We start from the raw sequence: 57671 nt of genomic DNA, 5'->3' as shown, positions 1-57671 counted from the left end.
GTTTAAGGTTAATTAATTAGCCATTCACGTAATTTTCTTTTATCCACTTTGCCGACAGGGGTCATCGGCAATGCTTCAATAAACTTGATAAAGTCAGGGAGTTTGTACTTAGCAATCCCCTGTTGATTTAAAAAATACCTGATATCTACCGCTCGCAATGGCATTGTTGTCACCAAATAGGCATAACTTTTTTCACCTAATAGGTCATTGTCAATACTGACAAGCGCAGCTTGCGTAATGGAATCATGTAGAAGCAGTAGATTTTCAATTTCTTCTGAAGCAATTTTTTCACCGCCTCGATTTATCTGATCTTTGACCCGCCCATGTACCGTCAGATAACCTTCTGCGCTGATAGAAACTAAATCCCCCGAATTGTAAAAACCATCATCATCAAAGGCTTCTTTATTATATTGCTGGCTATTAAAGTACCCACGAATAGTATAAGGGCCGCGGGTCATTAAACGACCAATCTCGCCACAAGTCAGTTTTTCACCTTGCTCATTTGCCACCCACAACTCATCATCAGGGCAAATAGGATAACCTTGAGTTTGCGTGATTTTTTCCTGTGTATCGTCAAGGCGAGTGCAGCAAACCAACCCTTCCGCCATGCCAAAAACTTGCTGTAACTGGCAATTCATTTCACTAGTAATGCGTTTAGCCAGTAAAGAGGACAACCTAGCGCCCCCCACTTGCAATAATCTCAAAGAAAACAATTGCTGATGACAATTGCGCTCGTTCAGCACTTGTAGCCAAAGGTTTACGATAGAAGGCACTAATGCAGTAACGTTAATTTTGTGTTTTTCAATAAGCTTAAAACAATGATCTGGACTTGGATTATTGGCTAATACAACACACCCGCCAGCCATAAAAACACCTAAAGCCCCCGGTGAGCTCAGGCAATAATTATGTGCAGAAGGTAATACACATAAGTAGCGTGTATCCTGATTGAGCTGGCAAATTTCTTGGCAACAACGAACGCTGTATAAATAATCGTTATGCGTTCTGGGGATCAGTTTAGGCGTTCCGGTGCTACCCCCCGATAGTTGAAAGAAAGCCACTTCATCGGCTGGTGTTGGAACTTTAATAACCTGATAACGTGTTTGTATTATCGCGTCATGCAAACTGTCGGGATCCGCATCGTGATTCAGTAATACTAAGCGCACCGACGTATAGTTAGCACAAAAAGTATTTAAAAAATGGTCATTAACAAATAATGAATGCCGCCTATCGGCGATGAACAGGGTTGGTTCTATTTGTTGTGCATAGGCATTAAGCTCACTACTTTGGTGACTGAATAATGCATTCACAGGCACGACCCCAATCCGTAATAACGCAAAAAATACAATGTAAAACTCAGCGACATTACCTAGCTGAATAAGTGCCGTTTCTCCACATTTAGCACCTCGATGCTGTAGGTAAGCGGCTAAATTATCAATAGATTGATTAAATTGACGGTAGCTAAAGCGGCGTTCCCCATCAATAATTGCTATTGACTCACTATTCGCAAAACTTGTCACAATATTTGTTAAAGGTAAATCTTGCCAGTAGCCTTTCAGGCGATAGTGAGCCGCAAGTTGTTCTGGCCAACGAGTATAGGTAATACACATGATCACCTCCTTAATTCAAACCTAAAACATTCAGCATCGTTGAAAGTTTTGCTCCCGTTTCTTGCCATTCAGATAATGGCGATGAATCAGGTACGATACCCGCGCCTGCAAATAAGCTAATGTGATTTTGATTCATTCGCGCACAACGAATAGCCACCACCCACTCACCATTACCATGATGGTCACACCACCCAACAATGCCCCCAAATAACTGGCGATTAAATGGCTCTATGTGTGAAATGAACTGTTTAGCCAACTGATGTGGAAAACCATTCAAAGCGGGGGTTGGATGTAATAAGCAAGCCAATGAAAGTGCGTTTTCTTGTGTGTAAGCAACCCCTTCAATATCGGTTGCGAGATGCCATAATGTAGAAGTGCTAACAAGCTTAGGTTGTTCTGCAAAAAGCAATTGATGGCTACGAGGACAGAGCAACGCTTTCATTGCCTGTGTCACTAATTGGTGCTCATAATGATCTTTTATCGACGCATACAAACCTAAGCTTATTTCACGGTCATATTGTTCATCACGGCTTCGAGGTGCTGAGCCTGCAAGTGGCTGTGAAAAAAAACGATTACCTTGCTTACGAAGCAATAACTCGGGGCTAGCACCGAGTAATTGACTACCATCAAACAATGGGACATGGAAATTGTAGCTCGTTGGATTTTGTAACATTAACCGTTGTAAAAGATGGTGATTATCCAAGGGAGCAGTAACAATAATCTCCAGCAAACGAGCGAGCACAACTTTATCTAGCTGAGTTGTTTGCATGGTACTAATTGCTTGTTTAACCATTGAGATAAACTGTCGCTGGCTAGGATATTCGCGACATCGGCTAACTTGAATATTTGGTTTTGAAACGAGTGGTTGTGATAATGGCCCAATTATCTTTTTTGTGCTTTCAGGTATAAATAATGTTGATGGTTCATCGGTATTAAAAGGAATAGCGCCAACGATGATAGGCTCAGTGATCCCCGCCATTTTTGCGGCATCAAAAGCCGTCATGATATCTTTTTGAAAAGAACTGGATAAATTCGCACCATGTTTAGCTGGCGTTGTCAGTTGACAAAAGCACCCTGTTGTTGAAAAGCTTTGATAAGGCGAAGTAAATACAAAACTATTTGGTGATAATGTTTCTAGTGTATCGATGCCATATTCGGTTAATGTTTCTTCCATGTTGTTCCCTCTAAGCCATCAAATATATGAATGATTATTAGTATATTTAGCAGATACGTCACAACAACCGAACCTCTTTAATAGGTAGGAACCCCCCACGAATCAGCCTACTATGCCACTTTAACCCCTAATTTTTTTTATGATGAAACTGTCTCAGTTCGCTGAGTATACCAACAAGTACCAAACCCACAGCGGTCAGCACCCAACCACCTAAACTTGCTGCAGCCATCGTCGTTGTCATTACACCGATGCCACCTAATAATGCAGCGCCAATTGCATCCCCTATCACATGTTGTGCTGTCCATAAGCTATTAACTCTTCCCAGCATGGCTTCCGGCGTTTCAGTTTGAATTAATGTATATTGAAGTAACGCACTGACTGTGCTTAACCAACCAAATACCACTAAACAAACTACAGCCCCAATCCACATTGACATAACACCAATCAACGAGATTGCAAAACAAGATGCCACGGTTAATAACAGCATGACTTTTCCAGGTTTCGCAGCCATTGCTAAGTTGCCGCTTGTCAATACCGCAAAGACTGAGCCAAAAGGAATAGCAGCATATAGCATACCAAGCTGAAAACCTGACACATTCCAACTTATCGCGAGAGATGGAAATAGCACTCTCACTGAGGCAGCCATGGTTAATACTCCACCAAGTAGTGTAACTCCACCAATCAATGGGCTATGTAATAAAAAATGGACCCCCATTAACAATGATTTTATTGGGTGCTCATGCTGTTGTATTGATACAGGAAGCAATGGCAGCCTTAGTAAGGTTAACGTTGTAATCAATGTCCCTATCGCTGCCAGTAAAAAGTTCCATTCAACGCCTTGTTTTGCTAGCAGTAGGCCAGCAATCATTGGGGAGATCACGGCGCCAATACGCACTGTTAGCATCATAATTGCATTCGCTTGCATTAAATTTTCACGCCCCACCAGCAACGGAGTGGCTGTCAATAATGCGGTCACGCCTAATGAAGCAAAAAAACCATCCCACATGCCTAAAAAATAGATGATAAGTAATGATGGTTCAGCTAATAATGCGTTTCCCCACAAACCAAGAAAGCCAATGCCACAAGCCCCTCGAGCAATTAAAATTAATCTTTTGCGCTCGTAGCGATCAGCGAGAACGCCACCTAACATTAAACCTATAAACATTAGACTCCCTGTCAACATCACAGACAAACCAACTTGCCATGTTGAATGGGTTATCATTTCAATTTGCACAGGCATCGCGATGCCCAATAGCCCAAGCGATAAAATTGAAATAAAGCGAGCAATAAAAACAGCTCTAAAGGCAGGGTGTGTTGTCAATAAACGCAAACTCAGCAACTTTGATTTTCGCCCCATACTTCTTTTACTTTCATCTTTGGTTAAATCAGTGTCGCGCATGCTAACACAGTAAAATTCATGGGATAACGATAATTATTATCTCTATTTTGATGAAAAATATTATGTAAAATGATGATTTTCATTTGCTTATTCAGCGAAATCATGTTGTGAGTACAAAAAGCATAATATTAACTAATACACTGATATAAAAAGTTTTTGGGTTATTTAACCGGTGAATACACAACTGATTGATGGAAAAGAAAATGCAAGGCAGCCCCATTAAATTAATGCAGCCGCCATATATACTCAAAATAATTCGAGTTGCAGGTAAGCGACAAGTGAAGATAAACGGAGAGCATAAATAAACACTATACTCTAGATAATTCGAGGTGCAGTTAGGCGACAAGTGAATGAGTCGCTAGGAGCCTACATAAGTAGGTGACTAGTGCGAATGAACGTAGTCAACAACGCTGCAACTTGAAGTATGACGAGTATATAACTCCGCGGACGTAGCGTAGCCACTTATACCTCACCGAAAAGCCCTGCAACTTGCAGCGTGACGAACTACCCTAATATTTGCCGTAATACAGGGCCTATTGTGGTAAATGATTTTGGAGAAAGAATATCAACATGAGCACAATCTTGAGGATAAAGCTCTAATTGCTTCACCCATGGTGCCCATGCTTTTTTAGGTGTTAATCCTTCTGGTACTGTTTTTTGAGCAACAAATAATGTTACTTTGCCATCATAAGGCAATGTATGAGCTGTCGTGAGTAACCTTACCGCATCTGTATAATTCTGCTCAATGGTTTGAAAGAGGCTGTTTGTGCCAGTACTCGACTGTGCTGACATAAATGCAACCCGTTCTTGAGCGATTTTAGCTAAAACATCAGGGTTTATTTCTCGCAATGCTTTATTGTGCCAGTTAAGCACTTCCGGCGGCCAAGTATCCAAAAGACCTAAAAATGACACCTCTTTACCTAGCTTGCGTAAACGAGCTGCAACCCCTTGCGCTAGAGTTCCCCCTAGAGAATACCCCAACAAATAATAAGGGCCTTGTGGCTGTTGGGCTAATAATGTTTTGAGGTGTTGATCACATGCATCATCAATCGTTTCGGCCATCATTGCGCCCATCGGACGTGGTGATTGTATGCCTGTAACACTCCAGCGATCACTAAGATGTCGAGCCAATACACTGAATTGCCAAGCAAAACCTGACGCTGGATGAAAACAAAACAGTGTGGGTCCGTCTCGTTCACGTAATGGTAAAATAGTTTCCATGCCCCATTGTTCAGAGAAATTTAGCTCCTGTTTTAGTTCTAAACGTGCAGCCAGTTTCCCCACTGTTGGTGACACCATTATTTGACCTGGGGTTATTTGCAGACCTAACTGCTGGCTTAGTTGCACAGCCAAACGTATTGCAAGCAGAGAGTGTCCGCCTAAAGCAAAAAAATCTGCGTCAATGCTTTCAATGTTACAGCCTAATAGTTGCTGATAAGCCCCCGCAATAATGAGTTCTTTCTTTGTCAACGGTTTACGGCCTGTTTTAGGTGAAAACAATTCAGGAAGAGGTAATCGTTTACGATCTAACTTACCATTATTACTAAGCGGTAAAGTATCCAGTTGCACGATCACGGATGGCACCATATAGGGTGATAAAGAGTCCCCTAGCTGATCGCGTAAACTAACCGTATCAAGTCGTTGGCCTGATACAGAGGTTACATAGCCAACTAACTGCCTTATATCCCCTTTTATTTGTGCGGTTTTATCTAATATACATGCATGAACCACTGCTTGGGCTATATCAGGTAATTGCTGCATAGCTCGCTCGACTTCACCAAGTTCTACCCGCTGCCCTCTTATTTTTAATTGAGAATCGATTCGGCCAACGTATTCCACTGCCCCCGAGCTTAACCAGCGAGCAATATCACCGGTTCGATACATTCGTTGACCCTCATTAAACGGATTAGTGATAAATTGGCTAGCAGTGAGATCGGGACGTTTAAGATAGCCTTGTGCAAGTTGTACCCCTGTTAGATATAACTCACCCGCAACACATACTGGTACTGCTCTCTGCTGGCTATCGAGTATATGCATACCTGAATTCCATATTGGATAGCCAATCGGTACAGTATTTCCTTCAACAGCCGCTAACTCCTTTCCATAAGCTTTGTAATAGCTAATATCAATAGCCGCTTCTGTTGGGCCATAAAGATTGTATAACGGCACATGAGTTAATCTTTCCCATTCACGACATAACTCGGTAGGCAACGCTTCCCCACTACAAAATATATATTTAAGCGCTGAGCTGTATGGTTGTGTTGCATAGGCTTCAACAAAGGCAGCAAACATTGAAGGGACAAAATGAGCAGTTGTTACTGCATGCTGATGAAAACATGCCATTATTGCACGCGGATCAAGATGGGCTTGAGGCTCTAACATCACCAATTTCGCTCCCGCAATAAACGGCCACCAAAACTCCCAAACTGAAACATCAAAACTACAGGGTGTTTTTTGCACTACAACATCTGTTGATGCCAATGGACAAAACCCTTGCATCCATAACAGACGATTTACAATGGCTTTTTGTCCAATCATCACACCTTTTGGCTGCCCAGTAGAACCTGACGTATACATAATATAAGCGGTATGTTCAGGTTGGAGGCAAGGATCATTCCACTGTTGGCTATACGGCAATAGCGCGTTGTAGCATAGAATTTTGGAATAGGAAAAACGAGGCAAATATTTGTCCAATGTTATCAAGAGTATTGGCTGAGCATCCTTCAATATTCTATCCAAGCGTTGATCAGGAGAGTCGATATCTAACGGCAACCAAGCAGCGCCCACTTCAGCAATAGCATGAATAGAGAGTGTTAAAAATATTGACCGAGGCAATGCAATTGCCACACTATCGCCTAATTTAACCCCTAATGATTTTAGCTGTGTGGCTAATGTGACCACTTGTTCTCTCATCTCACGATAAGTCAGCGAATATTGCTGATCGACTAATGCAATTGCTTCTGGCGTTTTAGAAGCCTGAGTCGCAACAAGGCAGCTCAGTGTAGTGATAGGTAGCTCTTTCTGTGTATGGTTAATCAATGAGCGCTGATGCCGTTCTTTCTCAAGCAGCACATCAATATCGCCACATTTCAGTGCTGGGTTATGGATAAATTGCTTCATCATCAATGTGATACGCGATAAATGATCTTCAAGTTCCTGAAGTTCAAAACATTGATCGTTAGCCAATAGTTCAATTTTAATTTGACCTATTTCATCGACTAATAGCATCAATTCCAGCTCATCAATCGGGCCAGAAGCAAGTACATGTGTTTTGGTCGTGAGATTTGGCATCGTCAATGGCAATTCAAACAATTTTACATTCAATACAGGACCATATATCAACTCATTGCGTACCGTGCCACACCTGTCACGAAAACTATAATCAAAATTATAACGTTGATGACGACGTATCACTTTTAATTGCTGCTTCAGCCGTTTAGCAAGTTCAGGCAGCGTTTCAGCCTCATCAATTTGAATCGCAATCGGCAACATGTTCACCACGGGTCCTGTTGCCGTCAGTGCTGCTGATCCCATGCGTCGCATAAGCATTAACTCTGCCGCATAATCCATACGACCACATATTTTGCCTAGCCATAAAACAACCAGTGCAAGCGCCAAATCTACTGATTGATTAATTTCCCCATCACCAAATAGTTGAACATCAATAACATGTTGCAAACGTATAATGTTACTGGTTTCATTTAACCTTAATAGCGGTGTTGAGGACAGTGAGGCGGGGAGCGGTAGTTTTTGATAATAATCTTTCCAAAATTTTTGATCTTGATGAAAATATTCACTATTTTGATATTTTAAATATTCATCAACCACTGCCTGAAATGGCGTAAATGGCGATACTGGTATCGGTTGTTTTTTCTGCAAGGCGCTATAAATTGCTGCGATTTGTTGAGTAATTGCTGAAAAACTGAAACCATCGACTTGGATATGATGATAGCGTTGATACCAATACCAACGGTGCTTATCTAACTGCAATATTTTTTGCATTACCAACAGGTTACCACTGTTGATGTGTAAATCTTGCTGGAGATCGGCCTTCATTATGGCTAAGGCAGACTCATGAGGTTCTTCAAACTGACTTAAGTCAATATATTCAGGAGGATCAAATCGCTGAGTTTCATCAAACCACTGTACAACTTCGCCATCCTGTTCTAGAAAACGCATACGCAATGTATCGGCCTGCATCATACCGGCAATAATAGCTTGCTTTAATTGTGCAACATCGAGCTCACCCGTTAGCTCGACATAGTGCGCAACGCTCCAAGCGCTATGTTCTTGATATAAACAATCAGCAACCCAAATACCCGGCTGAGCAGCAACGAGAGGTAATTTATTGAACATTATGCCCTTAGCCTCTCTATACCCAGAAGAGATATAATATTATTCGCTAACCATGATTGTGCATTACATAAGGCATCAAATGCTCCGCTAAGAACATTGGATGGATTCTGAGTTACCATATCAAGCCTTTATCGTCACTAGTTCGGCTTCTATCATAATGGTGTAATCGAGCTTTATGGTTTTTCAAAAAAGGTTAGGCTGATGCTAAAAAAAGGAATAACAATAAATAATCGAGTGACTTATTGTTACCTTTGATAATTCATTTTAAAGGTGCAGCATGAGTATGGATACATATTATTTAACTCGTCACTTTGGCAAGCAAACATTGCACTTGTTGCATTTTGATCCCACCACCTTTACTTGTGATGACCTACTTTACCTATCGCTTCACCACAAACTTCAGAGCGCCGTAACCAAAAGAAAAACTGAGCACTTGGCTGGATGTATTGCAACCTTCCATGCCATTAAGTCATTAACGGGTCATGACCAAGTGTTCGGTTTACACGGTGAACCTTTGTGGCCAAAAGGGATTAGAGGCAGAGAGTATCGGTATCGATATAGAAAAGTAAGCAAATACAATATGATGACTATGCTGCCTATACGGCAGTGAACTAGTATCGTGCTTTTTGATTAACTCAATAGCTTTTCTAAGCTGCCTATACGGCAGTGAACAAATACAATATATTCGTGCGCATAGAGATTTATTTCTAAGCTGCCTATACGGCAGTGAACAGTGATCTGTATTTAAGATCTTGCCCTTCCTTTTTCTAAGCTGCCTATACGGCAGTGAACCTGCTTACCTCGGTAGTGATCTAGGGCTTTTTTTTCTAAGCTGCCTATACGGCAGTGAACAGTTTTGAAAATGCCTTTGAGATTGGATTTGTTTTCTAAGCTGCCTATACGGCAGTGAACAAATAACTTAGGCATGGGTAGCGTTCCATTGTTTTCTAAGCTGCCTATACGGCAGTGAACTTTTCATACCATTGACCAATCAATAACAGCATTTTCTAAGCTGCCTATACGGCAGTGAACGGCAATGCGGAGGTGATATTACCAATATTGGTTTTCTAAGCTGCCTATACGGCAGTGAACATAGGCCCAACTTTATGGGGCTTACCGATTGTTTTCTAAGCTGCCTATACGGCAGTGAACTATAGCCTATCATAGAAAACACTTAAGATAACAATAAACTAGCGCTAAATTGTTAAAAATACCTTGTTTTACAGGCTGCAATCTAACCTATTGTTTTAGTTTGTAATTTTTGACACGAAAAAATAGAAGGTCAAATAAAAGGTATTTTAAGAAAGGTAACAAGTCGAAATAAATATTACAACAATCAATATCCGCTGCTGTTGAACCAATAAAGAAAAAATAAATTATTCCTAAATAATTATGCCAACACCCATATCAAACGATGAGTGCTGGCAAGTCAATTAACGACCACCAAACAGTGACATGCTATTTAAATCTTTAAAAATATCCTGCGACGCTTGGAACATCGCCATTTCTTTGTAATAGTCGGATGTGGTACCAGTCCAGTTGGTTTCCAACAAGTCACTGACACGTTTGGCATTTTGAATACTGCGTGAATCTGCAAGGAAATCTAATTTATCAATTTCTTGTAATTGCAAACCTTGCTTAGACTCAATATTCGAGATCTGGTCTAACGCAGATTTAACCGCAGTATTTGCCTTACCTAAATCCTCTTGTGCTGCTTCTAGTTCAGCTTCTGTTGCTGTATTTTGTGGCACCTTTAATGCAGCGATACCTTTGTTGATTGCCTTAAATACCTCAACCTGATTATTGCTATCCGTTGCAAATACCTGAGCACCGGTAAAATAAGTGGTCATTTCACGGTCGCTAGACACATTTTGCGTGATCGCCTTATCGCCACCGTTGTAAATTACCTCACCACTTGTTGCATCTATCTCAAAAGGTGGCTTATCCGATTTAAAACCAGCAAAAATATAACGGCCATTGCCATCAGTGGTATTACCTAATGCAACCAACTGGTCTTTTAAACCTGAAAGTTGATCAGCCAGCGATTGTCTATCACTATCGCTTAAAGTACCTTGGTTTGATGCCTGAATGATGGTGGTATCCATTTGTGTCGTGACATCCGTCATTTGCGTCAGAACACTCATCTGCAACAACATACCCGTTTTAGCAAAACCGCGACTTGTCACATATTGCTGATTACGATTTTCTGATTGATTAATTCGTACCGCTTGTGAAGAAGCCTGCGGATCATCAGAAGGCTTGCTCACTCGTTGACCTGACGCTAATTGGCTACCCGCATTCATCCAACGTGACTGAGCATTATTCATATCTTGCAGGCGCTGATGGTAAATCATATTTGTACTTAAACGCATAACAGGATCCTTTTTAATTACTGAAACTTAAAATGCTCTCATCAGGGCATTGAACAGGTCATCAACGGTTTTTAATACTTGTGCATTGGCATTGAAGAATTGTTGGATTTTCTGCATTTGAATGCTTTCCTCATTCATATTGACGCCTGAAATTGCCTGCTCTTGGGCGTAAAAGCTTTCCGTCATTTTATTTTGTGTCTCAGAATCAATTTGCGCCTGCTTGGTTTGGCTACCCACTTCATTCACAATCGATGCGTAATAATCAGAGAAAGTCGAATTACCGCCAACCAATTTTTGGTCTTGTAATTTCACTAATTCTTTAATGTTTTCATTATCCCCAGGACCATTACCTTTAGCGCCAGCTGCCGCAAAATTTGCCGCATCGCTGATTAGGGTTTGCATGCCATTGATCACGCCATCAACGGGTTTTACTAGAAATGAATCACCTGCTTGTGCGGTGTTATTACTGATTTTTATTTCAATGCCATCAAATTTTAAGGTATCTTTGGTTGATGCATCGACAGTCACTTTTACCCCTTCAGGCAATCGAGTGACATTCCAATTTGTACCATCAAAACGCATGTCATAGTTATTGCCCGTCACCTGAGAAACGTCACTATAACTTAGGTCGAAATCGGCTTTACCATGGTTAAAGGTATTACTCACCACGCCACCTTTACCAATTTCAAAAAAATCTTTTCCTGTATTACCATTAGCATCAAAGCCTTTGGCATGAATTTCATTGAATTTGCTAGCGAAAACCAATGCTAGCTTATTCAGTTGTTGATAAGCCGGATCAATGACGTCTTTACGTGAACGTAGAACACCACTCAGTTCACCGCCACGGATAGCATCATCAGAAATTTCGCGAACCTGACCATTTGCTCCCACAAAGCCAATACTAAAACGGCTGTCATCTTGTGCTGATGGCACCGCTTCTAATCGATTAGCTTTTTCGCCGGTGACCAACGGTAATCCATTGGCAAACGTGACGTTGTAATTACCGTTTTGCTCGATGACTTTGACCCCTACTAATGAATTGACTTCATTAACAAGGCGGTCGCGCACATCCAACAAATCATTCGGTTCTGAGCCACTCACTGAGCGCATACGGGCTATTTGTTGATTCAGTCCGGCGATCTTTTCTGCATAAATATTGATGTCTTTCACCTTGGTTTCAATTTGGCGATTAACATCACGCTCCATCTCTTGCAGTCGTCTATCGGCTTCTTTAAGTTGGCCAACCAGTGAGTTTGAATTTCCCAAGAAAACGTCAATTAGCGTTTTATCGCTCGCGTCACTGCTCGCTGCATCAAGGGCAGTAAAAAAACTGCCAATATTGCTAGAGATGTCACCTGTATCATTAGTCAGCAAATCATCAACTTGGCTACTATTTTTTGCATAAGCTTCGTAGTCACCGCTGCGTGCGCGCGATTGACCATATTGCTGGTTGATAAATTCATCAAATTCACGGCGAACATGGCTAAAATAAGTACCATTTCCGAAATAACCATTAGGTGTCATTGTGCCGGGATTCTCCCCGAAAACTGCACTTTGGCGATGATAATAACCCACACCTGCGTTGGCTAAGTTGTTTGAAATAACACTTAACCCACCTTGTGCTGCATTCACCCCACTGAGTGCGTTGTTCATTACATTGTTTAGCATAAGCTGTTCCTTTCTCTGGTGCTTATCGCCATGGTTATTGATGAAACCTTCGCAATATCAACCCGAAATTTTTCAAATCTGTAGTAGTTATCGGAAAAACGGCCCAAAAATTTAGTCCTTGTGCCATGAAAAATTAAAAAATATCACTCAAATCGACGCTATAAGCTTTAACGGCCCGCGAAGCTGTGGTATCAAACGTTTGCTGACCACGAATTTGGTTGATCAGACTAATTAATTTGTCTGAATAGTTCGGGTCAGTCGCATAACCTGCTTGATGTAAACGACGGGCTGCCACCTCTGGTGATTGCGCATGTTTCACGTCGCGGTAACGTGGATTTTCAGTCAATAAATTGATATAATCAGAGATCGCTTCTTCGTAAGAACCATAAACACGGAAATCATCACGCATTTTAATGCTTTTGCCATCAATCACTTCTGTAGTCATAATGTTAGTAACGGGGCCCTGCCAATTTTTCCCTGCTTTAATACCAAACAAGTTATGGCTGGTTTTCCCCTCAGCCGTTAAAATTTCTCGGCGCCCCCAACCACTTTCTAATGCAGCCTGCGCTAGCACTAACAAATGCGATATTCCACTTTTTTGGCTCGCTGCTTTGGCTGGCTCAATCAATTGGCTAATAAAATTTTGACTGTTTAGCGAGAGAGATTTCACTTTTTGCATCGGTGATGACAACGCATCCCCCAATGGTGCAAAACGGCGCATAATTTGCGCCATCGCTTGATTAGGTAAACTATCTATCAAGCGATCTTCCATACTAAATGGCTTCATTGGTGGTTCCGTTGATGAAGTATCGTCTTGCGTTTTCAGCTGTTGATACATCATTTCGCCAAAACCTAGCCCTTTTTGTGATAAATCTTGCGCAATTTGTTGGTCATACATACTGGTTAACATACGTGTATGATCACTAGAAAATAGGCCATCCTGTGGCAACGCATCACGCATGCTTTTTAACATCATTTGGACAAAAGTCGCTTCCAACTGTTGAGTCACTTGGCGTAAACCTTTGTCAGGTGAATCAGCTAGTTCTCGCTTTAGTCCATTCAGCGATTGCAAATCAAATGCGGCTCCCTGCATCAGTTGCATATCATTCATTAGATGATCTCCAACTTGGCGCGTAAACAACCTGCACTTTCCATCGCTTGTAAAATAGACATCAAGTCTGTTGGTGTTGCGCCCAGTGTATTAAGTGCCTGTATCACTTGGTTAAGTTGTACACTTGCATTAACTTTTTGCAGTGCCCCACCTTGCTCACGAACACCGATATTCGTATTACGTGTCACGACAGTTTGCCCACCAGCAAACGGCGTGTCTGGTTGGCTGACTTGAGTTTGTCGTTCAACAGTCACCGATAAGCTACCATGTGCGACAGCACAACTTTCTAACGTTACACTACGATTAATCACGACTGAGCCAGTGCGTGAATTCAAGATCACTTTTGCCTCAGCTAACGGCATCCGCACATTCAGTTCTTGGACTTGCGCCAAGAAACGAACCTGATCTGTGTTATTCATCGGTACATTTAATTGCACGGTACGTGAATCTAAAGCTGTCGCCGTTCCTGCACCACGCAAGCGGTTAATTGCATCACTAATGTCTTGTGCTAAGGCAAAGCTATCATCGTTCAATTGCAGGTTGATCACACCGTTTTGACCAAAACTTGTTGGCAGCTCACGCTCAATAGTGGCTCCCCCAGTGATGCGACCACCATTTAATTGATTGACCTTAATGCTACTGCCACCTGCGCTCGCACCCGCACCGCCAACTAGGATATTTCCTTGCGCCATCGCGTAAATTTGCCCATCGACACCTTTCAATGGTGTCATTAACAATGTACCACCACGTAAACTTTTGGCATTCCCCATTGAAGAAACAACGATATCGACTGACTGTCCTGAACGTGCAAAAGGCGGTAACTTAGCGGTTACCATAACAGCGGCAACGTTTTTCAGCTGCATATTGGTGCCAGGAGGGACCGTAATCCCCATTTGAGATAACATATTGCTTAAACTTTGTGTGGTAAAAGGCGTTTGCATGGTTTGGTCACCGGTACCATCCAGCCCTACCACCAGCCCGTATCCAATCAACGCATTGTCACGTACACCTTGCACCGTAGTGAGATCTTTGATCCGTTCGCTGTGCGCAGACATCGCTGTAAAACAGAACAAGGTGAGCAAAAGGGTCGCTAATTTATTCATTCGATTATCTCTACAGATTTACAGCTCAGTTGCCACCTTAATAAGGGGAAACATTTAAGAAAAAGCGTTGTAACCAACCCATAGTTTGTGACTCATTAATATAGCCATCACCGACATACTCAATGCGAGCATCTGCCACTTGGGTTGAACTAACATTATTATCAGCGCCTATGGTTCGTGGATTGACTACACCAGAAAAACGAATCGACTCCGTTCCCTGATTGATAGCAATCCGTTTTTCACCAACCACATGCAAGTTGCCATTCGCTAGTAACTGATCGACCGTGACTGTGATCGTGCCCTTAAACGTGTTGTTAGCATTTGCACCACCTTTACCTGTGAAATCACTGTTACCTTTCACATCCAATTCAGTATTGCTTCCGCCTAACCACCCTTGCATAAAGCCCGGTAAAATCGCGGCTAAGAATCCTGTTTTGCCACTGCGATTTGCATTGGCTGATGAGTTTTTGCTGGCGCTGACATTTTCTTGGAGATTAATCGTTAAGATATCGCCAACATTGCGAGGGCGCCGATCCTCAAATAAAGGTTGATAGCCATAATAAGCAGGTTGTGCGCTCTGAAAAATTGCCCCGTTTGGTGCAGGTGCAGTTGGCGCTGTTGGTAACGCTGTTGTTTGAGTATCCACCAGCGGGCGAGGCTTAATGTAGGCACAACCGCTGATGACGAATACCATCGCAATCACGAGAGCCTTATTAGGTGAAAATACAGGTGCTTTTCTATTGTTAAGGGCAATACCACTGTTCGTCATTATGATGCTCTTTGTTGCCGTTTCGGTTTTCACCCATCAAGTGGCTAGCCACTTGATGTGAGTTGCATATTAATCCATTAAATTAAAGCTGCGTTAAACGTTGTAACATCTGATCTGATGCAGAAACCGCTTTACTGTTAATTTCATATGCACGTTGCGTTTGGATCATATTGACGAGTTCTTCAGCAACGTTGACGTTCGAGGTCTCAAGCATGTTTTGATATAGCAAACCAGCACCATTCGTTCCCGGAGCACTTTCATTTGGTGCACCAGAACTTGCTGTTTCCATGTATAAGTTTTCACCCATACTTTGCAGACCCGCGTCGTTGATAAAGGTCGATAAGGTAATTTGGCCAATTTGCTGTGGTTGGCTATCACCAAATACCTTAATAGAAACCGTACCATCACGGGCAATGGTTAAGCTTTCCGCATTATCAGGTAAAGTGATGGCGGGAACGATTTGATAACCGCTAGAAGTGACTAATTGACCATCTTGGTTAGGTTGTAAAGCACCATCACGCGTGTAAGCATCAGTTCCATCAGGCATCTGTACATGCAAAAAACCCTGCCCTTTGATCGCGATATCTGTTGAATTACCCGTTTTGTTTAAAGCACCTTGACTATGAATACGCATAGTCGCAACAGGACGAGAACCAGTACCTAACTGCAAACCCGATGGCAAAGAGGTTTGCTCTGAACTCATCGCGCCCGGCTGGCGAATATTTTGATACAGTAGATCTTCAAATACTGCACGTTGACGCTTGAAACCATTAGTACTGACGTTCGCCAAGTTGTTTGAAATCACATCGAGGTTAGTTTGTTGGGTATCAAGCCCTGTTTTAGCAATCCATAGAGAACGGATCATGGCTAATTCCTTACTAAAAAATTAACTAATGGTGAGCAGTTGATTGGCTTTCTGCGCGTTTTCATCAGCGCTACGAACGACTTTCATCTGCATTTCAAAATGCCTTGCATTAGCAATCATCGCTACCATGGCTTCAGCGGCATTCACGTTGCTGCCTTCAATCACCCCTGAAGTAATGATTGAATTTTCGCTTTGAGGAAGCCCATTGCCATTAGCTGCTTGTGCCTGTGGTGATAGATGAAATAACCCGTCTTCACCGCGCAATAAGTCCTGAGGCTGTGCTTCAACCACTTTCAAACGACCGATTTGTCCTAACATGGTCGGTGGATCAGTAGCTAATAACGCCGTTATCGTACCGTCTTGACCAATGGTCAATTCTGCATTTGGCGGCACATTAATAGGCCCACCATCACCCTGTAAGCGACGTTCACCAATCATTAATTCACCATCAGGTGAAATTTGAATATTACCGTTACGTGTGTAGGCTTCACTGCCATCGGCTAATTCAACCGCGAGAAAGTGCTTATCATTGAGTGACACATCCATTGGCCTACCCGTATAGTTAAGCGGCCCTTGACTCATATCAGCCCCAGGTGTTGAAGCAACAACCAATGTGCGCGTTTGCTCGCTATCACCATTCACGGGTACAGCACGCATGGCAGCAAGTTGGGCTTTAAAACCTGCCGTAGAAATATTGGCAATGTTGTTTGAAACAATGGCTTGATTTTCAAGCGCATGTCGTGCACCACCCATTGCAGTATAAATAACGTGATCCATGGCCACCCTCTATACTTAACGTAAGTTAACCATCGTTTGTAGCATCTGATCTTGAGTCTTGATCGTCTGTGCATTCGACTGGTAATTACGTTGCATCACAATCATATTGATCAGCTCTTGGCTCATATCAACGTTAGATGATTCAAGTGCGCCACTGGTTAATTTACCAAATTGCCCTACACCCGGTACGCCATCCATCGGGTTGCCGGATGCATTCGACGATGCCCAAACGTTACCACCTTGAGACACTAAACCATTTGGATTGGCAAAAGCGGACAATGCTACCTGCCCAACCACACGTTTTTGTTGGTTAGAATAGTTAGCAACAATCAGACCATTGTCTTCTATTTTGAAATTTGTATATTCACCGGCTGGATAGCCATTCACATCAATTGCACTCACTGATGACTCACTGACTTTTTGTTGACGTATATTACTGAGATCAACCTTTAATGTGCCACCATTGGCGCCGTTAAGACCTTTATAGGCAAAATCAAATACTGCACTAGCCGGTGTTGTTAAACGACCATTACCATCAAACTCCATCTTTCCAAGAGGTGTTGCCGCCGTTTCATTGGCATCTTTTGCATAAGCCATCCATTCATTATCTTTGTTTTTAACAAAGTAAACGGAGATCTCGTGTGTGTTACCTTGGCTATCAAACGCGGTCATCGTCGTACTAAAGTTATAGCTACCCGGTGTGTCAGGATTTGAGGGATCAAATGTTTTAACTTTATCTTCCGAGTTGAGATTGATTGTCAGCTTCGCCATATCAGAGGCTTTTGCATCCATCATATCGGTTGGGATATTCAGCGCTTCTGGAACACCACCTGATTGAATAACCACATTGCCTTTGTTATCAACACTTGCTGGATATCCCGTCACGATCATGCCTTGGTTATTAACAAGATTACCGCTTTTATCACGAATGAATTGCCCATCGCGGCTGTAATAAGTGTCACCATTAGCATCTTGTACGCGGAAAAAACCGTTTCCTGAAATCGCAACATCTGTTGGTCTATCGGTACGGGTTATTGGGCCATCTTTAAAGTTTTGCGTTACTGCCGCAACGTTAACACCGAGCCCTACACCTGAGCCGGCAAACATATCAGCAAATGAGGTCGTGGCCCCTTTAAATCCATTAGTTGCGGAGTTGGCAATATTGTTACCAATCGAATCAAGCCCCGCTGAGGCAGCATTTAAGCCACTGACTGCTTGTGAAAATGACATATTTTCTCCATGACGGTTGGGGAATTAAAATTAAGAGGATGGGTAAACTTTAAAAATGCTACTAAGCGGAACGCTTTGCCCAATACCAACATCCAATAAAGGCGCATCACTCCCTGGTGTGACACCGTTGACACGAGTGTAGCCTAGTTTAGTTACCTCGATTTCAGCACCGTTACTGACAGCCTTTACATCGAAGAAGTATTTGCCTTTTGTATCAGCAACTAAATTGCCATTGTTATCTTTTCCGTCCCACGACATATCGTAAATATCAGGTTTCACATCAGTGTCGTAGGTAATGGTACGTACCACGGCGCGGTTCTTATCACGTATAGTGATTTCAACGCTGTTAGCCATTTTGGGAAGAAAGAAACCAAAAGGTGAAGAGATAAAATCACCTTCTGGTGTACTCGTTTCACCATCATCACTGCCTTCAGATAAAGAACGAGTTGTTTCATCATCCGGTAATGGATTCGTCGGTTTAGAAACCGATGAGCCACCGCTATTATTTGATGATTTCAATGGTGCAAGCACAATTTCATTACGTGGGATCAATACCCCTTTTCCAACTAATTGAGTGGCTTGTAATGATTGCCCTGACCCAATTTGCTGTGAAATACCATTAACGCTGTCACCTAACTTGTTCATGCTTTCCAATGTCGCAATTTGCGCTAGTTGGCTAGTCAAGTCGGTATTTTCCATCGGTTTGGTTGGATCTTGGTTTTGCATTTGCGTGACGATCATTTTCAAAAAGGTGTCACGCATGTCATCCGTTTGGCTTTTCTTTGGAATATTACTTTTCAGCGGCTCAGGGCCTGCGGTGGTATTATCCAAAGAGTCGTACATTGTCGCTGCAATGCCCATTTAGCTTCCCCGTTACTGACCAATGGTTAAGGTTTTTTGCAGCAGCGATTTTGCTGTGTTCATCACCTCTAAATTAGCTTGATAGCTACGCGAAGCCGAAATGGTATTGATCATTTCACCAACCATGTCGACGTTAGGCATGCGTACATATCCCTTTTCATCAGCTAATGGATGGCCAGGTTTGTATTCCAAACGTGGTGGTGCCGGATCCTCAATCAGTTGGCTGACTCGAACCCCACCAACTTCGTTACGGCCCTGTGGTGCCATTTGAAATACCACTTGTTTGGCGCGAAACGGCTCACCATCAGGGCCAGCAACGCTTTCTGCATTTGCCATGTTGCTTGCACTGACGTTAAGGCGCTGTGATTGCGCAGTAAGCGCTGAGGCTGAAATATCAAAAATACTCAGTAAAGCCATAATCATTACCCTTGCTGTAAGACAGCCAACATGCTTTTGACGCGGCTATTGATAAATGTTAAATCTGCCTGATATTTCAATGTATTATCAGCAAATTGACTGCGTTCAATATCCATATCGACAGTGTTTCCATCCATCGAGGTTTGATAAGGCACACGATATTTGAGATCAAGTGCAGGTTGCTTTCCGCCATGACCTTCTATGTGTCCTGTTGATGTCACCGCAAGCGCAACGCCCTTACCTTTCACGGCACCGTTATTCATCGCCTGTTGCAGCTGGCGGTTAAAATCAATATCACGCGCCTGATAACCAGGTGTATCAGCATTGGCGATATTTGCGGACAGTACGGTTTGTCGCGATTCGCGTATTGATAACGCTTGTTGCTGAAAAGCAAACAAAGCATCTAATTTATCAATCATGTTCAACCTCAATGGATGTTGTGCCTATTTATCATTGATAAACAAGCCTAAACGTATTTCAGCACCCGTTAAAAAATCTTATTCAAAAAGATAGCAATACAGAAAACGCTGAAATTTAAAATTCGACGCGCTTATATTAGCTGGCAGATAAAAAATCTAATGGCAAGATAAAGGCAAAATTATTGACCTATTTAGCTCATTCATTATTGAGCAAATGAGTAAACTGCGAGCATCTAGAAAAGTCAGTTTTAATTAAGGGGGTCAACTTGATGAATTGCTTCAATGCAACTGCATTCTGTGGGTTAATATTAATAGCTACCGCAGCACAGGCCTCTTTACCACAGGATATTAACCATTACTTCCGCAAAATACATAGCAAACCAAACCAAGTCTCTATTGAAATAAAAACGCCAATAGAACGCTGGCCAAGTTGTGAAAACCCTCAAATCATGTCGCCAATCGGAGGGCGCAATATGGGGAATGTTTCACTACCTATTCAATGTGGTAAGAAAAAACAGTTTATTCAATTAACCGTTAATGTTACGGGTCAATACTATGTTGCAACACGTAATATTACTCGCGGTGAAAAAATTGAATTTGTTGATATTGGCACTAAAAAAGGACTCTTAGATAAACTGCCAACAGGTGCATCAATAGATAAAATTGCTATTCGTGGCAGTATCGCTTTGCGTGATATTAGTGCAGGACAAACTCTTACTCAGACAATGATGCGCCGCCCATGGGCCATTAAAGCAGGACAAACTGTGTATGTGTTTGCTAACGGTGATAGCTTTTCGGTGAAATATGAAGGTCGAGCCATTAATAATGCCGTAACGGGAGAAAATGCACGAGTTCGCTTAGTGAATGGGCAAGTTGTGAATGGAGAAGCATTGGAAAATGGCAGTGTTCAGATAGCACTCAAATAGCGGTTTTTGATTGTCGTTATATCATTCTAACTATAATATTCACGCATCAAACGTGTAATTATATGGAATTGTCCTAAAGGCTATCATCGCATTTAAAGTATTCAACATAATTGCCGATAAAATTAATCAGAAAGATATCGGAATAGGAAAAACATTATGGCTATCGAACAAACACCTGCAATTTCAGCATTAACTCAAGTCACCACACGTGATCCACAGGATGCAGCGGCACCTCTTCGGGATAAAAAAGTCCCAGCCACAGAAGCGGTCAAAGAAAGCACCTTTTCACCGAGTGAAGTACAGAAAAAACTGTTACAACCACATGCTAGCGACATTAACAGTGACAAAGTTGAAAAAATCAAACAAGCCATTAAAGACGGTACACTGCAAATGGATGCAGGAAAAGTGGCTGATGGGATTTTACGCGATGCACATGAATCCATGCTTTCAATGAAAAACGAAATAAGATAACCAATATGAACGATGACTTATTAGTGCTGCTAGAACAACAGCTATCACATTTGCAATCACTGCAAATTGTGATGAAAAATGAGGAGTTACTGTTAGGTTACCACCGTGTTCCACCATCCCCTTTTCAGGAAACCACGGAACAAAAACGCTATTTGGTTGCGACGATTGGTCATGGTGAAACACATCGTCTGCATTTAGAGCAAGAAAACAATATTGCAGCACCTTATGAAGATTTCCCCGCGCTACAAAGCCTTTGGGGAACAATAAAAGAGCTGACTACCGATTTAAAAGAACTCAATTATCGAAATCATCAAATGTTGCAACTACATATTGAGCTAAATAGCCAACGCCTAGCGTTTGTCAAGAAGCATAATAACCAATCGACATATGGCGCAGACGGGCTCGAGCAAAAAAGCCCAGTATTAGGCAAAAAGATTTCGATTTAATCAAGTTTATCCCAAAATTCGCGTTTTATCGTGCTGGTTATTTTGCACTATCTCAATGCATCATTTATACTGTGTTAATAGATAACACAAGAGATATGCATATGGCGAGAACAACAAGCGTTACCATTGGTCCACAGTTAAACGACTTCGTTACTGAGCTTATTAGTTCAGGTCGATACGGTTCAACAAGTGAAGTTATGCGCTCAGCGCTTCGATTATTAGAGCAGCACGAAAAACAAATCGAAGCATTGCGCCAAGCCATTCAAGCTGGTGAATCTAGTGGGCAAAGTTCAGCAACACTTTCAGATATAGCAAATAAAGTGAAGCTTAAACATAATGTATAAATTATCTAACCTTGCCGTTGATGATATTGAAAAAATCTATGAGTATACGCTGCTAAATTTTGGTACTAAGCAAGCAGATGCTTACATAAATGGTTTTGACAATATTTTAAGAAATATTTTCATTAACCCATTAATGGGATATGAGTGTCCTGATATTAGTCATAATTTAAGGCGACAAGATTATGGCAAACATGTGATATTTTATCGCTCTACTGATGAATTTATATTTGTTATACGCATATTGCATCAGCAAATGGAACCTACCCGCCACTTCATCACACCATGATTTCATTATATATCAATTATTATTAATACCTAATTGGCTGATAACAATAAGAAGATGCTGATGGCTATCTGGACTGGCTCCCCAATATTTCAAACTCCAATTCACAAGAAAATCATCCATATCCTTAATCAAAAATAACGGTCTTATTTCTTGTGTGCCATCAGTTGGGCATACCTGAAGTTCAAGTTTTATGCTCATTTTGCCCCACCTAATGGACAACAAATAAACACAGTATATACTCGTCATACTTCAAGTTGCAGCGTTGTTGACTACGCTCACTCGCACTAGTCACCTACTTATGTAGGCTCCCAGCGACTCGCTCACTTGTCGCCTAGCTGCATCTCGAATTATTTAGAGTATACTTTAGTTCATCAAGGGCTATATACCTCAATCACTCTCAAGTGAATTAAGGCAATTAACTACCACTAATCATTGATGTCATACGAATTTTACGGCGATCATTAAGTTCAAGATTAGACATTACCACCAACTGCGGTAAGCTTCTGCGCAAGAAACGAGATAAAATCAAACGCAAGCCATGGTTAACCAACAATACAGTTGGTGCCCCCATCGCTTCTTGATGGCGAATGGCTTCCTCTGCCTGTGTTTGTATAAACTGGGCAAGATTGGGTTCTAAGCCCCCACCATTTTTAGCTGCCTGTAATAAAATTTGTTCAAGACTAGCATCGAGCCCAATAACTTGAATTTCATCAGCACTACCGAACCACTGCTGCGTGATTGCACGTCCTAAAGCAATACGCACTTGAGAAGTTAGATAATCGGTATCTTTTTGCTCTCCATTTTCACCGGACATTTCAGCCAGTGTTTCAATTATGGTACGCATATCGCGGATCACAACGTCTTCCATCAGCAAATTCTGTAATACACGATGTAAAATGGTTAATGAAATAGTATCTGGTATCAAATCATCCGCTAACTTAGGCATCTCTTTTTTCACTCGGTCATACAGCATTTGTGCTTCTTGACGACCAAATAGCGTACTGGAGTTTTGTAGTAAGATTTGATTGAAATGGGTTGCCACGGCGGTACTCGCAGAAACTACCGTATAGCCTTGAATTTGTGCCTGCTCACGTAAGTCATCATCAATCCAAACCGCTGGCAAGCCAAATGCAGGTTCTTTTGTTGCATCGCCTTGCAGTGTTCCCGCTGCATTGCCAGGATCAATCGCAAGGCTTCTTCCTGGTTGAGCCTCACCACGCCCCACTTCAGCACCTTTGATAAGAATACGATATTCACATGGGGACAACTCTAAATTATCGCAAATATGTACTACTGGTGGCAGATACCCCACCTCTTGAGCAAATTTCTTACGCAGTCCTCGCAGCCGGCCTAATAGCTCACCTTGTTGATCGTTATCAACCAATGGAATCAAACGATAACCTACCTCCATAGCCAACAAATCTTCTAGCTGAACATCATCCCAAGTCGCTTCCACCACTTTATTAGCATCTTGAACTTGCTTTAGTTGACCATCTTCCGATTTCTGTTCCGGCTGTTTTGATTTTTTGACCAAATACCAACCTAAACCGGCTAACGCCGCGGTAAAGAGTAAAAAGACAAAGTTAGGCATACCTGGGATCAGACCAATTAACCCTAAAACACCGGCACTTAGCCACATCACTCGAGGGTTATTAAATAATTGGGTAACCATCTGCTCACCCACGTCTTCATCGGTTGCAACTCGAGTAACAATAACCCCTGCCGCCGTTGAGATGATTAACGCAGGGATCTGTGCCACAAGCCCGTCACCAATCGTCAGCAAGGTGTAAGCGCTTGTTGCATCGCCAAGTGTCATATGGTGCTGACCAACACCAATGATCAAACCACCCACCACGTTGATCACCATAATCATGATCCCCGCGATAGCATCACCACGAACAAATTTACTCGCACCGTCCATTGAGCCGTAAAAGTCAGCCTCTTGCGTTACTTCAGCTCGACGTTTTTTAGCTTCATCATCATTAATGATCCCCGCATTCAAATCAGCATCGATAGCCATTTGTTTACCGGGCATCCCATCAAGCACAAATCGAGCACCAACTTCGGCAATACGCCCCGCTCCCTTAGTAATAACCATAAAGTTAATCAAAACTAAAATGATGAAGACCACGATACCAATGGCAAAGTTACCGCCAACCAAGAAATGCCCAAAAGCTTCAACAACACGACCTGCCGCATCAGGCCCTGTATGGCCATCAAGCAAAATGATCCGTGTTGATGCGATATTCAATGATAGGCGTAATAATGTCGCAAACAGCAAAATAGTTGGAAAAGCCGCAAAATCAAGGGTACGTTTAGTGAACATTGCCACTAATAGCACCATGATGGATAGCGCGATATTAAAGGTAAATAATAGGTCTAAAATAAAGGCCGGTAATGGCAATACCATCATCGACAAGATCAATAAAATGAGAACTGGCCCGGCGAGAATTTGCCATTGTGTACCCTGTAAATTTTTCGGCAATTTTAATAATGCAGCCAAATTAGCCATCGCGATTGTTTTCTCCAACAAAGTCCAGCGCCGGTGGCACTGGTAAATTTTTCGGTCTTCTTGGTTTTAATCCACCTTCACGTCGCCAACGACGTAATTGGTAAACCCATGCTAAAACTTCTGCCACTGCTGCATACAACGCAACAGGAATGCTTTGCCCTATCTCCGCATGACGATACAAAGCACGTGCCAGTGGTGGAGCTTCAAGTTGTAAAATTCGATGCTCCTGACCAATCTCTTTAATACGTTGTGCTAATACTCCAGCCCCTTTGGCTAGTACCTTAGGTGCACCCATATTTTTATCGTCATATTTTAATGCAACCGCATAATGGGTTGGGTTAGTCACAATCACGTCAGCTTGTGGAACATCCGCCATCATTCGATTACGAGCCATGGCACGTTGTTGTTGGCGGATCTTTGCTTTTATCTGGGGATCACCCTCTTGCTGTTTGAACTCATCTTTAATTTCTTGGCGGCTCATACGCAACTTCTTCAAATGGGAGCGAAATTGATAAAAAACATCAAAAGCCACCATAGGGATCAGTAGAAATACAATCAAATAACCTGCAAAAATCACCTTATGCAGTGCATTACCTAAAGCTGTCACAGGGGATTCAGTGACTAGATGTAGCAATGATGGCCAGTTTTGCCATAAGAAAATGAAGGCTCCTAACCCAACAAATAGCGATTTCAGTATTGCTTTAAAGAGCTCTGAAAGCGCATTCATTGAAAAAATTCGTTTTAACCCTGAAATTGGGTTAAGTTTTTTCAAATCAAATTTAATGGATTTGCTATTAAAAACTAATCCACCCACTAACGATGATGCCGAGATCCCAACCAGCGCTAACCCACCTATCACAGGGAATAAAGCAAACAAGGCTTCACTGACCATGCGACCTAAATAGCTCAACATCAACACCGTGTTTTGAATGTAGTGCCCATCAAAAATAAAACCTTGCCGGAAAATTTGCCGTAACTCATCAGCAAGATGCCCCCCGCTCAGCCACAGCAAACTAACACCCGCTAACATCATCATCAACGAGCTGAGTTCTTTAGAGCGAACAATCTGCCCATCGTCTTTTGCTTTTTGTTTTTTATGGGGCGTGGGTTCTTCTGTTTTTTCTACATCGCTTTCATCGGACACGCCGTTTCCTTGCTCGTCAGCTGATTACAATTTTGGTCTATAGCATGACAGAGTGTAAAAAAATCAATGGTGGAAAATAGATAAGGTTCGCAAGGGTTATTTGCCAATTGAGTAAAACAACATCAATTTTGCGAGTGGCTACGCATACCGAATAGCAGCAATGAAAAATAGCTGAAAAACAGCAAAATTGAAGGTTAAAGTCTATCGCAAGCAACAAGCCATGCTATATTACATGGGTATATACACGTGTAATCAGAGGCTATTATGAATACTGTTGCAAATAGAATGAAAAAAACGGTCAGCGTTACCGTTGCGCCTGAACTGTATCAACAGGCAAGAAACGCTAATTTAAACTTTTCAGCCATTTTAACTAAGGCATTGATTATGGAATTGAAAAAAGTAAAAGCGCTAGAGTGGAAACACGCTAATACAGAGGGTTTTGACGAACTCAACCGTATTAATGAAGAGTACGGATTACTGTCAGACAAATACAAGGAGTTTTAATGCAATACCACCTCTATCAAAATCGTGAAAATAGCCGTTACCCATATTTGCTCGATATACAAAGCGACATTATTGATAAACTTAATACTCGATTGGTTATTCCGTTATTTGATAGAAGTTTTGTCCAACATACATTACCTGTACGGCTTAACCCAACACTGTTGGTGGATGGCCGACCCTATGTATTGATGACTCATCAGATGGCATCAGTACCTCATTCGTTGCTTGGTAAAATGATTGCAGACTTTACGGATGAAAGAGATGATATCAAAAAGGCGATTGACCTGCTTATAGATGGCTTTTAAAGGAAGTAATTATTCATAGGTGCAACGATAATTTAATAGTAACGATAAGGTTGTACGTTTTTCATGTTAATTTTAATGAATGGTATCCCCTCGCAACGCCAATGCAAGGGGATATGATTGTTAGAAGCCTAGTTCATCTAATAAATCATCAACTTGAGATTGTGAAGCCATCACATTCACCCCCTCTTTATTGATTTGAGGCCCATTCAGCAAGCTGTCATTTTGTTGCTTCACTCGCATTTCTGGCGGTGTATTTTCCATTAACAAAGCCAATAGCTGTTTTTCTGCTTCCTCAACCACTTCCATCATTTTTTTGATCACTTGACCAGTGAGATCTTGGAAGTCTTGAGCCATCATAATTTCTAACAATTCGGCTTTAGTTGTATTGCTATCATCAATCACTTGGCTAAGAAAAGCTTGCGTAGATTGATGCAACTCAGGCGTGATTTGACTACCATTGACATTTAGCCATTGCTGTTGGAGTTCCGTTGCACTGTCATGCATTTTTACCTGCAGTGGCTTCATCACATCAATACCATTCAATGTTTTCTCTGCCGCCTGAGCTGTCATTTGCGCGATATAACGTAAGCGATCTTTACCATCAGGGATACTCGCCACAGCCTGCTGAACACTTTTTTCAAGGCCAAGTTCACGCATACTTTCGCGTAGCGTTCTCATCAAAGTACCAATTCGGGTAATGACTAGTTTAAGATCTTCATTACCCGAATTGTTCGCCGTTAATATTTGTTCTGTCATCACACTCTCCTAAGCAGGTGCGTTTATTGCAGCCCCATCTTTTCAAAAACTTTATTTAATTTTTCTTCTAATATCGCCGCAGTAAACGGTTTCACCACATAGCCACTTGCTCCAGCTTGCGCGGCAGCAATAATGTTTTCTTTTTTCGCTTCAGCCGTTACCATCAAAACAGGAATATGTTTTAGTGCCTCATCACCACGAATGGTTTTTAAGAGCTCTAATCCGTCCATATTTGGCATGTTCCAATCAGCGACGACAAAATCAATGTGACCTGCACGAATTTTCTCTAATGCATCGATGCCATCTTCAGCTTCTTCTATTTTGTTAAAACCTAATTCTTTTAATAAATTACGAACAATGCGTCGCATAGTAGAAAAATCGTCGACGACTAAAAAACTAAGATCTTTAGCGGCCATAACCACTCCTTCAAAAAAACAATAATAAATTCTGTAGCCGCTATGCGGATACAGTTGAAAGTCGAGCCAAAACACTTGGCGCAATTTTGACTATATCTTGAACTTCATCTACTGCATTCAACTCAATCGCCGCTCGCGGCATACCAAATACCACGCAACTGCTCTCATTTTGCGCATAAGTCACTGCACCTTGCTGGCGCAGGTTAAGCATGCCTCTTGCACCATCCATTCCCATACCTGTTAGTAAAATACCTACACATTTTCGGCCTACACACTTGGCAACAGAGTCAAACAATACATCCACTGAAGGACGATGACGGTTCACGGGTTCTGTTTGCTGTAAACGAATTTGGTAACCACGCCCGTTATCAATAACCAACATATGCGAATCACCGGGAGCAATATAAGCAAAACCTTTTTGTAATGGTTCATTGTGCTCCGCTTCTTTCACCGTCAGGGCGCAAAGCTTATTGAGGCGCTCAGCAAAAGAGCGAGTGAAACCTGCTGGCATATGTTGAGTGATCACAACTGGTGGACATTCACGCGGCAACATTTCTAAAAATTGGCGTATCGCTTCTGTTCCCCCAGTTGAAGCACCAACGGCAATCACTCGGCTATGGCAAACATAGGACGAAAGTGGTTTAGCGACATTAACAGGCTCATGAACCGCTTTTTCACTACGCGCAAAACGGCTACGATGCGTGATCTTCGACATAGCTGCTGCACGGATCTTCTCACCAATCACATCACGGTAGCTCATCATCGTTTCACGAATACCGATTTGTGGCTTAGTCACAAAATCAACGGCTCCCAATTCTAAGGCTTTTAATGTCACCTCAGATCCTTTAGAGGTCAGTGTAGAGACCATCACAACAGGTAGTGGGTGTAATCGCATCAATTTTTCCAAAAAATCAATACCATCCATACGTGGCATTTCCACATCTAATGTGATCACATCTGGCTCATGTTGTTTAATTAAATCGCGAGCAACATAAGGGTCTGGTGCTGTATCAACGACTATCATATCGTCATGGCTATTAATGATTTCTCGCATGATTTGGCGCATCAACGCAGAATCATCGACACAGAGCACTTTAATTTTTTCCATTACCCCCTCCTCGCCGGTTGTAGGCTATAGACGGTTTGTCCTTTAATTACAAAACGTTGTGATAATTGAGATAAGTTTTCTGAATGACCGATAAACAGTAAACCATCGGGTTTAAGTAGTGGTGCAAATCGTTCTAATAATTTGATTTGCATATCTTTATCAAAATAGATCATGACATTACGACAAAAGATGGCATCAAAACGATGTTGTAGCTGCCAGTCACCCTCTGTTAGGTTTAAAAAACGAAATTCGATCATATCCCTAATGGATGGTTTTACACGGGCATAGCCTTCAAAATCACCCACTCCTTTCATAAAGTAGCGCTGACGTTGAATTGCTGTCAGGTTTTTTAGCTCTTCAATGCGATAGACACCTTTTTTTGCTTTATCAAGTACTTCAGTATCAATATCACTGGCTACCACTTTAGCATTCACCGCTTGTGTACCGAGCACATCGCTTAATGTCATCGCGATAGAATAAGGCTCTTCTCCCGTCGAAGAAGCGGCACACCAGATGTTGATATTGCTATTTTTACGAGTACGAATAAACTCGCTTAATGTCACAAAGTGGTGCGGTTCGCGAAAAAATGCGGTCAAATTGGTTGTCAACGCATTCACAAAAGCTTGCCACTCAGGGTGTAAAGGCTCACGTTCCAGTAGGCGCAAATATTCGGAAAAATTATTGACTTTACAATCACGTAACCGCTTGAGTAGCCGGTTGTACACCATGTTTTTTTTATTCATGGTAAGAACGATGCCTGATTTTTTGTGGATAAACCGACAAACCCGACCAAATTCTTCATCAGTCAATGGTTCTACTTGTGGTGCAAAAAGCATCGTACTTTGTCCTATTTGATAGAAACCCAGAAGCAGCCGATAATCGGCTGCTTAATACCTAACCCCAACAATCATCACTAATTAATACGAGCAGTTTTCGATTCAGAGACTTCAAAGAAAGCCACTGTCTCAACTAAATTATTGGCTTGATCTTCCAGTGCCGCTGTTGCACTAGTTGACTGCTCAACTAAGGCGGCATTCTGTTGCGTGACTAAATCCATCTGGCTAACCGCTGTTGCAACTTGTTCAATTCCTCGGCTTTGTTCATTTGATGCAGAAGCAATGTTACCCATCAATTCAGTGACTTGATTCACGGCTGCGACCAGCTCATTCATCGTTTGCCCAGCTTCATTAACCAGTTGGGAACCTTGGTTGACACGACCGACAGATTCATCAATCAAAGTTTTGATCTCTTTTGCCGCTTCAGCACTACGTTGTGCTAGAGCGCGAACTTCACCCGCAACAACTGAAAAACCACGGCCTTGTTCCCCTGCTCGTGCAGCTTCCACGGCGGCATTCAATGCCAAGATATTGGTTTGAAAAGCGATACCATCAATCACGCTAATAATGGCGCTGATTTTTTGTGAGCTATGAGAAATCGCCGTCATCGTGTCAATCACATCCACAGTAATATCACCGCCTTTCGTTGCTGTTTTAGAGGCTGATACTGCTAACTCACTCGCTTGACGTGCGTTATCCGCATTTTGTTTAACGGTCGCAGTCAACTCTTCCATGCTTGCTGCTGTTTCTTCTAATGAAGCAGCCTGTTGTTCAGTACGAGATGATAACTTGTTATTACCTAAAGAAATTTCACGAATACCGGTATACATTTGATCTGTATTGGTGCGTAACGTTGTCACTGAAGTTGCTAGTGACTCTTGCATCAATTTTAATTGTTCAAAAACCTCACCAATTTCATCTCTCGTAGTCACACGAATGTCTTGATTTAGTTTGCCTTGAGCTAATCTCATAAAGTGATCACTCATACTAATCAGCGGATAAATAACTTTGCGTTTCATCCAAAAATGCGCAAAGCCAGAAACCGCTAAAATGGTAAATGTCACCGCAAAAAACATAATCCAAGCAATTTTGTTATAAAAATTGGCAGAATCGAGGGAGTTTTGGCTATCCACATTTAAGATATCCATATATTCATCAAGTGTTTTAGCCATTTGGTCTTGATGTTGTTGAGCGGGTAACGCCACATAACCTGGAATATTATTGCTATCAATTAATGCTTTAAGTTCTTTTAAGATCGTGACAAAAGCTTGGTATTTATCTTCAATAGCAGCAAGATTTTCTTGCTCACTTAACAATGGCTGAGCTTTAAATTTTTCATAATCATCAGCGGCTTGGCGTAAGAATTGCTCAAAAAGTCCTTTAGCTTGTTCAATACTAGCAGTATCCGAATTCACTTTAATGTGCACAACGATTTGAGTGAGTGTGCTACGTGCTTGCATCAGATCTTCATAGGTTGTTTCAAGCAAGTCACGTTTTTTAGAACCAAGGTCAATGCGTTCCAAGGAAGAAAGCTCACTCGATACAATTCCTAGCGACAAGGCACTAGATAGAATTTGCATTCCACAAAACATCACGAGAAGTAGATATAAACTGACTGAAATCCGAATACTCTTCATTTTTTATCCCCACAAACGCCAGCTAGAACTTCTATACTTTGTTATCACTGCGGCAGTGATGCACAGAAGCGTTGCCAAATATAAAACTTGGCAACGCAGGTCTGAGTCTTTAGAAGGTTTCCCAATTGTCATCATCTTGATGATTTTTCGATGATATTTTTTTCAGATCGGGTGTTTTAACCACATTCGAAATCGTTCTTGCCGCAGGCTCTGTTATTTGTAACTCTTTGTGTTTCATGGCGGGTAAGCGAAAAATAGAGATGAGTTGTGCAAGTTTTGCAACTTGTTCTTCCAATACATTTGCCGCTACTGCTGATTGTTCAACTAATGATGCATTTTGCTGTGTGACCTTATCCATTTCAGCAACAGCAATACTCACTTGAGAAATACCTTTGCTTTGCTCATCAGACGCTAAAGCGATATGTGACATGATGTCAGTAACACGTGTGACAGATTCAACAATCTTAGTCATTGTTTCACCTGCATCTTCTGCTTGGCGAGCGCCAGTATCTGTTCTTGAAACCGAGTCTTCAATCAGTGTTTTAATTTCTTTGGCTGCATTAGCGCTGCGTTGTGCTAAGTTTCGGACTTCATCAGCAACGACAGCAAAACCGCGACCATGCTCCCCCGCTCTTGCAGCTTCGACAGCAGCGTTAAGTGCTAAGATATTGGTTTGGAAAGCGATGCTATCAATGACTGCAGTAATATCTGAGATTTTTTGCGAGCTATCGGCAATATTCAGCATAGTATTCACTACGTTAGAGACAACCTTCCCCCCCTCCTTAGCAATCGCTGAAGCTTGGCTAGCAAATTCGCTCGCTTGATGTGCATATTCCGTATTTTGCTTAACGGTAGCGGTAAGCTCACTCATACTCGCCGCTGTTTCTTCTAAACACGCAACCTGTTCTTGAGTACGTGCTGAGAGATCATTATTTCCAGCAGCGATTTCGCTAGTTCCTTGATAGATGGTTTCACTGCCATCTCGTACACCGCGTACAGTATTAATCAGCTCTTGCTGCATATGTTCAACACCACGAGCTAACTCGCCAATTTCGTTGGTGGATCGGGTATCTACTGTTGGTGTTAAATCGCCAGAAGCAAAAACATTAATACGCTTTATTAACAACCCTAATGGTTCGATAATACCTTTACGAACATAGCGATAACTCAAGAAACCGATCAGTGCTAATATGACGGATAAAATGATAATTAAATATAAAGATTGGCGATAGTTACCATCCGCACGTTCAACTTCACTTTGAAAGTCAGCTGAAATATCAGCAAAATAAGCATTAAATTGCTCTTCAAATTTAATTTGATGTCCAGAAGTACGATGTGCATAAAACTTATCAAGTTGTCCTTTTTGTGCATATTCACCTAATTGCACCAGCGCATTGCGATAAGTTTCATAGGTTAAAAATAATTGCTCAAATTTGGCTTTATCATAACTACTCGCCTCCATCAGTTTGTTATAGCGCTGATAGGCTGAGTCGGCAGCTTTAAAGTTGCGATTCGCGGCTTTAATTAAATCATCCGCATTAGCATCATCTTGATAATTATGGCCTTCTAATAACAGAGCATTCACGGATCTATTTAGGTTAGCGCGTGCTTGCAGTAAATTAACCCAACTTTCTGTTAATAGTTGTCTTTGGCGTTGAAGTGAATTCAAATAATTAATGCTATCGCTATTATCGCCCAGTTTATTAAACATCAATCCACTGGATATTAATTGCAACAGAATAAAGATAAAAATAACAGACAAAAGTCCCGATACGATTTTAATTCGACTGTGCATGACGTTATACTGACATAATGTTATTGTATTTTGGATATCGGTCGCCTAGCTGAAAACTTTAGCTATGTTGAGCGGAATATTTGTGCGGTGAATGCTTTAAAGACAAATCGATTGATATATATTCGAGTTGCGTTTAAGCGATACATACATGAAGTGAGCCATGGGTACACGACACACCTCACAAGTGCTTATTATCGTTAATATCTACTGTTATGCCTTAACACAATACGACAATTTGAAAGACATCATTCGTAGTAAAAATTTATTCCGCCATGCTATCAATCAATGCCATTTCATCACTGGTTAATAGCTTTTCAATATCGACTAAAATCAACATTCGCTCTCCCACCGTTCCAAGGCCCGTTAAATATTGTGTTGATAAAGTCACAGCAAAATCCGGCGGAGCGGCAATTTGCTCTTCATTTAGCACCAATACATCAGAAACCCCATCAACGACGATCCCCACGACTCTCTCTTTTAAATTGACCACAATAACCACTGTATTATCGTTATAAGTCACGTTCTGGTGAGAGAATTTCACTCGTAAGTCAATAATTGGGATGATCACGCCCCTTAAATTAGTGACGCCTTTAATGAAATCAGGTGTATTAGCGATCCGAGTAACTTGTTCATAGCCTCGGATTTCCTGCACTTTTAATATCTCAATGCCATATTCTTCCTCACCTAAAGTAAAAATAAGGTAGCCTTCTCCATTTTTTTCTTCTTCGAGTTTATTTAAATCATCATCCAACATTGACATTGTGTTAACCTCTATTTAGTGCATAACGGGTTGCGCACTTTGCTGCTTTTTTTTAAGCAAAATGCTGTTATTCATTTTTTGTAACTCAGCAACATCTAAAATAAGCGCAACAGAACCATCCCCCATGATCGTGGCAGCTGAAATACCAGGAATTTTGCGGTAATTACTTTCGATGTTTTTAACAACAACTTGTTGCTGCCCAACTAACTTATCCACCAGCAGGGCAAAACGATGTCCTGCATGCTGAATAATCAGCACAATGCTATTAACGAGATCTGACTCTGCGCCTTTGATACTAAAAACTTGATGTAATTCAACTAATGGAAGGTACTCACCACGAACTAATAACATTTTTTCTTCGCCAGCAAGACGATAAATATCTTCTTGGCGAGGCTGTAACGTACTAATAATTGCACTGAGTGGAACAATAAACACATCATCCGCCACTTTAACGGACATACCATCTAAGATGGCTAACGTCAGAGGTAACAAAATACGAATGATAGTGCCTTTACCTTCAGTAAAACCTATTTGTATACGTCCACCCATATCTTGAATGTTACGTTTAACCACATCCATACCTACGCCACGGCCGGAAACATCAGTTACTACTTCAGCCGTAGAAAAACCAGGCGCCATAATCAACATTGCGATCTCTTCATTGCTCATGCCATCATGAACATCCATACCTTGAGAACGTGCTTTCGCAAGAATTCGTTCACGGTTTAGCCCTGCCCCATCATCACGTACCTCAATACAAATATTGCCACTTTGATGTGAAGCAGAAAGGATCAATGTTCCTATTTCAGGTTTACCATTTGCCGCCCTCACTTCTGGTTTTTCAATACCATGGTCAAGGCTATTACGCACAAGGTGATTGAGTGGATCAACAATTCGTTCAATTAAACTTTTATCGAGTTCTGTCGCACTTCCTTCAACTTTTAGCTCAATCTTTTTATTTAACTTAGTCGCGATATCGCGAACCATACGAGGAAAGCGGCTAAATACATAATCCATTGGCATCATACGGATCGACATCACCGATTCTTGCAGAGCTCGTGAATTACGTTCCAACTGAACAATTGAGCTTAACAAATCGCCATACTCATTATGATCCAATTGCTGACTATGTTGGGTTAACATAGATTGGATAATGACTAATTCGCCAACTAAGTTAATCAGTTGGTCGACCTTTTCAACGGCAACACGAATACTACTAGAGTCATTTTTGGCCTTTGCTGGCATAGACTTACGTGTAGCAACTGGTGAGGTTTTAGATTCAGTGATTACCGTATTCTCGACTTTATTAACGTCTGAATCTGCCACTTCCTCGGTTTCAGTCACATCAGAAGTTGTATTATTTGCAGAGGATAAATAAGCTGAACACGTTTGTTTATCAGTCATTTGATGGCTAATTTGTGATTCATCCACCACAAAGCACAGCACCCCACAAATATCATCAATAGCCGTATTAGTTCCAAGCCAAGCCACTAAACTATTGTCTGTTTTTTGGGTGTGATAAAGAGAACCGAATAAAGCTAACTCGTCCGTGAGTAAATCTACCTCATTCGCTTTTAATGAGTTTAATGTAATGACCACATAGTATGAATAGTCATCAAGAGTCGCAGGTGTTGTTTTAACTTGAACAGGCTGTGGTAATGGAACGTCTTCACTCACAATCTCTTCTACAGTATGCTCAACTCGCCCAAGAACTTCGCAAATACGTTTGAAAGTACCCTCATCAGGTAATGAGTCATTTTTATAGGCATCCAATTGCGATGCCATAACATCTTTGGCATCAAGGAAAATATCAATGATATCGGGTGTGAGTGTCAGTTCATCATGACGTGCTTTATCAAGTAAATTTTCCAATGTATGAGTCGTGTTTTGCAACTGTGTGAAACCAAATGTCGCGGCACCGCCTTTTATTGAATGAGCACTGCGAAAAATTGCATTGAGCTGTTCGCTATCTGGGTCAAAAGGATCGAGCTCAAGCAAATGTTGTTCCATATCCCTGAGTAGCTCATCAGCTTCATCGAAAAACGTTTGATAAAACTCGGTTATATCCATGGTTTTCATCCAATTTAGCTTAGGTTTCACTTAACGTTGTATGCCACTTTTGGTCATACAATTAAAATCAGTTTATTAATGTTGACAATGGTGTTGAGTTTTTGTCCTCATCCACCTTTTTCTCATTTTCAACTGGGGTCACATCCACTTTCTGTAGCGATTTTTTTAACACGTCATCCAAAGGCGTTGCGCCATCGTATTCATGCAAAATTTGTGAGGTTTCTGCATCATTTAATACAATAATGCTAATACGACGGTTAATGGGTGCTAACCCATTGTTTTTATCGAGGTGAATGCTCGAAGCCATACCAACAACCCGCAAAATTTTGTCTTGGTTTAATCCACCTGCAATTAATTCTCTGCGAGAAGCATTAGCTCTATCTGCTGATAATTCCCAATTGTTATAATTTGCACTATTCGCATAGGGCAAATCATCTGTATGCCCTGAGATACTGATCCGATTAGGCACATCATTGAGTAAAGGTGCTATTGCGCGCAAAATATCACGCATATAAGACTCAACATGTGCTGAGCCCACCATAAACATGGGGCGATTTTCACTATCAACAATTTGAATACGCAAACCATCATCAATCATATCGATTAGCAAATGTGGCTTAAGCTCATTGAGACGGGGATCTTTAAGGATCGCTTGCTCGAGGGATTGTTTGAGTTTTTCAAAACGATAATTCGCCTCATCCTCAATTTTATTATTTGGTTCAGGCAGAATATCGCCATCACGGAAGATAATATCTTTTCCCCCACCAGGAATTGGATTGGTAGCATCACCACTTTTTTTACCTGGATTGATGGCGGTTTTTAATGGTGTGCGAAAATATTCTGCTATCTGCGTCAACTCTTGAGGACTAGATATCGAAATCAACCACATGACCAAAAAGAACGCCATCATCGCCGTCATAAAATCTGCATAGGCAATTTTCCAAGAACCACCATGTGCATTTTGATGGTTATTAACGCGTTTTTTAACACGAATAATATGGGCGTTATTTGCTCTCATTGATTGATTACTCCTCGTTCTGTGTTTGTGAACGATTACCCACTTTCACTTCGCGAACTTTATCTTCTAACTCTGTGAAAGAAGGACGATCGACGCTGTACAGAACCTTACGTCCAAACTCAACCGCAATTTGTGGCGCATACCCTTGCAATGCAGAAAGAAAAGTCACCTTAATGCACTCCATCATTTTTAGTTGCTCGCTACTGCGTAAACGGATCAATGCAGCTAATGGTAAAATAAACCCATAAGCTACTAAAATACCAAGAAAAGTTCCTACCATTGCATGAGCAATCAATGCACCAAGCTCACCTGCTGGCCTATCGGCAGAGCCCAATGCATTAACAACACCTAATACTGCCGCGACGATACCAAAAGCAGGCATCGAGTCACCAACCATTTGCAAACCAGATGCAGGTACTTCGCTCTCTTGACGGAAAGTTTCTAGCTCTTCATCCATCAAAGCTTCAATCTCATGACTTTGTAAGTTGCTAGTTACCATTAAACGTAGGTAGTCGACAATAAACATCATTGTCGTTTTATCTTTTAATACTCTGGGGTATTGAGAGAAAATTTCACTTTCTTGAGGACTTTCAATGTCTTTTTCAAGTGCGAGCAAACCTTCTTGGCGAGATTTATTTAATAACTGAAATAGCAACGCCATAAGATCCATCGACATTGCTTTATTGTAAGAAGAACGACGGAATAGCAGTGGTAACACTTTAAGTAAGGCTATTATCGATTTACCGCTGTTACCAACAACAAATGCACCTAGGCCCGCCCCTAAAATGATGACAAATTCAGCGGGTTGATAAAGTGCCCCTAGATGGCCACCAACCATTAAATAACCGCCAATAACGGTAGCTGTAACAATGATATAACCGATGAGTATTAACACAATATTCCCTTCAACTCAGTTAGATAACAGATGGCAGTCAAAGGGAGTTATTAGGAAGAACAGGCACTCGAGTTACCTGTTTATACTCGTTATATTTCAAATTGCAGCATGACGCTAGCGAATGGTTGGTCATGTCCTATTGGACTGGTCACCGTAATTTATCTGCTTCCCGCAGCCATCCCCTATTCGTTTAACTGCACCTCGAATTATTGAGAGTATACCGAATTAATCCAATCACATTACCGCTTTGGTAATGCCATCCTGTCGATATAGCGTAATATCGGCGAGATGTTCGGAAAGTTTACGTTTTTTTATTGCTCGTGACGGCGGTTGGCACAAACTACATGTAAAACTGTTTGCTGGTATATGTGCATAAGTGATAAAAGACCCATTACAACAGCTACATACTGAGCTTTGTAACATGCCACTTTCAACAAAACGAACCAGTGTCCATGCACGTGTCAATGCCAATATAGGCTCTTCTTCTGATGATGGCATACATTGCTCCAAATACAGACGGTAAGCTTTCAAAATAGCATCGACACCTTTACAGTGCCCTGTATTAATTAAAAATTGGTATGCATTATAAAACATGGAAGAGTGGATATTTTGTTCCCAAGTCATAAACCAGTCTGTTGAAAATGGCAACATCCCCTTGGGCGGCGGACACCCGCGTAATTCTTTATACAAACGGATCAACCTGCCGCGGCTAATTTGAGTCTCACTTTCTAGCATTTGGAGGCGAGCCCCTAAAGAAATTAGCTCCATTGCAAGGCGAATATCACTAGCTTCCTTAACAATACTCTTTTCAGTAATGCTACTCATCATTTTCTCGCTATTTCATTTTCATTTGCCTTGTGCGTTTGCAACAAGTGGGTTGAAAGTAGTATACCTGTATGAATTTGTTGCAATTCATCTACCCTAGAATCGCGGGTTAGCGTCTCAATCGTATTACTGTTTTCGAATCTAAATTGACAGATTAGCTGGTTTGTTTCCGCTAATTTCACCAATTGAGGAAGAGAAAGATCTGCTAATGTAGTTGCCATAGATTCAGAGATACCGAGTCGGAACATAGCAGACGCTTTTTCTTGGGAGATAAGTTTTTGAGCAAGCAGCAGATATGAAAGATTAATATCGTATATATGCTTCAGAAAATCAGTTGTTGAGGTCATTTTTTTTCCTTTTGTAATATTAACTACATCTGTGTGCAAATAGGACAAACATGAAGCTTAAACGTATTGCTATAACCTAATTTTTAATAATAAGAGAAATATACTAGGTGCAATTTACATTACTGTTTCATGCAATCATGAAGCAAATACCTAGTAAGGGGTATAAAATACACAAAAGTTAAAACTTAAATTAAATCTATTTCCTGAACACCCATGAACAATAAACTACCACTAAAAACAAACATTCTAGTAAATGTCAGAATTTACTGATATCAATTTCAGTCGGCATTTATTATGCACCACAAAATTAACTATTCAAGATGCTTATGTTTCTTTTTATTCCTTTAGGTCATAATCCATAAATTCATAAACAATTCTTCATTATAACCATATCTTCTCCTTCCTTATCTTAAATTATTAAGATACATAAGGTCAACCTAAGCCAAATGATAGGTTTTTAGTTAATTTTTTTACTCTTATTAGTTGAATAATCGATTTAAATAACCAATCACAACATTCAAAACAGCATATTGATCCATATCAAAGAAATTTATTGGGAAAGTCCTCTGAAAATACCCTATAACATCAATAACACTTGAAATAAGAATGAATTTTATCCATTTATTTTCAATGAGTTCAATGAATAAAATGTAAGTTATTCAAAATTTCTCAACCAAAAAACTCAATAAACTTGATATACCGCAAAATGTTGCATTATAAACGCCATTTATTTTTAATAAATTTTTCTTATGATTTTAAAGAGTGGAATTATTATTCAAATTTAATTTAATGGTTATCTATTAACCTCAAAAAAGCACTTTTCCTTCTCATTAATAATTAAAATCTTAGTGATAAAATGACAATATTTATAAAAATATAGGGCTAATTTTACTATTTAACATTTTATTCAATCATTCCTCATAATATATTTTCACATTGAATGGATAAAAATGAAGGCGTATTTTTTTTAATGAAATGATCAACCTACATAGTTATGCTTATTCATTCCACAACCATCGGGATAAAACATTCTGAAAATGAAAACAACTTTTTTATTAATTTCAGGTGAAACTAACAATTGCTGTTCCCACAAAGAAAAAATAGACTCCAAGTATTATCTTAGGGTGGCCTTTACAGAGTAAATGTAAAATTTGATTTCATATTGAACACAATTTGATAACAGTTAATTATAGTAACATATAGTTACTATCTATTTTTATTTTAACAATTTGTTTGTTAACAACAGTCAACATAAGTTAAATTTTCTAACCGTCCGTATTTACACTTATAAATTGTTATCTTTCATTTCAAAATTTCATTTCAAAACCCGTGATGCCCTGACGCTTCAACTTACTGTATTTTTAAGCTAAAAATTAATCCTAAAAACGAGATTCATGTCACAAATATTCTTTTAGTTTCCCAATGTTTTCTAATTAATTTGAGTTAATTTAGCTGGAAATTTATACACAATGAAAATGACTATACCGTGCCTGCTCGGCGAAGCTTCCCACTTCATCAATAACCTTAAATCCATCAGGGCTTTTCGCCTTATATCTCCGCCCATAATGGACGAAGGTTTACGGCTGATTTTGCTAAATAATTGGAGGTACGGCTAGACGACAAGCGAATGAGACGCTAGGAGCATAGATAACACTGTGGCTAGCGCGAGTGAACGCGGTTCAACAATGCGGCAACTTGAAGTATGACGGGTATATAACTGTTTGGCTTTATTTAGCTCATAACCGTACGCTAGTCTTTCAATCTGTCACTAGAATCTTTTAGTACCTCTAAACTCAGACCTCCTCCATTAGGATAAAAAACAATCAATCAATTGATTTTATTTATCGGCGAATGCTCATTCATCTGTGCTCCTATAACAAATACACAATTGCTATCGTCCGCCAAAAAATGAGCATTAATAATAAGTTAATTATTTTCACCAAAAGCACACATCCAAGAAGATAAAAAAATATTTATTTTATGTTGATATTAGTCATTTTATGACTAATAAATTAGATGATAAAACCATCACTTAAACACAATTACAATCAATACACTTTATGAGGTTTTCTATGCAAACAACGATTAAGAAAACACTGTTTCTAACTAGCTTAGTATTTATATCATCAACAGTTAATGCAGCTAACTTGGCAACAACCACATTTCAAGTCTTAATGACCATTACCAGCTCGTGCCAAGTGAGTGTTGGTTCTGATATAAATTTAGGCTCGGTCAGCTCAAGTACCACAAACTCCTCATCCAGTAATACCCTTACCGTCAGTTGTTCAAAAAGTACACCTTTCTATATTGGTTTATCACCATCAGCTGCAAACAACGGAACAAATGCAGGTGCTGGAAACTTAGTCTCAGTCAGTAATGCCACAACAAATACCGATAAGATCCCCTATCAGTTGAAACAAACTTCAGCAACGGGAAGTAATTGGGGAAATACCGCCAATTCGACAGAAGCGGGGAATGGAGTATCAGGTACAGGAACAGGAACAGCTCAATCCTTTACAGTGTATGCTGTTGTTACTAATGCAAATTTTACACCTGATACCTATTCAGATGTTGTCACGGTTAATGTGAGTTATTAAATGAGCGCAGCTTTCTATCTATACTCGTCATGCTTCAAGTTGCCGCATTGTTGAACCGCGTTCACTCGCGCTAGTCACAGTGCTATCTATGCTCCTAACGACTCGTTCACCTGTCGCCTAGCTGTACCCCGAATTATTTAGAGTATATAAGGATATCGTTTTGACTAGATCGCACTCTTTATTACTATTTGTAAACCTGCTTGCCAGCTTATTGTTGACTCAGCCAACCTGTGCAAGCGGTTTACAAGTTACCCCTGTAACATTAACCTTTAGTCCACAGCAAAACTCGGCGGGAATATGGCTAAGTAATAGTGGACAAGAAGCTATTCAAGCGCAGGTAAGAACGTATCTCTGGGTTCAGAAAGACTTTAAGGATGAATTAACACCAACAAGAGAGATTATTATCAGCCCACCAATGATAAAACTAAACCCAAACGAGCAGCAATTAGTTAGAGTCATTCGCAATCACACAGAGTCTGGGTCATTGGAGAAGGCATATCGGTTATCTATCAATGAAATCCCTACCTCAGCAGTAAAAAGCAATAAATTGCAGTTTGTTTTGCATTATTCATTACCTATTTTTGTGCAACCAATAAATATGCCATCTTCCAGACTATTACTAGACTGGCAGCTCCTTCCCAATACTAACAACCTAATTTCTATTGAAAATAAGGGCAATACACATGCTCAAATATCTGCAGTTAATATAGTTAACTGTAAAGGAAAACGAACAAGCATTAATTCGGGCCTATTAGGATATGCACTTGCACAATCATCAATGCAGTGGAAAGTCGGTTCAATAGAAATTTGTTCCGGAAAGAATAATAAATTAGAAGCTACAGTTAATGGTGAACAGAAAACGTATTCCCTCTAACTCATCCCACCACTATTTAGTAGACTTCGCCCTACTATGTATTATTTTGTACGCTTTATCTGCTATGGCTGACCCCCACTTATATCCAGCCTCTACTGAAAACATGGCCAGCAATACCGTACCATTACCAGGTATTGAGCTATATCTAGACGTAACAGTCAATCAATCCCATTTTGGTATCGCTCGCTTTGGTTATAAAGATGAAAAACTTTGGGTTAGTACAGAAACACTGAAGCAATTACACTTTAAAGTGCCTTTGAACGGTCTAAGTGTTATTTGTTTAAATGATTTTGCAGAAATAACCTATCATTATGACTCAAACCAACAAACACTCTCCATCAACTCCCCGCTCTCTTTAATGGATCTTCAAGATACCACTATTAATTTAATACCATCAGATAAAGTGAAGACAAATTCATCTACTGGTGTACTACTCAATTACGATTTATATGCCACAAAAAATATTTCGACTTCACTACGAAGCTTTTCAGAATTACGCCTGTTTAACCAATATGGACTTTTGAGCACAACCCAACAAACACAACATGACTTTGATCATGGTGCATTTAATCAATCCCCCACACGGCTAGATACACTTTGGCGCTCTTCTTTTTCTGATAGAAATCTTGTTATTAGTGTAGGTGATACACAAACTCGAGCACTCAATTGGTCGAGATCAACTCGAATCGCAGGTATTCAGATCGGAACCGACTATTCTTTACAACCTTATATTCCTATTGCGCCATTAGCTGCTTTTTCTGGATCGGCAACACTTCCTTCAAACGTAGAACTCTATATTGATGGAATTAAACGTTATAGTGGTGAAGTTCCAATCGGTAACTTTACATTAAATAGTTTGCCGAATGTAAATGGTAAAGGGAATGCACAAATTATTTTAACCGACTCTTTAGGCCGAGAATCAGTGCAAAATATTTCCTTTTATAATGATCAAACTTTATTACGTGAAAACTTGCTTGATTGGTCTACAGAATTGGGGGTAGTTCGTGAAAATTATGCCATACGATCTTTTGATTATGCAAGTAAACCTATTGTTAGCACAACCTTACGATATGGTGTCAATAATCACCTAACCACTGGCACCCATGCTGAACTCATGGAAAACTTAGTGAATATAGGAGTGGAAAGTAATTGGATCCCCCAAATAGGCGGAGGAACAGTCTCATCAGCAATTGCTTTTAGTTCAAATTCGGATCAGTTAGGCTGGCTTTACTATGCTGGTTATCGCTGGGCAAATAATCACTTCAATTTTGCTGCTTCAGTGATATCCACCTCACATCAATATCAAGATGTTGCATCAAGCTATTCACCTACTCCATTTGCCTTTAACGGTAATCTGATTGCAGGCTATAACTCAGAATATCTTGGAAGTATTAGCTTATCTTACTTCGCACTTCAAGCTCATGGTGATGATCCTATTCGTTATGTTGGCCTTAATTGGTATAGACCTATAAATGATAATTTATACTTTAGTGCCAGTATCAATAAAAAGCTGGATGAGAATAAAGAAAGTATTCTTTATTTAACCGCCACCATGCTGCTAGATAATAACCAGAGTGTCAGCATCTCAAGTCAACAAAGCTCCAGTAGCAAAAGTTATCAAATCAATACTAATCGGACAGCGCCCTCCGAAGGAGGGTTAGGGTGGAGGATCACCGCAAGTAAACAAGATAATACCAATAGTAATCAAGTTGACCTCAATTACATAACAGATAAACTCAACCTCAGTGCTGGTTTTAATAATATGAGCACCAACCAATCTCGTTATTTGGGTGCGAGTGGAACATTAGCAATGATGGATGATCATTTTTTTATATCAAAACCCATCACCAATAGCTTTGCTGTTGTTTCTACCAGTGGTTTGCGCAACATTCCTATTCGATTAGAGAATACCTCTGTCGGGGTTACCAATGACGATGGCTTACTATTAATTCCTTCTCTTAATAGTTATCAAAAGAATGTCGTTGCCCTCGATCCCACTAATTTACCTGCTAATGTTCAAGTTAAACAAACAAGTATAGAAGTTGTGCCTGAATATCGTTCTGGTGCTTTAGTTAAATTTGATGTCGTCAAAACCCACCCTGCACTGGTGATTATTACTGATCCGAATGGCGAAATATTACCTCAAGGCAGTCAAATTCAACTAAATGGTCAAGAAAATAACCCGATTATCGTAGGCTTCGATGGAATGGCCTATTTCGATATGCTGAAAGACAGTAATCAGCTGTTAATTACCTATCCTAAAGGGCGGTGTCATCTGGAATTAATTTACCCAAAAACTAAAGACTTGATCCCGCAGGTTGGGCCATTGCGCTGTAGCAATTAGTCATATTGGATTAAATATAAGAAAGTATCCCAAACCATACTAAATAAAAGAGTCAAAACTATGCCAACTCATCCCACATATTATGGTAAAATTTTTTACACTTTAATAAGTTTTATGGTGATAAGCTTACCACGTGACAGTATTGCTTTGACCTGCTCTATTACCAATATTAGCACGTTAAATTTTGGTACTATCATGCCACTTACCAATAATACTGCAACGACATCTCTCACATTTAATTATAGTTGTACAAAAGGGTTAACAGATGTACTTGTTGGTGCAACACTCTGCTTAAATATAGGGGCTTCAAGTGTTTCAGGCCAAGTTACTGCTCGACAAATGTCAGCTGTAGGATTAAGCAGCCCTTTAAGTTATCAATTATATCAAAATGCCAGTGATAGCCTTGTCTGGGGGAGCCAATATCTCTCAGGTGGCAGCCCTATTATGATTAGTATTAGCTTATCTCAAGGGGTAACACCTATAACAGGCTCAATCACCATTTATGGCCAATTATCAGCCAATCAATCTAGCATCATTCCAGGAACTTATTTAGATACTTATACAACACTAACTGCTAGTAGTACCATAAATTTAGGCGTCTTTAGTACACCGACGACTTGTGGCACAGTCGTTGGGCCAACATTTCCTTTCACGGTGAATGCCACTATAGATAAACAATGTATTGTTTCAAGCAATGGCGATATTAATTTAGGCGACGTCAAAGCTTCTGCGACTAACACCAATGGAAACACTTCTATTTCAGTAGCTTGCACCAACACCACACCTTTTACAATTGGATTATCTCCATCAAATAATAATTCACAAGGCGCAGGGGTGCTAACAAGTACAACATCAACTGATCAAATTCCTTATCAGCTTAGCTCGAACCCAAGTGGCTCAGTATGGGGAAATGAATTGCCTAATGTGATTGCCGATATTGGCTCTGGAGTTGCAAAATCTTATAGTGTATATGCTACAGTTCCCTCAACTAATTTCACACCAGGCAGTTATAAAGATACAATCACAATTAATGTGACCTATTAGTATTGATAACGACTCAGGTTTAAGTAAGATCACCTGATGACTCTTTTAAACTACCTATCTGGAAAATTATGTTTAACTATTTGGCGACTGTTGAGTTTGATGAAGAAACTGATTGTTATGATATTTCATTTGTAGATTTCCCTGATATAGAAGGCACTGCTTATTGCGAAGAAGATATTGAACTTGAAGCAACAGAAACCTTAATGGCTGGACTTGCTGATTTTATTTCATCCAAAAAGTCGATTCCTTTACCATCCCAATCAAAAGGTCATGAAGCACTACCCGTTCATTTACCCATACTCTGCTGTTTAAAAATTGCTTTACATAATGCCATCATTCAAACCAATACACGCAAAGCAGATCTTGCACGTAAATTGAATTTAAATTCACAACAAATCGATAGATTACTTGATATCGAGCATGCTTCTAAGGTTGATGCTTTAGAACAAGCTCTTTATTTATTAGGCTATGACATTAGTATAACGGTTAACCAACGTTGTAATTAATATAAAATGTAAATACAACCATATTAATTATATTTAATCATTAAACAATCCAAAGCTTATTTTAATTCCAATTATTGTAAGCTTAAAGTATATAACTTACTGAAATAGAATTCAAAATTTAGCATTATGCTATAATGATACCTCACAAAAATAGTAATTACATAAATATCATTTTTTAATTATTGTTTTATCCATACTGGAATATAGAAGTTCACTCAGAATACTTGAATCAATTGAGTTATCTATACGAAAAATAGTTTCAAATTTCTGATATATTTCTGGTTGATTTCTTTTTATCCTTTCTGCGACGCCTGAAAAAAAATCATTTATTGGAATGTTTAGCACTTTTAATATAACACATAGTAAACTAATAGTAATTTGACAAATACCTCTTTCGTAACGAGAAACTTGTTGCTGAGAAATATTAATCATATTTGCCAGTTGCCCACCGGAAAACCCTGCTTCTTTGCGGTGCCGTGCAATTTCTTTTCCTACTATCATAGAGAAGTAATCTTTTGAATTATAACTTTCATATATTTTTTTCATATAAGACTCGCTAATCAGCGCAACCAAATTATATTTACTTAATAATTAAATATAAAATTCATTACTAAAATAGTTTTAAATAAAACAATAATTGCTGTTTTGTGAACTTGAAAATATTCTAATCTTCATAAAAATAAAATCAATATCTCAAAAATGAGTGCAAATCGTGATAATCACTAATTTAACATGCATACAAGGTTAAATTAACATTAAAATCCTTCCATAACACCAACTTATCAGTATACCAATAGATGACAATCCTTTTTCAATGGTGATTGCCGCTCTTATAAATCAAATTATGAGTAAAAGTAAATAGAATTTCTTGTAATTAACATTTATTAATACTCATTTTAAAAAAATGAGTATTTGCATCCTAAAAATAATATAATTAATAACATATCTTCATATTTATCATGCAATTAAAATAAGTATAACCCATGAGTATTCTGTAACAATCATAAGATAATGAATAAAATATAAGCAAAAATACAACCAAAGCAAGATAAATATAATTTTTATTAATCAATTATTTCAATAACAAAAATCAAAATGAGACCATCAAATAAAAAATGCACTGCAATATTATCAGTAATACAATTAGCTTAATATCGAAGATGTACTCCCAAATAAAAAAGCTATCAGACTTCCTAGAGGACCGCTCATTTAATACAAAAAATCAGAATGGCATAATCCATTATATTAATAAAATAACAACTATTGCTCTCTACAATAGCTCCCACGCCTTTTCAAACGTTCCTATACCATAGGGCTGCAACCCATTTTCATGCTGAACAATCGCTTTCGCTAAGTTAATAGCAATAGTCTTATTATCCAGATCAATTATTTCTGTCGGTGACACACCTAATTCATTTGCAACATTTTGAATATATACGATAGTATTATTTTCATTTTTAGGCGCCCATCGGCCAATAAGCTGTGATACTGTCGTTAAGCCATATTTACGCCGATATGTACGGAGTAATAATATTAATGCACGGATCCCATACTCTACCGTTTCAAACCGGCAAAACCGAGACTCAACACTAGGATCATGCGTTAATTGCCCTTTCCAATGATTATTTTTCTTATAATCAATATTACCTGGATTATTATTACGAACCCCTCGGGGCTGTTTACTTTTCATCATCTATTTTCCTTCTCAGTTTTTTTTCAATCAGTTTGACGAATTCAGCGCCAGACCAACCTGCAATACCCGCAACCCCTCCAGCATATTCAGTGGACCATTGATAATAAATTGCTGCAAGGTATACAAATGCTCCTGCAAAAATAGAAACAAGGATTTGAGAAACAAGTATCCAAAAGCTGAATTTCTCCCCATTAATCATTTTGTATGCATAGCTTGCTATTGAACCAAGCAAAATCATCACCAATATTAATATTTCTCTTGCCCAGTCATAGTTGAAAGGATCTCTAAAAGTCATTTTCCGTTCCCTCCCCTAATCTTGAATTTATAATACTTATAGGTGGCTGATCGTAAAATGTCGGCGTTAATTAAAGTAAGTACATTGGGTAAATAATGACTCAATACACCTTTAATGTATTGAGTTTAAATCTTTTCTCATGGGCTGTAATGAAATTGTAAAGCAGCAAAAATGAAAAAAATGCTACATAGCATTTAGAAGAAATCTTATTCAAATAACATCCCCCTTTGACATTATGGTGGTAATCATATTTGTACTGTCTTTTCAGTATGTTGTAACAATACTTCTCTTGGCTGATGACTCAAATATGATTAGAATGCGCAGCCCTAATTGGTGGTGACTCTCCTTTTAGACCATGCATTATTTGTTTTTCAAACTCTTCCTTTTGCCCCAGTGATTAACTGGGGCTTTTTTTTACTCTAAAAAAATTTTGTATAAATAACATACATATGTGATGTTCTATTTACTTCGCAAGACCTTTTTTCATACATCCATTTCTATTAAAGCAATATCATTGACCTTTAAAAGGTATGCTAATGTTATAACTAAGATTAAAAAATAGAATAAATATAAGAGGAATTAACATGAAAAAAAACTCATTATTAAATAAAATTCATGCGTTACGTGGTGAGGTTCTCACATTTATTAATGATCCTTTTAACACAAATATTGGAAAAGATTGTTACTTACATTATAAAGACGGCATGGTTGTCATCCAAGATGGTATTATTATTGATGTTGATAACTATCAAAATATTTATAAAAAATATAATGACATTGATATAGAAATTTATAGTGACGCGGTCATTTTACCTGGATTTATTGATTGTCATGTGCATTATGTTCAGTCTCCAATGATCGGTTCATATGGTGGTACATTATTAGAATGGCTAAATAATTGTACATATCCAACTGAAGCCAAATTTAATAATAAAAGTTTTGCAGATGAAGTTGCGTCTGTATTTTTTAAACAAATATTGCAACAGGGAACCACTACAGCAAATGTATTCAGCACAACATTTGCAACATCTGTTGATGCATTTTTTGAAGAATCAGAACGTTACAATACTCGAATGATAACAGGTAAAGTATTACAGGATCGAAATTTACCTGAATCATTAAAAGATGAATCAGCCGAAGAATCAATTCGTATCAGTGAACAACTACTAAAAAAATGGCATCACCGCGGAAGACAACTTTATGCCATTATTCCCCGTTTCGCGGCGACAAGTACAGAAAAACAAATGGAATTAGCGGGTAAGTTATATCAACGCTATATTGATCAGGGCGTTTATTTGCACACACACTTAAATGAAGCACCTGATGAAATAGAATGGATTTCACAGTTATACCCCGATCAAAAAAATTGTACTGACGTATATAAAAAATATCAGATGGTGGATAACCGCACTGTTATGGCTCATACCTGTTTAATGAGCGAAGAAGAATGGCAAGATTTACATGATGCCGGTGTAGGGTGCGCCCACTGCCCATCTTCAAATTTATTTTTAGCCGATGGGCAGTTTAAGTTTTGGGAGGCCAAAAAGAAAGAAAGACCGGTTCATATAGGCATCGGTACTGATGTTGGAGCTGGGACTAATTTTTCTATTATTAGGCAATTGAATGAGGCTTATAAAGTAGGTATGTTGCAGACAAAACAACTAACAACACTTCAAAGCTTTTATTTAGCGACCCGAGGTGGCGCAGAAGCACTCCACTTAGAAGGAATAATTGGTACTTTACAGCCTGGTTATGAAGCAGATATTGCCATTTTAGATTTAAAAGCCACTGATTTCGTTGCATGGCGCATGCAATTTGCCGATTCTATTTTTGATAAATTATTTATACTACAAACACTTGCACTTGATAACATGGTAAAAGCAACCTATGTTTCAGGTAAAAAAGTATTTGATCGTTCCCGCAGTGAGCCATTTATGTATTCATCTAATACTGAATTGAATAAAAAAGGGAGCTAAAACGCAGATTAAGGGGATCGTTTGGTTTATAGAAGCGATTATAGCCAAATTACAGTAAAACGCTTCGCTTTGCCTAAACCCAACAATTATTCTAATTTCGATGGAGTATGAGATTAGCGCCTACTAGCTTAAATAAATGGACTTAAGTTACTTCATATACAATGCATTGTTTTATTGAACAAATAAAATAGAAATCAGGATTATATATAGTAATAATTTATTTTATAGCAATAAATTTCATTATTATTTGATTTTCTGTACCTATTAAAATCCATCTAAAGTGTTTTACATTTAATGCATATAAAACAAATAGTTAAAAAATAACTTTTCTAGGATTTTTCCGGATCGCTTTTTAGCTCTATGTACATAGATTTTTTCTAATATTTTCGATAGTTAAGCATTTTGCATCCAAATAATGAACAAAATCGAAAGTATTTTACACTATTTCCATATCTTTTTTTGTTAAACGAAAGTCATAAATGTCGATATTACAATGTTTTTACGCAGAGTCACTTATCCTACCGAGGTAGGATTATTCCTAGTTATTTACATCCCATTGGCCCATCGATATTATCCGCACTAACCGAAATTACCATGCACATTGGCTGATTTTATAAGTATTAAGCAATTATTATCTTGCCACTAATCACACTGACATTTGTCACTTAACTAAAGGAATGAGTATGCCAACTCCATGTTATATCTCTATTGAAGGAAAAACCCAAGGCAACATCACTGCAGGTGCATTTACTCCTGAATCAGTGGGTAACATCTATGTGCAAGGCCATGAAGACCAAATGTTGGTTCAAGAGTTCTCTCACGTTGTGACAGTTCCAACTGATCCACAATCAGGTCAGCCTTCAGGTCAACGCGCACATAAGCCATTCCGCTTTACTGTCGCACTGAACAAAGCTGTTCCACTACTTTACAACGCATTAGCCTCTGGCGAAATGTTGCCAAAAGTTGAATTGAAATGGTATCGCACTTCTGTGGAAGGTAAACAAGAGCATTTCTTCACTACTACACTGACTGATGCAACTATCGTTAACATCGATTGCCAAATGCCACACTGCCAAGATCCTGCTAAAGCAGATTTCACCCAGCTAATCGAAGTCTCACTGGCTTACCGTAAAGTTGATTGGGAGCACACCAGCGCAGGTACTTCAGGTGCTGACGACTGGCGCGCACCACTCGAAGCGTAATGAATCTGGTTTTATGATAATAACACGGCATGAACTGAGCTTTATTCTTAGTTTATGCCTTATTATTGGCATTATTGGCGGTTTAAAAAATGACAAGAACCACCGTACCCAGTCAAAGAGCCGGGTTGCATCACGATAAAAACAACCATAAAACTTTTCATGAAGTCTATTCATCTCTACTACACACCGTAAAAATATTGATTTAATATCAATTACTTATAGTATCCCCCTTTTGTTTTCGCAATTGTCAGCTCAATGCTGTACAGGCAAATATCGCCTAATAATCAATTGTTTTCTAACTAAATAATATACCTGAACAAAAGCTAAACAAATTATTAATCTATTAATTATTTTTATTGAATAAATTATATTATATTGCTATTAGTTATACCGAGGGATTATTCACACTTATATTTATTTCATGTAGGGAGATTATCCTATTATGAGGCAATTTCTTAGCTTATTAATGGGTAAGGACTCGAGATTTATTGAGAGTTTGAACTGTAGGATTAGTGCTCCCCTGACTAATTCATTAGGGTTTAGAATGCTTAATAAACCGGTTAAAGCAGTTTTTTATGATTGGTTACCTCTTACTCAGCCCAACAGTCCTACATTATCTTGGACTGAACTCGCAGATATTGACTATCGACAGCTAAATTACTGGGTCGAAGCAAACAAATGTGTATTTATTTCGACAGCGAAAAACCACGTAAGCTCACTGTTCACACCTGAACCTCCATAATCTTTAGAATTCATAAAGTTATTACACCATCGAAAATATCAAACCTCGGTATAGTTTTGGCCGTCGTAAAAATTTGGGTTCCCGGTGTAGAACTCCATCATCAGAAATTCCAAGCAAGTATGGGTTGTTAGCACGACGAAACCGAATTGGAGCACCGCAATGTCATCAATTGAAAAGAATTCTCAGAAAAATCAATCCGTATCAAACAGTGACTATTCATCACATTCTGACAAATTACCTCTTAGTTCTACTCAGCAAGTTGTCTGGCTTGATCAAACGCTAAACCCCGACTCGCCAACGTATAATATTGGTATACGACTCCGTATTGATGAGGATCTTGATGAATTACTTTTTAATCAGGCATTTGAGAGAGTTGTTGCTCGTCGCGATGCTTTACATTTACAGTTAATCCACACCCACGGCCTCCCTCTACAGGCATTGACCGAAGTATCTCCATCAATAGAAGTGTACGATTTTTCGCTCGATGATAACGCTGAAGAGCAAGCACAGCAGCATATCCATGCCACCTTTATGCGCCCGTTTGATCTCCGTGGAAAGCTATGGTGTTCTGAGCTGTTAAGGGTTAACGATACACGCCGCTATTGGCAATTTTGCTGCCACCATTTGATAGCGGATGGGTGGAGTTTGAAATTACTGGCCAATGAACTTGTCGCTATCTACAACCAATTAAAACATAACGATGATAATCAAGGTGAAATCGCGCCTGCTTATCTTGATTACATTGCTGAGGATGCCATTTATCTCAGTTCCAAACATTATCAGTCTGATCTAAAATTCTGGTTAGAACGCTATAAAACATTACCCCCTACTTTGATCCCACTCTCAAACCAAAATCAAGAACTAACGAATACGCTCTCTGCACCTCATCTCTGGCAATTAAAACAAGGTTATTTTCATAAAATTGAAAAGATTGCAGCAGAGCATAAACTCTCCGTATTGCATTTTATGTACGCCATTCTGGCCTGTTATTTTTCTCGGACAACAGAAACAGACGATATTGTTATCGGTATTCCCGTTCATAATCGGAGAAACGCAAAACAAAAACAGACCATAGGGATGTTTTCGTCAGTTATTCCAATCGGTGTAAGTATTAAGAAAGAAGATACTTTCCTTGATATTATGCAAAAAGTCGCCGCTGAGCTACGCCATTGTTATAAACACCAGCGCTTACCCATCACAGAAATTAATCAAAACACACGGATCAGACAAAAAACAGGCCGCGCTCAGCTCTTCGATATTACGCTGTCGTTTGAAATGTTTGAATCTAACATACAGATGGAAGGCACAAATACTACCCTTCAAACACCACATCGAGCAACACAGTACCCTCTTGCCATTAGTATTTATCAATATGATTTTGAAGATAAAAATAGCCCTGTTACCGTCGAGTTTAATTTTGATACGCGCTACCTAAGCCGTAAAGACGTGATAGCTATCCAGTCACGTTTAGCTACGCTAATGGATGCAGCCATTACCTCTTTGGAAATGACCGTTGAGCATGCGCCTATTTTGCCCGCAGCAGAGCGACAAAAAATTATTGTCGATTTCAATGCAACTGAAGCCGAATTCCCACAACACACATTAATCCATGAGCGTTTCGAGCAACAAGTTAAACTCACACCTGATGCCACCGCCGTTATTTTTGAAGCACAATCGCTCAGTTTCGCAGAACTTAACCGCCGTGCAAACCAATTAGCACACCACTTGCTAACCTTAGGTGTAAAACCTGATGACCGCGTAGCTATTTGCGTAGAACGCAGTCTGGACATGGTTGTCGGGTTGATGGGAATACTGAAATCAGGTGCCGCTTATGTGCCCCTCGATCCCACATATCCCGCTGAACGACTTGCTTACATGTTAAATGATGCTAAACCCATAGCGTTGCTGACTCAGGAAAACCAGACAGCCATACAGAATATCGATATACCAACCATCCTGCTAGATACCGATAGTTTTGAGGATTACGCCACATCAAACCCTGATGTGCAGGCGCTCGGTATCACATCAGCCAATTTGGCCTATGTTATTTATACCTCGGGTTCTACAGGCAAACCCAAAGGGGTGATGATTACGCACAAAAATGTGCTTCACCTCGCCAGCAGTTTGACAACGCTATTGGCATTCAAACACCCTACCCGTGTTGCGCTTAATGCCAGCATTGTGTTTGATGCCTCGGTGCAAAATTGGATCCAAATGCTGTCAGGCCATACGTTGGTGATTGTTCCCGAGGTAATTCGCACCGATGCACAAAAACTCTGGCATTACTTTGCTGACCATAGTGTGGCGTTATTTGACTGTACTCCCATCCAACTACAATGGCTATTAAACGCAGGGCTTGGTACTGATCCTGACTACCAACCCGCACAAGTGCTGATTGGGGGAGATGCCATTTCACAGAGTATTTGGTCGCGTTTACTACACATTACCGATACCCGATTTATTAATGTTTATGGGCCGACAGAATGTACCGTTGATACCACCGCGTGCCCTATCAATACCTCACAACCTACGCCGACTATCGGCTCCCCTCTTGCCAATACCAAAATCTATATTCTCGATGCGAAGAGACAACCCGTACCTATTGGCATGAGTGGTGAGATCTATATTGGGGGTGCTGGTGTTGCACGTGGCTACCTCAATCGTTCTGCACTTACCGAAGAACACTTTATTACTAATCCCTTTATTAATCAACAAGATGAAAGACTCTACAAAACGGGGGATCTCGGTTGCTGGCAATACGACGGTAGTATCGCCTATCTAGGTCGTAATGACTTTCAAGTAAAACTGCGCGGTTTTCGTCTAGAACTCGGCGAAATTGAGTCTGCTCTGATGCAACACCCTGATATTCAAGAAGCCGTTGTTATCGTACGTGAAGATGCCCTTGGTGATAAACGGCTGGTCGCCTATTTCCAAGCGCGGCCAGAGGCACAACCCACTCCTGCCGACCTGCGTTTACTGCTTTCACAACGTTTAGCAGAGTATATGATCCCCAGCGCATTTGTCGCGCTGGATACATTTCCACTCACACCAAATAGGAAACTTGATCGTAAAGCACTGCCTGAACCAACACAATCAGCAATGGTCACACATCACTACGAAGCGCCACAAGGCGAGATGGAAACAATGCTAGCCACCCTTTGGCAGACATTGTTGGGCATCGATAACGTTGGCCGTTATGATCATTTCTTTGAGCTCGGTGGTCACTCATTAATGGCAGTTAGCCTGATTGAACAGTTACGCAATCAAGGAAAGTCACTCGACATTCGTAGTGTCTTTACCTCTCCAGTGTTGTCAGAAATGGCGCAGGCGATACAGAACGCTCAAAGTAGCACTAGTGCGGTGATTCCTCAAAATCTTATCCATCATGGCTGTACTACGATCACCCCCGATAAATTACCACTGGTTATGCTTTCACAATTTGAAATTGATACCATCACGAATACAGTGCCAGAGGGGGTTCCTAATATTCAAGATATCTACCCACTCGCACCACTGCAAGAAGGTATTTTCTTCCATCACCTATACCAACAAACAGGGGATGCGTATCAGTTAGATGTCCTAATTGCCTTCGATGCCCGTGAACGTCTCGATATTTTTATCAATACCTTACAACAGGTGATTGATCGCCACGATATTCTTCGTACCGCCATTTGCTGGCAAGATCTCAGCCAGCCCGTACAGGTTGTCTGGCGTCATGCACCATTGCCTGTGAATACATTCGAACCCACATCGCCAGAAAATATCGCAGCACAATTACAAGCCCATATTTCGCCTGACTCACGCCGTCTCAATCTCAGTCAAGCACCGCTGATGGCCGCAGATATTACCTATGATCCGTCATGCAACAAGTGGCTACTAGCACTCACCGCTCACCACCTCGTTTGCGATCATATGACACTCGAGCTGATTATTACGGAAGTTCGCCTTATACTGGGCGGGAAAGCCGATGAACTCCCCGCTTCTCTCCCTTATCGTAACTTTATCTCACATGTATTAAGCATTCCTGACGCTGTTCACGAACAATACTTCCATTCTCGTCTGGCCGATGTCGACACCCCAACTATCCCTTTTGGTTTGACTGAAATTCAGAACTATGATGGAGAAATTGCTGAAGCTACACTCACCCTCAATCGCGACTTGGTCTATGCCATCTATGCTAGTGCACGCCAATGTGGAGTTAGCCCTGGAGTGTTATTCCATGTTGCTTGGGCACAAGTCTTGGCACAAATTAGCAATAGTAACGATGTGATTTTTGGTTCGGTATTACTGGGTCGCTTGCAAGGTTTCAGTGGTGCCGATCGTGCCATGGGCATGTTCGTCAACACATTGCCATTACGCATTACTTTAAACGACTGTTCTGTACTTGATATTGTACATAACACAAATCATGAGCTTTTATCTCTACTCGAACATGAACAGGCACTGCTAGCACTCGCACAACGTTGCAGTAGTGTTGCACCACCCATGCCACTTTTTAGCACACTACTTAACTATCGTCGAATTCAGGCTGACACGGCAGCGGCAACGTGGTCTGGTATGACACTGTTGGCTGAAAGCAAACGCACCAATTATCCATTCAATATTTCGGTGGATGACCAAGGCGACAGTATTAAGATACTCTCTCAGACAATGGCAAGCATCAGCCCTGTGCGTATCGCTCATTATCTAGAGTCTGCTTTGTGCTGCTTGGTTGATGCGCTGGAACATGATCCACAACGCCCTATCCTCAGCTTATCAATTTTACCGAAAGAAGAACGCCATAAACTACTACTTGAATTTAATGCCACCGAGGTTAACTTCCCAGATAATCTGCTCGTACATCAATGCTTTGAGGCGCAAGTAGCCCAA

General features: G+C 40.1%; 49 protein-coding genes and 1 CRISPR repeat array. Of the genes, 16 read left to right on the top strand and 33 right to left on the bottom strand.

Annotated elements, in window-relative coordinates; translation table 11 throughout:
- Positions 1 to 8: 8 nt before the first annotated feature.
- From AC3Z9T_RS20565 to flgB, 15 genes are all read right to left on the bottom strand, one after another.
- Complete coding sequence (locus AC3Z9T_RS20565) at positions 9 to 1607, bottom strand: (2,3-dihydroxybenzoyl)adenylate synthase (protein ID WP_490127940.1); 1599 nt, start codon at positions 1605 to 1607, stop codon at positions 9 to 11.
- 10 nt (positions 1608 to 1617) lie between these two features.
- The gene (locus AC3Z9T_RS20560) at positions 1618 to 2781 is read right to left on the bottom strand and encodes an isochorismate synthase (RefSeq protein ID WP_490127939.1); all 1164 of its coding nucleotides are present in this window, start codon (positions 2779 to 2781) and stop codon (positions 1618 to 1620) included.
- Between the two features lie 127 nt (positions 2782 to 2908).
- Positions 2909 to 4138 carry an enterobactin transporter EntS gene (gene entS, locus AC3Z9T_RS20555; protein WP_490127954.1) on the bottom strand — a complete coding sequence of 410 codons (1230 nt, stop codon included), beginning with the start codon at positions 4136 to 4138 and terminating at the stop codon, positions 2909 to 2911.
- 546 nt (positions 4139 to 4684) lie between these two features.
- Positions 4685 to 8536 carry an enterobactin synthase subunit F gene (locus AC3Z9T_RS20550; protein ID WP_490127938.1) on the bottom strand — a complete coding sequence of 1284 codons (3852 nt, stop codon included), beginning with the start codon at positions 8534 to 8536 and terminating at the stop codon, positions 4685 to 4687.
- Positions 8537 to 9120: 584 nt separating this feature from the next.
- Positions 9121 to 9688: direct repeats of the CRISPR family, unit length 28 nt; unit sequence TTTCTAAGCTGCCTATACGGCAGTGAAC.
- A 281-nt stretch (positions 9689 to 9969) separates the two neighbouring features.
- Positions 9970 to 10908 (bottom strand): flagellar hook-associated protein FlgL, encoded by a 939-nt coding sequence (flgL, locus tag AC3Z9T_RS20545; protein ID WP_490127937.1) that lies wholly within the window; start codon positions 10906 to 10908, stop codon positions 9970 to 9972.
- A gap of 27 nt (positions 10909 to 10935) precedes the next feature.
- Entirely contained in the window at positions 10936 to 12576 is a 1641-nt protein-coding gene (gene flgK / locus AC3Z9T_RS20540; RefSeq protein WP_490127936.1) for a flagellar hook-associated protein FlgK, read from the bottom strand.
- A 133-nt stretch (positions 12577 to 12709) separates the two neighbouring features.
- A complete protein-coding gene (gene flgJ / locus AC3Z9T_RS20535) occupies positions 12710 to 13687 on the bottom strand; it encodes a flagellar assembly peptidoglycan hydrolase FlgJ (protein WP_490127935.1) in 978 nt (325 codons plus the stop codon).
- Entirely contained in the window at positions 13687 to 14790 is a 1104-nt protein-coding gene (locus AC3Z9T_RS20530; protein ID WP_490127934.1) for a flagellar basal body P-ring protein FlgI, read from the bottom strand. The genes flgJ and AC3Z9T_RS20530 overlap by 1 nt, the downstream gene beginning before the upstream one ends.
- A gap of 37 nt (positions 14791 to 14827) precedes the next feature.
- Positions 14828 to 15484: a flagellar basal body L-ring protein FlgH gene (locus AC3Z9T_RS20525; protein ID WP_490127953.1), complete on the bottom strand. Its 657-nt coding sequence runs from the start codon at positions 15482 to 15484 to the stop codon at positions 14828 to 14830.
- 157 nt (positions 15485 to 15641) lie between these two features.
- Positions 15642 to 16424, bottom strand: coding sequence for a flagellar basal-body rod protein FlgG (gene flgG / locus AC3Z9T_RS20520; protein WP_070926050.1), 783 nt, complete (start codon positions 16422 to 16424; stop codon positions 15642 to 15644).
- A 21-nt stretch (positions 16425 to 16445) separates the two neighbouring features.
- On the bottom strand, positions 16446 to 17201 hold the full coding sequence (locus AC3Z9T_RS20515) for a flagellar basal body rod protein FlgF (protein ID WP_490127933.1): 756 nt from the start codon (positions 17199 to 17201) through the stop codon (positions 16446 to 16448).
- Between the two features lie 15 nt (positions 17202 to 17216).
- Positions 17217 to 18431 (bottom strand): flagellar hook protein FlgE, encoded by a 1215-nt coding sequence (gene flgE / locus AC3Z9T_RS20510; protein ID WP_490127932.1) that lies wholly within the window; start codon positions 18429 to 18431, stop codon positions 17217 to 17219.
- A gap of 30 nt (positions 18432 to 18461) precedes the next feature.
- Positions 18462 to 19292, bottom strand: a complete 831-nt coding sequence (locus AC3Z9T_RS20505; RefSeq protein ID WP_490127931.1) for a flagellar hook assembly protein FlgD — start codon at positions 19290 to 19292, stop codon at positions 18462 to 18464.
- Positions 19293 to 19304: 12 nt separating this feature from the next.
- Entirely contained in the window at positions 19305 to 19709 is a 405-nt protein-coding gene (flgC, locus tag AC3Z9T_RS20500) for a flagellar basal body rod protein FlgC (protein WP_490127930.1), read from the bottom strand.
- Positions 19710 to 19714: 5 nt separating this feature from the next.
- Complete coding sequence (gene flgB / locus AC3Z9T_RS20495) at positions 19715 to 20128, bottom strand: flagellar basal body rod protein FlgB (protein ID WP_490127929.1); 414 nt, start codon at positions 20126 to 20128, stop codon at positions 19715 to 19717.
- A gap of 269 nt (positions 20129 to 20397) precedes the next feature.
- On the opposite strand from flgB, the gene flgA reads away from it, so the two are divergent.
- From flgA to AC3Z9T_RS20470, 5 genes are all read left to right on the top strand, one after another.
- Positions 20398 to 21054, top strand: a complete 657-nt coding sequence (gene flgA / locus AC3Z9T_RS20490; protein ID WP_490127928.1) for a flagellar basal body P-ring formation chaperone FlgA — start codon at positions 20398 to 20400, stop codon at positions 21052 to 21054.
- A gap of 156 nt (positions 21055 to 21210) precedes the next feature.
- On the top strand, positions 21211 to 21525 hold the full coding sequence (flgM, locus tag AC3Z9T_RS20485; RefSeq protein ID WP_490127927.1) for a flagellar biosynthesis anti-sigma factor FlgM: 315 nt from the start codon (positions 21211 to 21213) through the stop codon (positions 21523 to 21525).
- 5 nt (positions 21526 to 21530) lie between these two features.
- Positions 21531 to 21971 carry a flagella synthesis protein FlgN gene (locus AC3Z9T_RS20480; RefSeq protein ID WP_490127926.1) on the top strand — a complete coding sequence of 147 codons (441 nt, stop codon included), beginning with the start codon at positions 21531 to 21533 and terminating at the stop codon, positions 21969 to 21971.
- Positions 21972 to 22072: 101 nt separating this feature from the next.
- Positions 22073 to 22315 (top strand): type II toxin-antitoxin system ParD family antitoxin, encoded by a 243-nt coding sequence (locus tag AC3Z9T_RS20475; RefSeq protein WP_490127925.1) that lies wholly within the window; start codon positions 22073 to 22075, stop codon positions 22313 to 22315.
- Entirely contained in the window at positions 22308 to 22601 is a 294-nt protein-coding gene (locus tag AC3Z9T_RS20470) for a type II toxin-antitoxin system RelE/ParE family toxin (RefSeq protein WP_490127924.1), read from the top strand. The genes AC3Z9T_RS20475 and AC3Z9T_RS20470 overlap by 8 nt, the downstream gene beginning before the upstream one ends.
- Before the next feature lie 12 nt (positions 22602 to 22613).
- On the opposite strand, the gene AC3Z9T_RS20465 is transcribed toward AC3Z9T_RS20470, so the two are convergent.
- The 3 genes from AC3Z9T_RS20465 to flhB all read right to left on the bottom strand — a co-directional run bounded on the left by AC3Z9T_RS20465 (position 22614) and on the right by flhB (position 26257).
- Positions 22614 to 22799, bottom strand: a complete 186-nt coding sequence (locus AC3Z9T_RS20465) for a hypothetical protein (protein WP_490127923.1) — start codon at positions 22797 to 22799, stop codon at positions 22614 to 22616.
- A gap of 217 nt (positions 22800 to 23016) precedes the next feature.
- Complete coding sequence (gene flhA / locus AC3Z9T_RS20460; RefSeq protein ID WP_490127952.1) at positions 23017 to 25113, bottom strand: flagellar biosynthesis protein FlhA; 2097 nt, start codon at positions 25111 to 25113, stop codon at positions 23017 to 23019.
- Positions 25106 to 26257 (bottom strand): flagellar biosynthesis protein FlhB, encoded by a 1152-nt coding sequence (gene flhB / locus AC3Z9T_RS20455; protein ID WP_490127922.1) that lies wholly within the window; start codon positions 26255 to 26257, stop codon positions 25106 to 25108. Before flhB ends, flhA begins: the two co-directional genes overlap by 8 nt.
- Positions 26258 to 26521: 264 nt before the next feature.
- Here flhB and AC3Z9T_RS20450 point away from each other — a divergent pair, with 264 nt between their 5' ends.
- Positions 26522 to 26761: a type II toxin-antitoxin system CcdA family antitoxin gene (locus AC3Z9T_RS20450; protein WP_490127921.1), complete on the top strand. Its 240-nt coding sequence runs from the start codon at positions 26522 to 26524 to the stop codon at positions 26759 to 26761.
- Complete coding sequence (locus AC3Z9T_RS20445; protein ID WP_490127920.1) at positions 26761 to 27066, top strand: CcdB family protein; 306 nt, start codon at positions 26761 to 26763, stop codon at positions 27064 to 27066. Before AC3Z9T_RS20450 ends, AC3Z9T_RS20445 begins: the two co-directional genes overlap by 1 nt.
- 120 nt (positions 27067 to 27186) lie before the next feature.
- Here the strand turns inward: AC3Z9T_RS20445 and AC3Z9T_RS20440 are convergent, their stop codons facing one another.
- From AC3Z9T_RS20440 to flhD, 12 genes are all read right to left on the bottom strand, one after another.
- On the bottom strand, positions 27187 to 27822 hold the full coding sequence (locus AC3Z9T_RS20440; RefSeq protein WP_490127919.1) for a protein phosphatase CheZ: 636 nt from the start codon (positions 27820 to 27822) through the stop codon (positions 27187 to 27189).
- Between the two features lie 23 nt (positions 27823 to 27845).
- Positions 27846 to 28238 (bottom strand): chemotaxis response regulator CheY, encoded by a 393-nt coding sequence (gene cheY, locus AC3Z9T_RS20435; protein WP_154622969.1) that lies wholly within the window; start codon positions 28236 to 28238, stop codon positions 27846 to 27848.
- Positions 28239 to 28278: 40 nt separating this feature from the next.
- The gene (locus AC3Z9T_RS20430) at positions 28279 to 29346 is read right to left on the bottom strand and encodes a protein-glutamate methylesterase/protein-glutamine glutaminase (protein ID WP_490127918.1); all 1068 of its coding nucleotides are present in this window, start codon (positions 29344 to 29346) and stop codon (positions 28279 to 28281) included.
- Complete coding sequence (locus AC3Z9T_RS20425) at positions 29346 to 30182, bottom strand: CheR family methyltransferase (RefSeq protein WP_490127917.1); 837 nt, start codon at positions 30180 to 30182, stop codon at positions 29346 to 29348. The genes AC3Z9T_RS20430 and AC3Z9T_RS20425 overlap by 1 nt, the downstream gene beginning before the upstream one ends.
- Before the next feature lie 77 nt (positions 30183 to 30259).
- Positions 30260 to 31819, bottom strand: a complete 1560-nt coding sequence (locus AC3Z9T_RS20420; protein ID WP_490127916.1) for a methyl-accepting chemotaxis protein — start codon at positions 31817 to 31819, stop codon at positions 30260 to 30262.
- Positions 31820 to 31928: 109 nt separating this feature from the next.
- On the bottom strand, positions 31929 to 33614 hold the full coding sequence (locus AC3Z9T_RS20415; protein WP_490127915.1) for a methyl-accepting chemotaxis protein: 1686 nt from the start codon (positions 33612 to 33614) through the stop codon (positions 31929 to 31931).
- Between the two features lie 262 nt (positions 33615 to 33876).
- The gene (gene cheW, locus AC3Z9T_RS20410) at positions 33877 to 34374 is read right to left on the bottom strand and encodes a chemotaxis protein CheW (RefSeq protein WP_490127914.1); all 498 of its coding nucleotides are present in this window, start codon (positions 34372 to 34374) and stop codon (positions 33877 to 33879) included.
- Positions 34375 to 34389: 15 nt separating this feature from the next.
- A complete protein-coding gene (gene cheA / locus AC3Z9T_RS20405) occupies positions 34390 to 36444 on the bottom strand; it encodes a chemotaxis protein CheA (protein WP_490127913.1) in 2055 nt (684 codons plus the stop codon).
- A 67-nt stretch (positions 36445 to 36511) separates the two neighbouring features.
- Complete coding sequence (gene motB / locus AC3Z9T_RS20400; RefSeq protein ID WP_490127912.1) at positions 36512 to 37462, bottom strand: flagellar motor protein MotB; 951 nt, start codon at positions 37460 to 37462, stop codon at positions 36512 to 36514.
- 7 nt (positions 37463 to 37469) lie between these two features.
- A complete protein-coding gene (motA, locus tag AC3Z9T_RS20395) occupies positions 37470 to 38357 on the bottom strand; it encodes a flagellar motor stator protein MotA (RefSeq protein WP_490127911.1) in 888 nt (295 codons plus the stop codon).
- Positions 38358 to 38591: 234 nt separating this feature from the next.
- Positions 38592 to 39173, bottom strand: a complete 582-nt coding sequence (flhC, locus tag AC3Z9T_RS20390; protein WP_490127951.1) for a flagellar transcriptional regulator FlhC — start codon at positions 39171 to 39173, stop codon at positions 38592 to 38594.
- Positions 39174 to 39181: 8 nt separating this feature from the next.
- Positions 39182 to 39529 carry a flagellar transcriptional regulator FlhD gene (flhD, locus tag AC3Z9T_RS20385; protein WP_490127910.1) on the bottom strand — a complete coding sequence of 116 codons (348 nt, stop codon included), beginning with the start codon at positions 39527 to 39529 and terminating at the stop codon, positions 39182 to 39184.
- A 2072-nt stretch (positions 39530 to 41601) separates the two neighbouring features.
- On the opposite strand from flhD, the gene AC3Z9T_RS20380 reads away from it, so the two are divergent.
- From AC3Z9T_RS20380 to AC3Z9T_RS20360, 5 genes are all read left to right on the top strand, one after another.
- Positions 41602 to 42126, top strand: a complete 525-nt coding sequence (locus AC3Z9T_RS20380) for a Csu type fimbrial protein (protein ID WP_490127909.1) — start codon at positions 41602 to 41604, stop codon at positions 42124 to 42126.
- Between the two features lie 160 nt (positions 42127 to 42286).
- The gene (locus AC3Z9T_RS20375; protein WP_490127908.1) at positions 42287 to 43000 is read left to right on the top strand and encodes a fimbrial biogenesis chaperone; all 714 of its coding nucleotides are present in this window, start codon (positions 42287 to 42289) and stop codon (positions 42998 to 43000) included.
- Positions 42972 to 45344, top strand: coding sequence for a fimbria/pilus outer membrane usher protein (locus AC3Z9T_RS20370; protein WP_490127907.1), 2373 nt, complete (start codon positions 42972 to 42974; stop codon positions 45342 to 45344). The genes AC3Z9T_RS20375 and AC3Z9T_RS20370 overlap by 29 nt, the downstream gene beginning before the upstream one ends.
- Before the next feature lie 114 nt (positions 45345 to 45458).
- Entirely contained in the window at positions 45459 to 46388 is a 930-nt protein-coding gene (locus AC3Z9T_RS20365; protein ID WP_490127906.1) for a Csu type fimbrial protein, read from the top strand.
- Between the two features lie 68 nt (positions 46389 to 46456).
- On the top strand, positions 46457 to 46894 hold the full coding sequence (locus AC3Z9T_RS20360) for a type II toxin-antitoxin system HicB family antitoxin (RefSeq protein WP_490127905.1): 438 nt from the start codon (positions 46457 to 46459) through the stop codon (positions 46892 to 46894).
- A 168-nt stretch (positions 46895 to 47062) separates the two neighbouring features.
- Here AC3Z9T_RS20360 and AC3Z9T_RS20355 read toward each other — a convergent pair whose 3' ends face one another.
- From AC3Z9T_RS20355 to AC3Z9T_RS20345, 3 genes are all read right to left on the bottom strand, one after another.
- Positions 47063 to 47440: a helix-turn-helix domain-containing protein gene (locus AC3Z9T_RS20355; protein WP_490127904.1), complete on the bottom strand. Its 378-nt coding sequence runs from the start codon at positions 47438 to 47440 to the stop codon at positions 47063 to 47065.
- 724 nt (positions 47441 to 48164) lie between these two features.
- Complete coding sequence (locus AC3Z9T_RS20350; protein WP_490127903.1) at positions 48165 to 48587, bottom strand: structural protein; 423 nt, start codon at positions 48585 to 48587, stop codon at positions 48165 to 48167.
- Complete coding sequence (locus AC3Z9T_RS20345; RefSeq protein WP_490127902.1) at positions 48574 to 48882, bottom strand: phage holin family protein; 309 nt, start codon at positions 48880 to 48882, stop codon at positions 48574 to 48576. Before AC3Z9T_RS20345 ends, AC3Z9T_RS20350 begins: the two co-directional genes overlap by 14 nt.
- 584 nt (positions 48883 to 49466) lie before the next feature.
- Between AC3Z9T_RS20345 and guaD the strand changes: the two genes are divergently transcribed.
- The 4 genes from guaD to AC3Z9T_RS20325 all read left to right on the top strand — a co-directional run.
- Positions 49467 to 50858 (top strand): guanine deaminase, encoded by a 1392-nt coding sequence (gene guaD, locus AC3Z9T_RS20340; protein WP_490127901.1) that lies wholly within the window; start codon positions 49467 to 49469, stop codon positions 50856 to 50858.
- 683 nt (positions 50859 to 51541) lie between these two features.
- Entirely contained in the window at positions 51542 to 52060 is a 519-nt protein-coding gene (locus AC3Z9T_RS20335; protein ID WP_490127900.1) for an Hcp family type VI secretion system effector, read from the top strand.
- Positions 52061 to 52604: 544 nt separating this feature from the next.
- Positions 52605 to 52802 carry a hypothetical protein gene (locus AC3Z9T_RS20330; protein ID WP_490127899.1) on the top strand — a complete coding sequence of 66 codons (198 nt, stop codon included), beginning with the start codon at positions 52605 to 52607 and terminating at the stop codon, positions 52800 to 52802.
- 159 nt (positions 52803 to 52961) lie between these two features.
- On the top strand, positions 52962 to 57671 hold a 4710-nt coding region (locus tag AC3Z9T_RS20325), incomplete at its 3' end, for an amino acid adenylation domain-containing protein (protein ID WP_490127898.1).

It is taken from the genome of Providencia sp. 6390 (genome assembly GCF_058148425.1).
This window is presented reverse-complemented; position numbering and strand designations above follow the sequence as displayed.

Excerpts from the sequence above, each read along its gene's own strand:
- AC3Z9T_RS20565 (WP_490127940.1), bottom strand. The coding sequence starts at position 1,607 with ATGTGTATTACCTATACTCGTTGGCCAGAACAACTTGCGGCTCACTAT.
- AC3Z9T_RS20440 (WP_490127919.1), bottom strand. The coding sequence starts at position 27,822 with ATGACAGAACAAATATTAACGGCGAACAATTCGGGTAATGAAGATCTT.
- AC3Z9T_RS20350 (WP_490127903.1), bottom strand. The coding sequence starts at position 48,587 with ATGATGAAAAGTAAACAGCCCCGAGGGGTTCGTAATAATAATCCAGGT.
- motB (WP_490127912.1), bottom strand. The coding sequence starts at position 37,462 with ATGAGAGCAAATAACGCCCATATTATTCGTGTTAAAAAACGCGTTAAT.
- cheW (WP_490127914.1), bottom strand. The coding sequence starts at position 34,374 with ATGTCAATGTTGGATGATGATTTAAATAAACTCGAAGAAGAAAAAAAT.
- flhA (WP_490127952.1), bottom strand. The coding sequence starts at position 25,113 with ATGGCTAATTTGGCTGCATTATTAAAATTGCCGAAAAATTTACAGGGT.
- entS (WP_490127954.1), bottom strand. The coding sequence starts at position 4,138 with ATGGGGCGAAAATCAAAGTTGCTGAGTTTGCGTTTATTGACAACACAC.
- AC3Z9T_RS20530 (WP_490127934.1), bottom strand. The coding sequence starts at position 14,790 with ATGAATAAATTAGCGACCCTTTTGCTCACCTTGTTCTGTTTTACAGCG.
- flhD (WP_490127910.1), bottom strand. The coding sequence starts at position 39,529 with ATGACCTCAACAACTGATTTTCTGAAGCATATATACGATATTAATCTT.
- AC3Z9T_RS20470 (WP_490127924.1), top strand. The coding sequence starts at position 22,308 with ATGTATAAATTATCTAACCTTGCCGTTGATGATATTGAAAAAATCTAT.
- flgL (WP_490127937.1), bottom strand. The coding sequence starts at position 10,908 with ATGCGTTTAAGTACAAATATGATTTACCATCAGCGCCTGCAAGATATG.
- AC3Z9T_RS20345 (WP_490127902.1), bottom strand. The coding sequence starts at position 48,882 with ATGACTTTTAGAGATCCTTTCAACTATGACTGGGCAAGAGAAATATTA.
- AC3Z9T_RS20335 (WP_490127900.1), top strand. The coding sequence starts at position 51,542 with ATGCCAACTCCATGTTATATCTCTATTGAAGGAAAAACCCAAGGCAAC.
- AC3Z9T_RS20450 (WP_490127921.1), top strand. The coding sequence starts at position 26,522 with ATGAATACTGTTGCAAATAGAATGAAAAAAACGGTCAGCGTTACCGTT.
- AC3Z9T_RS20560 (WP_490127939.1), bottom strand. The coding sequence starts at position 2,781 with ATGGAAGAAACATTAACCGAATATGGCATCGATACACTAGAAACATTA.
- AC3Z9T_RS20360 (WP_490127905.1), top strand. The coding sequence starts at position 46,457 with ATGTTTAACTATTTGGCGACTGTTGAGTTTGATGAAGAAACTGATTGT.
- flgJ (WP_490127935.1), bottom strand. The coding sequence starts at position 13,687 with ATGAATGATATGCAACTGATGCAGGGAGCCGCATTTGATTTGCAATCG.
- AC3Z9T_RS20475 (WP_490127925.1), top strand. The coding sequence starts at position 22,073 with ATGGCGAGAACAACAAGCGTTACCATTGGTCCACAGTTAAACGACTTC.
- guaD (WP_490127901.1), top strand. The coding sequence starts at position 49,467 with ATGAAAAAAAACTCATTATTAAATAAAATTCATGCGTTACGTGGTGAG.
- flgA (WP_490127928.1), top strand. The coding sequence starts at position 20,398 with ATGAATTGCTTCAATGCAACTGCATTCTGTGGGTTAATATTAATAGCT.
- AC3Z9T_RS20550 (WP_490127938.1), bottom strand. The coding sequence starts at position 8,536 with ATGTTCAATAAATTACCTCTCGTTGCTGCTCAGCCGGGTATTTGGGTT.
- flgE (WP_490127932.1), bottom strand. The coding sequence starts at position 18,431 with ATGTCATTTTCACAAGCAGTCAGTGGCTTAAATGCTGCCTCAGCGGGG.
- flgM (WP_490127927.1), top strand. The coding sequence starts at position 21,211 with ATGGCTATCGAACAAACACCTGCAATTTCAGCATTAACTCAAGTCACC.
- AC3Z9T_RS20365 (WP_490127906.1), top strand. The coding sequence starts at position 45,459 with ATGGTGATAAGCTTACCACGTGACAGTATTGCTTTGACCTGCTCTATT.
- flgG (WP_070926050.1), bottom strand. The coding sequence starts at position 16,424 with ATGATCCGTTCTCTATGGATTGCTAAAACAGGGCTTGATACCCAACAA.
- AC3Z9T_RS20330 (WP_490127899.1), top strand. The coding sequence starts at position 52,605 with ATGCTTAATAAACCGGTTAAAGCAGTTTTTTATGATTGGTTACCTCTT.
- AC3Z9T_RS20480 (WP_490127926.1), top strand. The coding sequence starts at position 21,531 with ATGAACGATGACTTATTAGTGCTGCTAGAACAACAGCTATCACATTTG.
- AC3Z9T_RS20420 (WP_490127916.1), bottom strand. The coding sequence starts at position 31,819 with ATGAAGAGTATTCGGATTTCAGTCAGTTTATATCTACTTCTCGTGATG.
- AC3Z9T_RS20370 (WP_490127907.1), top strand. The coding sequence starts at position 42,972 with ATGGTGAACAGAAAACGTATTCCCTCTAACTCATCCCACCACTATTTA.
- AC3Z9T_RS20515 (WP_490127933.1), bottom strand. The coding sequence starts at position 17,201 with ATGGATCACGTTATTTATACTGCAATGGGTGGTGCACGACATGCGCTT.
- cheA (WP_490127913.1), bottom strand. The coding sequence starts at position 36,444 with ATGGATATAACCGAGTTTTATCAAACGTTTTTCGATGAAGCTGATGAG.
- flgK (WP_490127936.1), bottom strand. The coding sequence starts at position 12,576 with ATGCTAAACAATGTAATGAACAACGCACTCAGTGGGGTGAATGCAGCA.
- AC3Z9T_RS20380 (WP_490127909.1), top strand. The coding sequence starts at position 41,602 with ATGCAAACAACGATTAAGAAAACACTGTTTCTAACTAGCTTAGTATTT.
- flgC (WP_490127930.1), bottom strand. The coding sequence starts at position 19,709 with ATGGCTTTACTGAGTATTTTTGATATTTCAGCCTCAGCGCTTACTGCG.
- cheY (WP_154622969.1), bottom strand. The coding sequence starts at position 28,238 with ATGGCCGCTAAAGATCTTAGTTTTTTAGTCGTCGACGATTTTTCTACT.
- AC3Z9T_RS20430 (WP_490127918.1), bottom strand. The coding sequence starts at position 29,346 with ATGGAAAAAATTAAAGTGCTCTGTGTCGATGATTCTGCGTTGATGCGC.
- AC3Z9T_RS20445 (WP_490127920.1), top strand. The coding sequence starts at position 26,761 with ATGCAATACCACCTCTATCAAAATCGTGAAAATAGCCGTTACCCATAT.
- AC3Z9T_RS20465 (WP_490127923.1), bottom strand. The coding sequence starts at position 22,799 with ATGAGCATAAAACTTGAACTTCAGGTATGCCCAACTGATGGCACACAA.
- AC3Z9T_RS20425 (WP_490127917.1), bottom strand. The coding sequence starts at position 30,182 with ATGCTTTTTGCACCACAAGTAGAACCATTGACTGATGAAGAATTTGGT.
- AC3Z9T_RS20505 (WP_490127931.1), bottom strand. The coding sequence starts at position 19,292 with ATGGGCATTGCAGCGACAATGTACGACTCTTTGGATAATACCACCGCA.
- AC3Z9T_RS20525 (WP_490127953.1), bottom strand. The coding sequence starts at position 15,484 with ATGGTATTCGTCATCAGCGGTTGTGCCTACATTAAGCCTCGCCCGCTG.
- AC3Z9T_RS20355 (WP_490127904.1), bottom strand. The coding sequence starts at position 47,440 with ATGAAAAAAATATATGAAAGTTATAATTCAAAAGATTACTTCTCTATG.
- AC3Z9T_RS20415 (WP_490127915.1), bottom strand. The coding sequence starts at position 33,614 with ATGCACAGTCGAATTAAAATCGTATCGGGACTTTTGTCTGTTATTTTT.
- flgB (WP_490127929.1), bottom strand. The coding sequence starts at position 20,128 with ATGATTGATAAATTAGATGCTTTGTTTGCTTTTCAGCAACAAGCGTTA.